A 57,671-nucleotide genomic window follows, 5' to 3' on the forward strand; every position below is an offset into this window, starting at 1 on the left:
GCGCATCCTCTCTGAGTATCGTCGGACTTGTTCAAGTTGTTGTAATCTTGATTGCCATTCCAATGGCTAAACCATTAGTCGCTAAATTTGGTAAAAAAGAAATCGCCGCTGCCGGCATGCTCCTTGCCGCTATCGTGAATCTTGTCCTTGCCTTCCTTCCAGGCTTAACAGCGATGCAGTTCATTGGCATATCCACATTAGGAACATTCGGCTTCGCATTCTTCAACCTCGTTGTATGGGCATTTGTAACCGATGTCATTGACTACCACGAATTCCTGACAGGCATGCGCGAAGATGGAACGGTCTACTCCGTGTACTCCTTCGCTCGTAAATTAGGGCAAGCCATCGCTGGTGGTATTGGCGGCTTCGCGATTGCCGCAGTGGGCTACGATTCCGTACTTCCTAAGCAAACACAGGCTGCGCTGGATGGCATTTACCGCTTAGGCACCTTGGTGCCGTGCATTGTATTCTTCGCGATTTTCATCATGCTCGTATTCGTCTATCCGTTAAATAAACAGCGTACACTTACGTTGGCAACCGACTTGGCTGCGAAGCGCGGTGAGTACATGTAATCTCGGATTTTTACAAATAATGCCCTTGTAGATGAACACGCTAACAAAGTGTTCCCTACAAGGGCATTCCTGCTTCCTCATGCTATAAATCCGTTTCATCATCTTCCCATTTACGCGAATAAGCCTTCTTCGTAATCCAAATCGTTAGCCCAATCACAATAATAATGGCAATGACACTTCCAATAATTGCACCAACCACCTAGCACACGCCCCTTATATCTACTCATACATCCCATTGTATCAAAAGTCGCCGAGGCCAAACAGCACCCACTTCGACAATTCCGCGACAGAAGCCCAACCTCGCAACCTATTAGAACAAATCCAACTGCCTCGGCGCGAGCCCCTCGTAGTCTAAGCCCAGCATGCTCATCAATGTTTTCGCATTCCCGGCTGCATGTCCACCTGAGTTGTTGTTGAAAATGATGCAAACCTCGCGCGTCTGCTCCTGCAAGCGGAGCAACCTCACCTTCCACTCCAACAATTCCTGCGGATTGTAGTCGTACAGATACCGCACATCGCGCCAGTTTGCTTCGTTCGTCTGCACCCATCCCCCAACATTGCGTCCGTGGAAGCGCACCATCGTCATGTCTGGATGCGTCGTCTCCAAGACGATCGGAACCGATCCAATTCCCGCCTGCGGCTCATCGCAGATGCTGTGCATCCAGCCCTCGCGCTTCATGAAGGCCAGCGTCTTGTCGCGCATGTCCTCCGTGAACCAGCTCTGATGGCGGAACTCCAGCGCTAGCGGCACATCGCCCATTCTCGCCTTCGCCTCGCGAATCACATCCACACTCGCCTTGTTGCACGCAAACCAAGGTGGATATTGAAACAGCACCGCCTTCAGCTTCCCTGCTTCCTGAACCGGTCGAATCGACTGTAAGAACGCCTCGTACATCTGGTCTGCCCCACCGGCAAAAGGATTCTCTCCCCGTAGATGGCCAGTCATCCCTTGGTATGCCTTGATAATAAACCCAAAATTCTCCGGTGTCTCTTGGACCCACTTCGCATAATTACGTTCAGGCTGTACGGCGTAGAAGGAGGTATCTACCTCCACGATCGGGAAATGAGCGCCGTATGTCACGAGCTTCCCTTTGCTCCCGCCCAAGTCATGGTCACCCCAACCAGCCAAACCGATGTTGATCACTATTATCACCCCGTGCACAATCACTTTGTTAAAGGCATTCGTTCATCTATCATATCATCCTCGCGCACCATTCCCAAGAAATACACGCTCACTATCGTGGAAAAAACGCCTCCGCCGTCCTTCAAGGACGTGAGCGTTATAGAGAAATATAAGAAAAGGGACTGTACTTGAGAAGTACGTCCCTTTTTGTATATGGCAGCCACGTTAGCGCTCCTCTCTCGTGCAGGGAATGTGGGCAGCCGTGGACTAAACACTAGAGTAACTGTATTTTGTACAGCTAATTTCACGTCTAATTCGTGTTTCCGTGATTTAACTGGAAATTATCCATGTAATTTCCAGATTTCAACAGAATACTGATAAAATTCGATGATTTAACCACATAAATTCCATCTAATCGTGGAATTTGGAGGGATTTGCAATAATTAACTGTATGTTTTCCATTTAGCCGGTGGGAAAGCCGAAATCAGTTAAAGTGAAGTTTGATTATACATGAACTAAAGGGGAAAGATTCGCTTACCCAAAATTCTTATATGTCAAAAAAGCGCGTCCCCCCATGAAGGGACGCGCGTTATCATTCATTCACAGCCAGCCAATGGCCTGGCGTTACTTCAACAAACCGCGACCGCTCCAGTCCGTACGGATCCTGTATCGACGAATCAATGAGCGGCACGAACGCCTTACGCGACTCCACCGCCGGATCAGGAACCGGAATCGCCGCGAGCAGCGACTTAGTGTACGCGTGCATCGGGTTCGCATACAATTCTTCGCTCTCTGCGAGTTCAACGATCTTGCCCTTGTACATCACGGCTACGCGGTCACTGATATGCTTGACCATCGATAGGTCGTGAGCGATAAACAGGTACGTTAGCCCCAGCCTCTGCTGCAGTTCCTCCAGCAGCTTGACGATCTGCGCCTGGATGGAAACATCCAGCGCCGACAACGGTTCGTCGCAAACGATAAACTCTGGCTCGACGGCCAGTGTTCGGGCGATGCCGATCCGCTGTCGCTGCCCGCCAGAGAACTCATGCGGATAGCGCATCGCGTGAGATGGGCTGAGACCGACCATCTCAAGCAGTTCTTCGATCCGATGCTGCCGTTCCCCCCTGCTGCTCGTCATGCGGTGGAGGTCCAACGCCTCGCCGATAATGTCGGCAACACGCATACGCGGGTTCAGAGAAGCATACGGATCTTGGAAGATCATCTGCATATAGCGCCGCATCGTCTTCATTTCCCTGCGGTTTAAGCGGTTGAGCGAAATCCCCTTGTACAGCACCTCTCCGCCTGTCGCTTCGTTTAACCGCAAGATGGTCCGACCTGTGGTGGATTTGCCACAGCCTGATTCTCCTACTACGCCTAGTGTCTCCCCAGCACGGATGTCAAAACTAACATCGTTGACCGCTTTGATGATCTGGCCTTTGCCTAGATTGAAATGCTGTCTAAGCGACCGTACCTCCAGCAAGGGGCGATCATCTGCTGAGCGAGTGACAGAGGAAACGAGTTTAGGTTTCTTCTTCTCATCAAGCCTTGGCAGTGCGTTCAGTAGACGCACCGTGTAGGGATGCTTCGGAGCAGAGAAAATCTCCTCCGTCGTGCCCGTCTCCACGACTTCGCCATCCTTCATGACTACGACCCGATCACACATGCCGGCTACGACACCTAGATCATGCGTAATCAAGATAATGGAGGTGCCCAGCTTGCGCTGAATCTCCTTCATCTGGTGCAAAATCTGCGCCTGAATGGTGACATCAAGCGAAGTCGTCGGCTCGTCCGCAATAAGCAGCGATGGTCGACAAGCAAGCGCGATCGCAATCATTACGCGTTGACGCATACCACCGGAAAACTCATGGGGATACTGTAAGTAGCGTGCTTCTGGGTGGGGGATCCCAACTAGCTTCAGCATCTCAATCGCTTCCCGCTGTGCTTCATCCTTGCCAAGCTTTCGATGCTTGATCAAACTCTCCTCAATTTGTCGACCGATGCGCATCGTTGGGTTCAGAGAGGACATCGGATCTTGGAAGATCATGCCGATATCGCGACCGCGAATATGCTCCATCTCGAGATCTGACTTATCAGCGAGGTTCTGTCCTTGGAAGAGAACCTCTCCCCCCTTCACCATCGAAGGAGGTGATGGCAGTAACCTCATGATTGTACGTGCTGTAACGCTCTTCCCGCTGCCGGATTCGCCCACGATTCCCAGCGTCTCTCCCTCGCGAACAGAGAAGCTTACGTTACGAACCGCTTCAACTTCCTTATCTCGTGTGTAGAAAGAGACAGACAATTGCTTCACTTCTAAAATGGATGTCATATAATCACCTTTGAGTTGGGATAAACTTGAAAAGAAAGTTTCTATCATTCGTAAATACATGTTAAAATATAAGTTAATTATATCGCAACGATAAAAAAATTATATAATTCGAATAAAATAAACTATTTTTCGACCATTATTGACATTTTCAGCTGCCACTCTTAAAATCTACTATATCGATCGGAATAATGCAATATAAACGACCGACAAAGGAGCATACGAACTTGACCGGGCACACTTCAGCTATGGATTCACCTCTAGTCGACCGACTCGGGAACATTTTTTCCAAAATGCTATTGCATCCTACTTATCGCTTTCTGCTACTGCTGGCGGGGGCTCCCTTGCATCTAATCGTCTATGTGGTTTACCTGTCCAATAAGAAGAAGAGTATGCACAAGGCTAAGTTGGACAAGTTAGAACAGCAATGGACTTCCTCCGGATATCGAGATCAGCTGTTCAAGGAGGCGAAAGAACAACTTGAACGCAAGCACCGATTTTTCGGTCAGACCGTGGCACCAGAGAAGCTGGATCGTGAAGCTAATCAGATCACGGCGATCAAGTTCAGGGAGGCGTTATTGCGTCACCTTGATGCTGAGCAAGATGGGAATGGCAAGTCGCAGACTACCTATGCCGATACATTCACCCAGTTGATCCGGCACCCGGCTTTTCTCGCTATATCCATTATTCCCGGTGTTCTCATGTACATTCTTATGTTGATTTATAACAACGCCTATTTCAAATATATCGCTGAACGGCTCGTGATGACCGTTTTCGTCATTTTTGGCGTCGCCTTTCTGGTCTTTACCATTCTCTATCTGTCGCCCATGAATCCTGCCGCCAACATTATCGGGGAAACGGCTACAGCCGAGCAGATTGCCAAGTTTAATCAGCTTTACGGGCTTGATCAGCCTTATCTGGTTCAGCTGTGGCATACGTTCCGAGGTATTCTGACATTCGATCTAGGCAAGTCGTTTGCGGGAAGTGAAGACGTCACTACCTCCATCGCCGCGAAGTTTCCCGTGACGCTGACACTAACCGTCATCTCCACGATTGTAGCGGTACTGATCGCGCTGCCGATCGGGTTGGTATCTGCCACTCGGCCGAATTCTTTCTTCGACTATACGTTCATGTTGATTGCACTGATTGGATTGTCGATCCCTAACTTCTGGCAAGGGCTCGTCCTCATCTTGAATTTCTCAATCAAGCTGCATTGGCTCCCAGCTACGTATAATCCGAACAATGCCTTAACGATGATCATGCCGATTGTCGTATTAGGAACAGGACTTACAGCGGCCGTCGCCCGGATGACGCGTTCTTCTACACTGGAGGTCATCCACGAGGATTATATTACGACAGCCCGGGCCAAAGGGTTATCTCGCGGCCAGGTACTTTGGAAGCACGCCGTGGGTAATGCGCTAATCCCGATCATTACGGTCATCGGACTTCAGTTCGGTGCCATGCTCGGCGGAGCGGCTGTGACAGAGAAGGTTTTCAATATCAACGGGATTGGGAGCTATATCGTGGACAAGCAGTTCATTCCCGATATTCCCGCAATTATGGGTGGCGTGGTCTATACGGCCATCACAATCTCTATCGTCAATGTCGTCATTGACATTTTATATGCCTTTTTTGATCCAAGAATCCGTTCCAAAATGAAACAATACTAGCAGGTGACAACGTGACCAAACCGATACTTACTAAACAGGACACTCATTTCAGATTACGTACCTGCTCCGAATACGGACAAGCCAGCTTTGCGGGGATCGCCTCCCTAAGCTTGGCCCTGGTATTGTTGATCAACAGCTTCGAAGGAGCTCACCTCGCTGTGCATTCAGCCGTGTTCGCTGCCTTTGTCTCGTATTTGGTCTTTGCACTTCTTCAACTAGGAACAATGGCTTTGATCCGCAGAGATCTGCTTCAGCATGGTGAGATCCGCCGCGCCACTCGATGGTTAGGCTACCTGCTATTGCTCAGCTTGCTGACTGCGAATATTTTCATCGTCACAGCTGCCTTTCAGCTCATCAAACGCAAGAAGAATGCCGCATATATTCTCTCGTTCTACGCATTATTGACGACCTTGTTCGTTTTCGCTGTCTCAGCTCTAAACGTCTTCAAGCCGTATGTATCCAACTTATTCGTACCGGGTATGGGCCTCATTTTAGTCGCGGGAGCCGTTCAATTACTTGCTCTTCTTCTGATCTCCCGATATGCAGATGACCAGCTTATGCCCAAGTGGATGTGGGTCGTCGCGGTACTGCTGCTTGTAACTGCTCTAACGGGCAATGTGTTCGCCCTAGCGCTTGGCATCCTGTTGATGTCCAAACTTAAGAACAGAGATGGTTCGTCCGGCACGAAATTAAATGAGGTTGTTGACCGGCTGTCTCGCAGTTCTACTTCTATGCTCGGTCTGTGGTTCATCGGCTTTCTTATTTCAATCTCGTTGTGCAGCTACTTAACGTTCGACTACGGGATGGCGATCGATAATAACTACGGAGCTATCCTGCAATCGCCAAGCCTTACCTATCCGCTTGGTACGGACAACTTTGGCCGATGCCTGTTCTCTCGGATCGTATTCGGTGCACGCATCTCGCTCTTCGTCGGTATCCTCTCCACGTTGATCCCCGTCATTATCGGAGGCTCACTGGGAGCGATATCCGGTTACTACGGACGAAGTACGGACAATCTCATCATGCGAGCGCTTGATATCTTGTACGCCATTCCAGGCATCCTGCTTGCCATCGCGATCATCGCGGCGTTCGGTGCCAGCACGGTCAATCTCATCATCGCACTGAGCGTCGGGGCCATCCCAACGTACGCTCGGACCATGAGAGCCAACGTGTTGCTCGTCTCTACACTTGAATATGTACAAGCGGCGCGCGCTTTCGGCGCTGGCGATTATATCATTTTGCTCAGACATATTATCCCGAACTCCATTGCACCAATGATCGTTAAATCTACGTTGACCGTCGGTGGAGCCATCATCTCAACAAGCAGCTTGAGCTACCTCGGACTCGGCGTTGAACCGCATATCCCCGAGTGGGGTAATATTCTGAAGGTTGGCAGTTCCTATCTCGAAACTCATGCCTACACGGCAATTTATCCTGGCTTGGCTATCATCGCACTCGTGCTGTCCTTCAACTTCCTTGGAGACGGACTACGCGACGCGCTGGATCCTAAGCTTGACTAAAACAAGCAAGTCATCTTGGAATATTCATTCTTACTCCATGGACCTCGTTACACATACACTTGAAGGAATATGGAATGAATGTGCGTTCATACACTTACTTTTACTAGGAGGGTCAATCTATGATTAAGAAAAGCAAGGTCGTCATCCCCGTCATCCTCGGTGCCTCTTTGATGCTAAGCGGATGCAATTTCACAACGAAGAATGACGCTGCTGCGTCACCAACACCATCACCAGGAGCATCAGCTCCCGCCAACACTACCCCTGTCGACATCGAACTGTTGGGTATGAGCTCCAACGAAACAGACCTTAACATCGTTCGCGACCAGCTTACGAAGAACGGTTTTAACGTGAAGTTGAACATCCAGCCAGATTACGGTACGTTCAAAGCGCAACAAGATGCAGGCAACTTCGATGCTGCCTTGTCCAGCTGGACTACGGTTACAGGTAACCCGGATTATGCGGTACGTTCCCTTTTCAAAACAGGTGGCGACTACAGCATCATGTCCGATCCTGAAATCGACAAGCTGATTGATCAAGCAGCAGCACAGACACCAGAGCAGTACACAGAAACTTACAAGAAATTCGAACAACAATTAGTGCTAGACAAGGCTTACATCGCACCGCTGTACAACTCACTTAAAGCACAAGCGTTCAATCAAGATGTACTGAAGAAAGAGTCTGTACGCCTCTCGAAATCGCGCTCCCTTCCATGGGAAGAGCTAGACTTCAAGGATACGGCCAAACGTGCGAAAGACCCGATCATTCTGCAATCAACGCTTCCTTCTTTGACATCCCTCGATCCGATCAAAGGTAATGACGGTTCGATCAATATTATCAACACGAACATGTACGTTCGTCTTCTCAACTTGACGGATGATGACAAGCTAACAGCTGAAGGCTCACTTTCGCACAACTTTGCGATTGCCAACGGGAATTCAGACTACTACTTCTTACTTCGTGACGATATCGACTTTGCACAAATTAAGAACAAGCTAGCCGCTGACTCTGGCGAACGCGTTGGTGCTGAAGATGTTATTTTCTCGCTAAATCGCGCCAAAGACAAAAACTCTGTACCGAATCACCGTACTTTCACTTTGCATGAGCATATTAAAAATGTAGAACTCGTGACTGACCCTGCCGTACTTGAATCCGTTAAAGTATCCGGTGGCTCCGACACAATCAAGTCGAGTCTCGAAAAAGGCCTTGACGCCAAAATTTCATCCCTAGTCGCGGATAAAACAAAGGCAAGCAATAAAGAAGGCAAATATCAAGTTGTTAAATTGACAACGACAGAGCCGTTCCCGCAAGTCTTGAACTACTTGGCACATCAATCGGCGGGTATCGTCTCCAAGAAGCAAGTTGAAAGCATCAACACATACGATGTAGCCAAATATGATGTAAATAAAGACATCGCGTACGGCGACCAAGCAACGATTACAGAGGGTGCTAAATACAACAACACGTTGGCTACAAGCGGTCCTTACATTCTGTCGTACAAAAATGATTACGAAGCAGTTTTCTATAAAAACCCTGGTTATATGAAGGGGACAAAGTACGAGCCAAAAGTTGACTCCATCAAAATTCGTTTCATCAAAGATGCTGAAGCCACCCTGTCAGCGCTTAGAAGCGGTGAAATTCACTTGTACTACGGCGTGTCCGAAGTGAAGTTCGACGTTGTCAAAGCAGATACTAAGCTTTCGCTCCAAACCATCCCAAGTAACGCTGTCTCCTACTTGCTGTTCAACACTAAGAACCGTGAGGTTGCTAAGAGCGCTGACTTGAGAAAAGCTGTACTTTACTCTATCAATCAAGACGAATTCCTTGCTTACTACAAGAACAATAAGTTCAAAGCAATCTCGACACTAAGCCCGCTTGTCAAAACGGGATTAGAAATCAAAGCAGATTCTGCTAAAGTGAAGGATTTCTTGAGCAAGTATAACGCAAGCAAATCCGGTAAGTAATTCAACTGCTAAACATGCTAAGAAGACTGCCTCATCGTCGATACGACGGTTGGGCAGTCTCTTTCATACAAACCACATCGTACAGACAGGAGCGAAACCAAATGCCAACTCCCGAAGCTACCCCCGTTAAACTGTCGCAATGGGATGCACTCATCCTAGAATCACTCAAGTCCCAAGAATCTTCCGCAGATGAGCTTCTTAGGCGGGTCCAAGTTGGGCAGCTTCCAGTAGATGAAAGCAAGTTCCAATTCGACTATACACGCTTAACTGAGCTCGCTAGCGAGGATCTCGCCGTGTTCGAGCAAGCCGTTCGTCACGGCTACCAGATCAAATACAATACGCTGCGCGGCATCGCCAGCTGGATTCTCGTCGTTTTCGGTCAGGAGGCTGAGCTGCAGCTAGAACCTGGTCACGAAGCGGTCGTGGCAACTCTTACCGCGGAGCAGCATCAACGCCTGACTGCCGTCCTCTCCTATGGATGGGCCGTGCGCGGCGAACGGGCAGCTACGCCTGAAGCGAGTTCGACATACGTGATCGAACCCCTAACACGAAGCAATTCGGTAAATAGCGTTATGCCATAACGTTATTTGGGTTACTAGCACAATTTCAAGGAAAATAGAATGATGGCATAACGCTATCTGCCGCAACAAGCCCCATGATGACATGACTTTATCTTTACAACTCCCAACGGAGCAGGTATAGTTACGCTATATAGGATTGACCCGGAGGAGCCTGCCAAAAGCGGGCTCTTTTTGTCTTTTTCAGGGAACTATGGGTCGTCTCTCACACATAATTCAGGACAATACTGGAAATCCTGAAATAAAGTTAAATGGAGGCAGATTTAGTGGAATTACAAGCTTACTGGGCAATCGGCATCTTCTTACTTATTTATGCGATTATCATTTCCGAGAAAATTCACCGCACCATTATCGCGATGATCGGCGCTGTGTTGATGGTTGTTTTTGGTATCGTCAGCCAAGAGACAGCCCTGCATCACATCGACTTCAACACGTTGGGCCTACTCATCGGGATGATGATTATCGTTGGCATTACCGCGGAGACGGGGCTTTTCAAATATGTCGCGGTGAAGGCAGCGAAGCTCGCCAAGGGACAGCCGCGAAGAATATTGATCGCGCTTGTGATCATCACAGCGGTCTGCTCGGCCTTTTTGGACAATGTGACAACCGTGCTTCTCATGGTCCCTGTTACCCTCAGTATTACGAGGCAGCTTCGAGTAAATCCGTTCCCGTTCCTTTTCACACAAATCCTAGCCTCCAATGTTGGGGGTACGGCCACACTGATCGGCGATCCACCTAATATTATGATCGGCAGCGCGGTGAGTGAGCTCACGTTCATGGCGTTTATCTCCAATTTAACACCGATCGTCATCATTATCATGCTGGCATATATTCCATTGTTCCTTCTACTGTTCAGCAAACAAATCAAGTCTACGCCCGAGCTGCAACAGAGCATAATGGAGATGGATGAGAAGGCCATGCTGACGGATCGGAAGCTCCTCTGGAAATGCCTCATCGTTCTGGCTCTTACTATTCTAGGCTTCTTCCTGCATCAGAGCCTGCATTTGGAATCTGCTACAGTTGCGCTGAGCGGCGCGTTTCTGCTTCTTCTCCTGACTGGTGAGCACATGCTGGAGCCTGCTTTTGCAAGTATCGAGTGGCCTACGATTTTCTTCTTTGTCGGTCTTTTCGTGCTCGTATCCGGACTCGTAGAAACAGGCGTGATTACGCAGCTGGCTGCGCACGCGATTGAATTAACGGGAGGCAATGAATTCGCAACCTCGATGCTGATTCTGTGGCTGAGCGCGATTGCATCGGCTTTTCTCGACAACATTCCGTTCGTTGCAACCATGATTCCATTGATTCAGGAAATGGGTAATATGGGTGTGAGCAATCTAGAACCGCTGTGGTGGAGTCTAGCTTTGGGCGCTTGTTTGGGCGGCAATGGTACGTTAATCGGGGCGAGCGCAAACTTGATCGTAGCTGGTTTAGCCGGAAAAGAGGGCCATCCGATCACCTTCGTGAAATATTTGAAATATGGCTTCCCGCTGATGATCATCTCGATCGTTCTGTCCAGCTTTTATATTTATTTCAGATATTTGATGTGAGAAAAAGGAGGCAAGTGCCATGTTAACGTACACGTATGACGAGACAGCCATCGAACTCAGTGAAACGGCCAACGACCAAGATATTGACTTTCGTATTCACGTTCTCGGGGATGCGACTATGGATCAGCGGGTGAAAGACGTTCAGCACGATTTTGACCATAACCACGTTATGACCGATGTCTTGTTCTACGCTTATCACGATCATAAGTACCAATTCATTGTCCGCAAGGATTACTACGAGGCCTTTATTCTATCTCTTATGAAGCATCGCATTTTGACTAGTGTCACTTGGCTATAGCGAAGTTGGCAACATTGTTTACATAATTGAAACACTTGGGTGAGAGGGAGAGGAGGAACTGAGATGATTCACTACTGGCTAGTCCTACTTGCCATTGCGGTGGCGATTGCTTATTTGGCTGATAAAACGAAGCAACCCTACCCTACACTGCTCGTCATAGCCGGTTTACTCCTTGGACTTCTCCCCATTCCCGCTATGGATGAGTTGAAAGATTACATTGCATCCGATCATGTGTTTCAAACTACGGTTATTCTTATCTTCTTATCAGCACTCATTGGCGATGCGGCGATCAAGCTGCACTTTCATGAGGTGAAGGAAAACAAGCGGCCTATCCTGCTGCTCTCCTTACTTGGCACGTTGATCACCTTTGTTCTTGTAGCGGTGCTCTGCTCTGTTTTCTTAGGTCTCTCCCTGCAAAAAGCACTCGTATTCGGCGCCTTGATGGCCGCTACCGATCCCGTTTCCGTGCTCAGTATCTTCAAGTCGCTAGGACTGAACTCGAAGCTATCCACTATCGTCGAGGGTGAAAGCTTAGCCAACGACGGTGTCGCCGTCGTCCTGTTCAAAATCGCCCTAGTCACCACGATGCTCAGCATGTCCAGTCTCCTTGACGGCACATTAGAGTTTGCTAAAGTGGTCATTGGCAGCATGGTAATCGGACTGCTTGGTGGCTTCCTAGCCTCCAGAATCACCTCGCGCATCGATAACTATCTCGTCGAAATTGGTCTATCCATCGTCTTGTTCTATGGCGTATTCGAGATCGCAGAGATGTTCCATCTCTCCGGGGTAATCTCGGTCGTCTTCGCTGGACTGTTGCTCGGGACTTACGGGAAGAACATCGGCATGTCCGATACCACGTTGGAGAAAATGGACTCCTTCTGGGAAGTCATCGCCTTCATTGGGAATGCCCTTATTTTCCTTATGGTGGGTTTGGAAATATCGAACATCAACTTCACGGACAAATGGCAAGAGATCGGCGGCAGTATCGTCATCGTCCTCCTCGCTAGATTCATCGCCGTATATGTAAGTCTCGCTATGGACCGCGATATGCCTTCGGCTTGGAAACCCATCATCGCCTGGGGCGGATTGAAGGGCTCCCTGTCCATTGCGCTCCTGCTAGGCGTGTCGCCTGCGTTCGAGGGGCGCGACCTGCTGCTCGCGATGACGTTCAGCAATGTGGTCTTCTCATTGCTCGTTCAAGGGACGACCTTGAGCCGGTTGGTTGCGGTCTTGAAGGTGAAGTGAGTAGGCTTATGCTGTGATTTACGGTAATCCCCCTACACACACGATGAGGAGACCTGAGAATCTGCCTAGCTAACAGATGACTATCCGGCCACACATTCTCAATAACTGGAAAACCTCCAGTTGTTTATCCGATTCTAGCTGGAATCTGAAGTTTAACTGGATTTTTTACAGCTAATTTTGCTCGAAATGTCCCGTTTGGCGAAATTGGCCTTAAATAACGGGAGGAAATCCAGTTATTTTGCAAAATGCCGTGATTTCGTTTGAATTAGCTGCAGAAAATCCAGTTATTCGCTTGTAAGGATGCCCTGTGGCTAGCACCGATGCTTGTGCCTATGTTAAAAATAACCCAGCTCGCTAACAAAGCGGAGTTGGGTTATTTTTAAATTACTTTTTTAGCAGCAAATATATAAAATAAGGACCGCCAATCAGCGACACCATGATGCCTGCTGGAACACCGTCAGGATCGACGAGATTACGCCCGATTGTATCGGCAAACAACAACAGCAGCCCGCCAAGCAGAACGGCAACTGGAATGAACAGTTGATTGCGTTGGCCTACCAGTGCCTTCGCGATATGCGGCGCCATCAATCCAACGAAGGCAATTCCACCCGTGACGGAAACGGCCGACGCGGACGCTGCCACCGCTGTAACTATCAGCACGAGACGTTCCCGTTCCAGCTTCAAACCAACGCTGATCGCGGACTCCTCGCTCAACGAAAGTAGATTGAGCTTACGTGCCTTAAATAGGGTAAACGGAATGAGGATAAGCAACCAAGGCAACAATGCCCAAATAAACGGCCAGTCCGTTCCCCATATATTTCCTGCAATCCATTTCGATATAAAATCGACCTTCGTACGTTCTGCCGAGGAAAGGATCACGATCATAATGCCTGAAAGCGCCATGGAGAAGCCTACCCCTACTAGCACCAAACGAATGGGATCAAGCCCGCGAGTTCGGCTATAGGCGAATACATAGATAAGACCTGCCGTGATTAACGCACCGATAAAGGCAACCAGTGGAATAACGTAGACAAACGAACCCACTTTGAGTGGGACATATAGGAAAAAGATCGCAATCGCCACACCCGCTCCCGAATTAATACCTATAATTCCCGGGTCAGCTAGGTCATTTCGGGTGACGCTTTGCAAGATCGAGCCAGCCAATGCAAGCGCCATGCCCGACAGCAATGTAATGATAATTCGAGGTAGTCTGATGGAAAACAAGACAAAATCCTCTTTGAAGGTACCGTGTCCGAACAAGACAGGGATCAATCGGTTAAATGACAGTTTGGAATATCCGATTCCCATGCTAGCAACCGCCGTAATAACGATTAGCGCGAATAGGACGACCAAAATGAGCCGTTGTTTACGTATAAGCGAGTTCAGCGTCATGAGAAATGTTGGCCTCCTCTACGCACGATAAACAAGAAGAAAGGCAAGCCCAGCATGGCTACGATAGCTACTACTGGCGTCTCATAGGGCGCGTTAATCGTACGGCCTAGCATATCGGACAGGAGCATAAACGTAGCTCCTATCAGAACTGAGAACGAGAGGATACTCCGATAATCGGTTCCTACAAATCTACGGACGATATGCGGGATCATCAAGCCCACGAAAGCCATATTACCAACGAGCGCGACCGAAGCACCTGTAAGTACAATAACAAGGACGAATAGAATCGCTTTGATTAACACTAACCTTTGCCCTAGACCAATCGCCACCTCATCACTCAAGCTAAGAATACCCACTTGATGCGATAGGATCATCACCGCAACTAAGCCAAGAATGATGACCGGCGCTATGGTCTGAAGTTGACTCCATGTTGTTCCAATCAATCCTCCTGCGGTCCACATCGTTACGTCCTTGGATAATTTAAATACAATGCTGATGCCCTCGGAGATCGCATACAGAAATGCAGAGACGGCTGCTCCGGCCAGCACCATTCGGATCGGGGACAGCCTCCCTTGACGCGTCGCACCAAGGACGATGACCAGCCCCGCCCCAACTGCGGCACCAAGAAAGCAGGCTACCATGATGCCGTAATTGTTCAGCCCTGGAACCAATACGAAAGCCAGCGCGAGCGCCATGTTAGCACCGGAGGTAAGACCCAGCAAGCCCGGATCAGCCAATGGATTGCGGGTGACTCCCTGCATAATAGCGCCAGATACGGCGAACGCGGCGCCTACCAGCATGGCTGCCAGCTCGCGGGGAAGCCTAATTTCACGCAGCATAAGGATTTTGTCATCCTTCGTATCGGAAACCAGAACAAGCCATAGCTCACGGAGCGACGTTTCGGCAGCCCCGAATATCATCGCCAGGACGAAGCTCAGAATGAGCACGAACACACAGCCAAGAAACTTCATTGAAATAGGAACAGGGTGCCGTTGTCGCTTCATCAGATCCTTACCTTATTTGCCAAGAAAATGTTTTGTAAAGAAATCTAATTGATATTCCATGCTAAGCGGATCGTTGAAATAGAAGGCTTTCGCATCTGCCTCAAAAACGTGTTGATCCTTGACAACAGGTAGATTTTTGTACGTTTCGGTATTTTGGAACGAGTTGTCCTCATCCGCATTTTTGCTGAAAATAACATAGTTGCCCGTATAATCCTTCAGAACTTCCGTCGACAGGGCGAAGAACCCCTCATCTTTGGTCGCTGTCTTCACTTTCTCAGGAAGCTTCAACCCGAACTGGTTGTACAGAATTTCCGTTCCGCGTCCAAAATTATATCCGTAGACGTAAAGTTGCTTATTAAAAGTCTCAATAACGGAGACCGAAGCATCCTCACCAATTTTCGCCTTGATATCTTGTCCAGCTTTTTTGCTTCGAGCATCAAAATCAGCGACCCAATCCTTGGCTTCCTGTTCTTTATTCAAAAGCTTCCCAATTTCAAGCTGCTGCTTTAAAAAATCGAGTTTGCCATACGTATACGTGACTGTAGGGGCGATTTGCTTGAGTTTATCGATGTTTTTGATATCGGATAGCCCAATAATAAGATCTGGATTCAATTCGATAATCTTCTCTAGACTTTCATCTGTAACAGCCTCTACTTTAGCTAGCTTAGCTGCGAAATTCGGATTGGTCTTAGACATTTCGTCCACCCCGACGAGAGGTATACCTAATGCCATAACGTTACCGGTTAAGAATCGTGTGATAACAACAACACGCTTCGGATGAGTGGGAACCTTCACAGGCCCTTCCTCGGATTGATACATAAACGTGTCTGACTCCGCTGCCGCAGTTGAAACAGCCTGACTTGAAGGCGCAGCTGTAGAAGTCTCAGAAGATGAACTCGTTGTATTGCTGCCGCAAGCGCTCAGCAAAATCACGAACAACAGAATGAATGGAACAAAAAACTTTTTCATAGGATGACTCTCTCCCTTTTCGATAAATGCCTTGTTTTTACCGCAATGAAAATAATTATCATTATCATTACTATAAAAACTATTATAGGCATCCCTTCAATAGCGAGCCATGCCTTTATGTTTGGGAATTCACTTGTACTATTGGTTGGCGGTAAATAGAGAGACTGCGCGTTGAAGCTGCAACCGGATAGAAACGGGATTATATGGAATCCAATCACTGTGATCAAGCAGATGCACATTGTTCCGTTGTACGGCCGGCAGTGTGCGCCAGTAGATCGAATTGAAAACCGTCTCCGCATGCAAAGTCGAACCTTTCACATCTGGAAATTCAATGACCAAAATCCGATCCCCTGCATAATCAGCCAGCTCCGATAGTTCAATCGGAATGGAATGGAATTGATCTCCGAACTTTTCAATCTCCTGTTTGATTCGTACTGGAGGCTGTAACCCTAGTGACTGATAGATCACACATCCAACATTGCGAGCCCCATAAACAAGCAAGGCTTCCGGTTTAATAACCAGAATGGTTATGATTTCATTGGCAGCAGGGCTTTGTTGCACCATTGAACGGCTTTCTTGCTCCACGATCTCAAATTCGGCTAACCACTCCTCAGCTCGGTCGTCCCTCTCTATCACCTGAGCTATACGACGCAAGTGCTCTTTCCAACCTAGTTCCATCCATGGCACTTCTACAATAGGCGCTGCTGCTCGTAACTGCCCGACATCCAGCCCATAACTGGATAAATCCAAGCTTGCCGCAATGATCAACTCGATATCGCTTTCGAGCAATAAGGATTTGACCTGTTCAGCAGAAGAATTAGCGTCAATAAACATCATCTTTTGACGCAGTTCGAATCCCGTTGCATTCAAATACTCATTACTATCCGATATCACAGCAGCAGGTTCCAGGCCGAGCAGAAGCAGATGGCTCGTATAAGGCATAAGTAAGGCAGCCACACGCTGTAACGATCCTCGGTTATAGCCGGAGGGCGCTGCTCCCGTCTGCTGCTTGAAACGACGACTGAGATAAAATTCATCCTTGTAGCCTACCTTCAGCGCAATCTCCCTCAGCGTGCCAGATCCACTAATCAATAACTCCTTGGCACGGTTCACACGAAGCCGTGACAAGTATTCGCTCGGCGAAAACCCAGTCAGTTGCTTAAAGAGGATCGAATAGTGAGATTGGCTTACACCTGCAATTTCGGCTAATCGCTCACGCGTGATCTTCTCACTATAATGATTTTCTAGATAGGTTATGCTGTGTTCCAGTGATGGCTGTTCATTTGCTGTATACTTAGCTTCCAGCCCCTTCAGTACCTGTAAAATGACATGGTGAAACACAAGTTGATTTTGCGCGTGACGAATTTCGTTCACGGGTAACCGATGGATATAAAGTTCCTCCATATGGGATACAATTGCAGGTTCATAAGGAAAAAAGTGAATAACAGAGCTAGAGGTTAACTCGCTTTTCCGCGTCATCACACCTGCATGCACAGACCTCTCTCGTTCTTGCGTATTGATGATAAGCTTATAGACATGAAGCGGATGCAAGGAATTTGCCATAAGAACGACCGGAGTGTTCGCCGGTAGAAAGATGACGCTACCTTCCGTCAACGCATACATGTGATCTTCTACCTTGAGATTGCCCTTGCCGCTGACAATCGCAATCATCACACACAAGCGCTCATTGATTGTATACCTAGGGTAATTGGAAGTACTATATATCGAATGAATACTGTCAGCCGTATATAAGGGAAAAAGGGACTCCGCCCATTCCGAGATCTCTTTATTTTTCACAGCCAAAGCCTCCATCAAGTAGTAAAATACAGAACAATAACCTGATTATATTGTACATCCTTTCGGACAATAACATCTAGAGCGATACCCTGATCTACGTTTCTATCCAGTTTATCCTTAAATTCAAAGTGCATAACATTAGGAAAAACCGTCAGATCGTTCTGACTGTCTTTTTGGCTATTTCTGCGTCAACCGTCCGTACGTTTCCTTATCACAAATCACGAACAGTTTAGCTCCCTGCGGAATCTCTTCATAAAGCCTTTTATTAATATTCAGATGCTCGCCATCTGAGATCAGTGTTGCACCCTTTTGCAGCAAGTCCTGAAAAGCATCATGGAACGTTACCCACTTCGCCTGTGTAGGAATCTCATAGAGATCCTCCCCCTGCGGCGTGCGCGTTAGCAACTGGGTAAGAATCTTCGAGGTGCCTGGGCTAAACGCCGAGCGTACCGCGAGCTGCGAAATCGTTTCACTGCCAAAGATGAATTCGTCGATGCGAATATGCTGGAAATTGGGCAGATTTTGTTTATCGCGAATCTCCACAATCGTATATACATGGTTATAATTACGCTCGACGGTCGTCGCGACCAGTAAGGTTTTGCCATCGACGAAGGCGGGATCTCGAATCGTGTTCTGGAACTGCGTCACCTCATCTGCAAAGATGAAGACCGCTCTTGCCTTCGACGTATTCGCCATGTCGAGTGTCGTCACGAGCTGCGGGTTGCCCAGCACATAATGTACGCGATCATGCTGAATGGGCGATTTCTCCAGTGTATCTATAAGAACAACCTCCACGAGAGGATCTGAGTTCAGAATCTCGTTAATGGCATTCTCTGCATGCTGACTCCAATCAATGATGACAAAATGATTCTCCCCTGCAAACTTCAATTTCCCTTCCTCCTTCATCCGCTGATACACAAATAAGGCATCCACGACTTTGCTAATCGTTATGGAAATAAGTCCAATACCGAAGATATAGACGACGATCCCTAGGCATTTGCCCGCAACCGTATGTGGATAGAAGTCCCCATAGCCCACTGTTGTAACTGTCGTCATCACCCACCACAAGCCGTTAAATCGGGTCTCAAAGGTGCTCGGCTCTAACTCATAGGCTAAGAGCGAACTTCCTCCAATGAACACAACTGCCACGCCAAAAACAAAGAGATTATTCCAACGGATTAGACGCAAAAGGAATTTTGAGAAGAAAAGCATGATGACCTCCTGACAGGCATCGGCCTAACAATTTCCATACTTTCATTTAGTATATCAAGAAAAATGCCTCTAGATGAATGAATCCTAAAGCGTCTAACTCTTTGAACTCACGTTTTTTTTCATTTTGTCGGGAATCCGACATTCTAGCGTGAAATCATGTGATAATATACATATAACAGATTGGAATACTCGGCATTAAACGATGTGCACGCTTTTAGAAATATGAATGGGAGAATGATCCTATGGAACAATTACATGAGCTTGCTGACCTTCAGGACAAAGACCCTACAAAGGAAGTCATGATTGAGGCTTTTCGCAAACATGGTATTAGTCATACTTACCGAAAAAATGAGTTTGTTTTTCAGGAAAATGACTTGCCCAGCGGTGCCTATTATGTGGCTTCAGGATTAATTAAGATTTCCCAATCTTCCGAGGAGGGGCAAGGGATTACCTTATTCCTTCGCTATGAGGGGGAGGTTTTCGGCAATGCGGAAGTGTTGACGAACATCGCTCGGAAGCGCTACGCCAAGTGTCTAGTGGACAGCCAAATCCTTACACTAGACAGTCGGAAATTTCTCGAATTGGCCAAGGAGAATGCGGAGTTTTCCTATTCCGTTGCCGTTCTAGGTGCTCGCAGACTGCTGCAAACACAGCGAATGGTCGAAACCCTAATCTCCCGCCCCGTCGCCTGGAGGCTCGCTTGGTTCCTCCTGCAGCTGGGCAAGCCGACCGAAGAGAAGCTCGAGGTTCAGGTGCCTCTCAGTCATGAGGAGATCTCTTATGTCATTGGATGCAGCAGACAAACCGTCACAGAAACATTGAACAAATGGCGCGATAAAGGACTCATCGATTACGCCAAAAAGAAGATCGTTGTTTATCATCCAAATCGTTTCTTCACAGACATATAGACGAGCATCCCCCGGAGGTTGAGCACATGATAACGATAACGAATGTGAATAAATCCTTTTCACAGCAAAAAGGGCATACCTATACAGCTTTAGACGATGTTTCTCTTACCATTGGGAAAGGGGAATTCGTCTCCGTGGTGGGACCTTCAGGCTGCGGGAAGTCCACGCTTCTCAACCTAATCGCCGGATTCGAACAAGTAAGTAGTGGAACGATTACCGTCAATGGGCAAAAGGTTACTTCACCAGGAGCCGATCGGATTGTTGTATTCCAAGAACATGGCTTGTTCCCTTGGCTTACCGTGCTTGATAATGTGGCCTTCGGTTTGAAACAAAAAGGGCTATCCAAGAAAGATCGCTATGCACTAGCAACTGAGCAAATTAAAGCCGTTCACTTGAGCAAGTTCATCGATCGGTATCCGCATGAACTGTCTGGCGGGATGAAACAAAGGGTAGCAATTGCCAGAGCACTCGTTATGAATCCTGAGATCCTCTTAATGGATGAACCCTTTGCGGCATTGGATGAGCAAACGCGCTTTATTTTACTCAAGGATTTGGAAGAAATTTGGCTTAAAACAGGTAAAACGATCTTGTTCATTACGCACAACATTCGTGAAGCCGTCATTTTATCTGACCGTGTGGTCGTGATGGCGACGCAGCCAGGCAGAGTGAAGAAGGAATTTGCCGTGCAAGCAGCAAGACCTCATCAAAACAGCGATCCGCTCATTCATGCTTTGGAAAATAAGATTATGGAAGCTCTGACAGATGAGCTCGAGAAGGTAGTCAGAGAGGAGCTTGGCCATGCATACAGCCTTAAGAAGAACGCTATTTCTAATTCTGCTGCTGATCATATGGGAGTTGGGATTTAGAATTTTTGATTGGGGTTGGAAGTTTCCTTCACCGCTGCAGACTTTTCAGGCCTTCTATGATGGGTTTGCACACGGGCATCTTCTAAGCGCAATTGGGGCTAGTCTTCGTCGCTTACTCATCTCGTTCGCTCTATCCATTAGCATCGGGACGATATTAGGTTATTTATTTGCAAAATATCGGTATTTTGACGAAACCTTTGGCTTTCTCGTAGTTGCCCTCCAAACCGTCCCGAGTATCGCATGGCTGCCCTTCGCAATTATCTGGTTTGGACTTAATGACACTTCAGTCATTTTCATAACGACGATAGGCGCAACATGGACGATGTCGATGGCAAGCCGCACAGGGATCATGAACATTTCGCCGATTCATCTGCGAGCTGCGCAAATGCTGGGAACAGGCAGCGGATACCGATTGTTCTTTCAAGTGCAGTTGCCGGCGGCATTTCCCCATTGGATCACAGGAATACGCGTGGCTTGGGCCTTCGCTTGGCGGGCGCTTGTAGCTGGCGAACTGATCGCTAAGGGCGTGGGGCTCGGGCAAATGCTCCAGGATGGACGTGGACTTGGCGATACGGCAACCATCCTGTGCGTCGTCATCATCATCGCTGTGATTGGTACCATTTCGGATCATTTCTGTTTTAAACAGCTTGAGGATCGGATCGTGCTTCGTTTTCAGCTTAAGAAATAAATGGCGCTATCTAGAATCAAATAAGGGGGAATTAGTGTGAAAAAAGTAGGTTGGATCATGAGTTTGGTGTTAGTCGTACCCTTGGTTTTGTCTGCTTGCGGCCAAAGTAAAGAAACCGCTTCAAGCGCTGTCAGTACGACAGTGAAAATTGGTATTTTGAAAAATGTCACCCATGCTCCCGGATTTATCGCTTTGCAAAACAACTATTTCCAGGACGCTTTTGGTAAAAATGCCAAGATTGACGTCACGGCTTTTGACAATGGAGCGGACTTCGCAACAGCGATTGCCACGGACCAAATTGATATTGGCTACGTGGGGCCAGGTCCAGTCATCAATCAATATTTGAAAAGTAAAAATATCAGGGTCATTGCTGGCGCGAATAACGGCGGCGCAGTATTAGTTGCACGCAAGGATGCAGGCATCAACTCCGTGAAGGATCTCGTCGGCAAAACAGTAGCTGTTGCTGCCAAAGGAGGCACGCCGGATCTGTCCCTTCGCTTGCTGCTCAAACAAGAAGGGTTGAAAGTATCGACGGATACTTCCGGTGTACAAATCGTTACACGTGCCCCGGCTGATACGTTAGTGGCGATGCGCCAGAAAGAAGTAGATGCCACTTTAATTGCAGAGCCGTGGGGTACACAGATGATCCAAGAGGGTTCCGGTACGATTTTAGTGGATTGGAATAAAATCCCGCCAAAAGACGGGAACTATCCGTTAACGATTCTCGTAGCCAGCGATACGTTTTTGAAGGATCACCGTGATTTGGCCAAAAAAGCGGTAAAAGCCAACAAACAAGCGATCGATTTCATTCAGCAAAACCCGAACAAAGCCTATGATTTGATTAGCGATGAATTGAAGCAATTAACCGGCAAAGGGATGGAACCCGCGCTTATCAAAGCAGCCATCGACCATTTGAAATTAACCGAAGATATCACGCTAGAGGATATTAACGAGCAGGCTAAAGCCTCATTTGATGCAGGGTATTTAAAAGTGAAAGCGGAAGAGTTGGATTTCAGCAAATTCTTAGATTTATCGCTTTTAAATGAAACGAAGAAAGAAAAATAACCTGATGTGACCGAGGAGGCCATTCATTTGTATATACAACCACAAGAAAATCTATTGCCAGAGCATCATGAGCACATCAAGGTCGTCATTCTTGGCACTGGCACACCGAGAGCCTTCTATGGCAGGGCGAAGGCAGGCGTCGTGATTCTCGCAGGCGATAAAGCCTTTCTATTCGATTGCGGAGGTGCGACCGTTGACCAGCTAATTAAGGCAGGTGTTATGCCGCAGCGGATTTCGGATGTCTTTTTCACGCATCATCATAGTGATCATAATTCCGGTTTTTTCGATGTCTTCATTACGAGCTGGCGGACACATGTGATCGCGGATCGGGTTTTTGAGGGGCGGAAAGGTCCAATGAATGTCTACGGACCTACCACGACGAAGGAGATTATCGGTAAAATGAGGGCGTCTTTCGACTTCGACGTGAATCTCCGTGTGAACTATAACTTCTCCGCGGGTGAAGGGGCGGACATTCGTTATTTTGAAAGCAACGATGGTGTTGTTTACGATCTGGGTGGTGTTAAAATCACCGCTTTCGAAGTCGATCATAAACCTGTTGATCCTGCAATTGCCTACAAATTCGAATACAACGGCAAGTCGGTTGTCATTTCGGGGGATACCATTCCGGTTGACAATATGATCACACATAGTAGAGGTGTGGATTTACTAGTACACGAATCTTATAACAAAGCGTGGCTAGACGCGCTGATCGCCAAATTCCCTGAGCAGACCATTGGTCTGTCCAATCCGGCAAAGTATCATTCTACGACGCTGGAAGTGGCCGAAATCGCCCGAGAAGCAGGCGTAGCGCATCTAGTACTTACCCACCACATTCCTGCACCTGCTGCCAATGAGGAGGCGGAGGCCGCCTATACAGAAGGCATGGGTGACATCTACGGGGGCCGAATCACGATGGCGAGGGATTTAATGGCATTTGATCTTTCCTAATGTAAAGCGGCCCTGAGTGATTAGCTCAGGGCCGCTTTGTCTGCCACGCTTATTTCGCTGCTTTTTTCGCCCATTTGGCTTGCATAGCACTTTCAAGTTCCGTGTAAACCTGTTCGGTTGTCTTACCATCTGTGGAGATGCCTAATTTGGCTGCTTTCTTGTTCACAGCCTCTGATTTTTTCGCTTGTTTCGCTGCTTTCTTAGCTTCTTTGGCCGCTTTCAAAGCCGTGCGGATTTCCTTACCTGTTTTGCCATCCGTCGCGATACCCGCTTCGGTCGCTTTCGCTTGCAGCTTCGTTACAGCAGCTGCTTTCAGCGATGCCTTGAGCTCTTTATTCGTCAATCCGTCAGTACTCACGCCCAGCTTAGTCGCTTTCGCCTGAAGTTTCACCGTCACTGCAGCTTGGATCTCCGTTTTGAGCTGCTCCGCTGTCTTGCCATCTGTAGAGATGCCCAATTTAGCCGCCGCTGCATTCAAACGCTCAGTATGTTTCGCCGTGCCAGCCGCCTTCAGCTCCGTCTTGATCTCCTTGTTCGTTTTTCCATCCGTCGCTATGCCATAAGCTTTCGCTTTCTCTTCTAATAGTTGCTTCATAGGATGAAACTTGCTTGTCGAAGTCGCTGTCGCATCTCCTTGTACATTCTCAGCGAAAGCTACCACCGGAACGGAACATACGATCGAACCTACCAACACTATTCCTGCTAACTTTTTCTTCAACATGTGGAATCACTCCTCGATTCGTTTAATGGCTGTGTACCTTACGAACCCCATCTTATCCCATAGTTATGTCATAAGTTTGTCATGCACCTACATTTATACAATTGGCAAAAAGATTTTGAACACCGTCCCAGCCCCCAGCTGCGACTCGACACGAATCGAACCGCCATGCGCTTCGATAATGTGTTTACAAATCGTTAAACCCAGCCCTGCGCCAGCGCGATTGCGGCTTTCGTCCGCTTTGTAAAACCGATCAAATAGATACGGCAGCTTCTCCGGCGAGATGCCCTGCCCATCATCCCATACCTCGATCCAACGCTCTTGCCTGACGGCTTTCACGCGGATCCCAACTTGCGAGCCTTCTGGAATGTGATTGATCGCATTATCCAGCAAGTTGATGAATACCTGCCTAAGTCGATCCGCGTCAGCCTTGACGGTATATGGGGCCTCACTATCGGCGCTAAGCTCAATTCCTTTGCCCTTCGCCTTCATCTTCAGCTGTGTCACGACGAGTCCAATTAACTCTGGCAGATCAACGGATTGCATCGTCAACTTTACCTGCTTCTCCTCAAATGAAGAAAGCTCCAGTAGATCATCTACCAAATGGCTTAATCGTAATGTCTCCTGGAGGGAGATATGGATGAATTCCTTCGCATCTTCTGGCTCTACCACGCCATCGGTGATGCCTTGCAGAGAAGCTCGAATCGTCGTCAGCGGGGTTCTTAGCTCGTGAGAAATTTCAGAAAGGAACCGCTTGCGGCCTTCTTCGACCTTCTGCAGCTTGCCGGCCATTCGGTTGAGTGAACCCGATAACGAGGCGATTTCATCTTTTCCGCGTACAGGCACTCTGCCGCTAAAATCCCCAAGTGCCAGCGCCTCCGCCGTCTTACTCATCTGCTGCAGAGGCTTCACAAAGTGCCGCGACACAAAGTAAAGAAGTGCAATAGCCAGCAGTGCAACTACGAGGGCAGATACATAAATAGCGCGATTAATCTCATTAATTGTACCTTGAATGTTTACGATAGGCGTATACAGAAAAATCGCCCCAACCACTCGGCTGTCCTGTAGGACAGGACGTCCGACGATCAGCATTTTGACAGGGCTATTCTGTGCAAATGTACTCTTCACCGTCACCGGGTTACCGGCGAGCACCTTCTCCACCCAGCCCAGTCGGGCAGGAACTTCCCCTACAGCTTGGATTTTATCCAAGGTGGCTCTAGGGTGCTTGACCACCGATACTCGCACATTTGAGGTTTTCTCCATCGCATTAATTTGCTTGCGGAAATCCTTCTGAGCCGTCGAATTATCGAACAACTCCTTCGCTAGCTCCTCCACTTGCTCCACTTTTTCCAGTAAAAGCTTCTCGCTGCGGTCATACGTTTTCTGCTTCATCGTGTAACCAATTGCGCCCGAAATCGCTAGAATCGACACCACCGTAATGGCTATATATATAAATAACAGCTTGCGATAAAAGGAACTCAGCATACGCCAGGTCCCTCAAACTTATACCCCACACCCCAGACCGTGCGGATACTCCAGTCCTCTTTCCCTGCTGTAAGCTTCTGTCTTAATCGTTTGATATATAAATCGACCACCCGGTCCTCACCTTCAAAATCCCACCCCCAGATCTTAGCGATCAGATCCTCGCGCGTGAACACTTGGTTCGGATTCCGAACGAAAAACAGCAGCAGCTCATACTCTTTCTTCGGTAACGCCACAACCTGCCCATCAACGGTTACCTCATGACCTAGGCTATCAATACGTAAGCTGCCTACCTCATATACGTTTGACGCAGGCGCAACTTGGGTGCGAAGCCCTGTCCGACGAAGGATTGTCGTTACCCGTGCGACCAGTTCATTCGGGTCAAAAGGTTTCACTAGATAGTCGTCGGCTCCCATCCGCAGGCCCTCCACGCGCTCATCCACGTGGCCTCGCGCCGTTAGCATCAGAATCGGCACATCGCTTTGTGCACGGACCATCTGACAGACTGACCACCCGTCGCGCTTCGGCAGCATAATATCCAGCACGATGAAATCGGGCTGCAGCTCCTTGAACCGTGCGAGCGCCTGCTCGCCATCGTTCGCCGTTGCTACCTCGAAGCCGTTCTTCTCCAGATATAGCTTCGTTATTTTACATATATTCAGATCATCATCTACGACTAATACGGTTGTCACGCGCGGTCACGCCCCCTAATTAAAACCATTCTCCTTTTATTTTACTGGATAATTGTGATGAAAAAATTTCTTTTTTAGCACATACAAATAGAACAATCCTTCAGCTCCCTTAGGCTGCGAGATTGCTCTGTTTCATCGTTATATGTCGTTCAATTTATTCACGGTGTTCCCAGAGTCTTGTCACTTCCTCTAATACGAGGTCATTAAACTGCATTTTATAAATATCAGGTTTCACGGTTTGATTCAAGAAATCGAATCCATATGTGGCATCAAAATGATTCATCATTAATGTCATCACGTTACCATGAGTGCCAATGGCTATCTTCTTCCCTTTATTTTCTTCTAGGATATTTCTCAATACGACCACCGCTCTTTGCTGGCAGGCTCTGTTAGACTCTCCACCTGGATAGGCATAATCAAAGTCATCAAACATCCGTTTCATCTCAGACATGAACTTATCTTCAGGAATTGGATCATCTTCTCCAGAAAAATGTCTTTCCCGAAGATCCTCAACTATCTTAATCTCTTGTCCTAGTTCTTCAGCCAACCCTTCCAAGGTTAGAACGGCTCGCGCATAAGGGCTAGATATCAGCACGTTGATTCCTTTATTTTTTAATACCCTTGTGATGTCTTCAGCATTTAATTTCCCTTTGAGGGTAAGCCCCCTGGTTCTTTCATTTCCTTCTGTATAGGGTGATTCCGCATGCCTAACCATGTAAATTGTCGTCTTCATGTAACCCTCCTTGAATTAATTGAAAATATTTCCTTCTAGGTTAGGCATTCGAGAAACACGTTAGATCTCCTGCACTTCAATTGAAAACGGCTAATAGGCACCCTTTTTCGTTCGTTTATTGCCGGGCTTACATCCAAAAACCCCCTAGCATCCGCTAGGGGGTTCGGTCTAACTTTATATCTGTTCGTTACACCACGAACGAGCTTTTCAACGAAACGATCAAGTTGAACACCAGATGATCAGGTGTCGTGTACTTCGGATCCACGTTGAAGTAGCCGTGGCGGAAGAACTGGAATTTATCCTGTGGGCTCACGCTCTTCATGTTGTCTTCGACGAAACCTTGCACGATTTGCAAGGAATTCGGGTTCACTTTATCCATGAAGGATTTCTCTTCTTCCTCTTCCTCATCGTCCAAGATCAGTGGCTCGTACAGGCGGAATTCCGCTGGTACAGCGCTTTTCGCGTCCACCCAGTGGATCGTGCCTTTGACTTTACGGCCGGTGAAGCCGCTGCCGCTCTTGGTCTCAACATCATAGGTGCAATGCAGCTCAACCACGTTGCCATCGGCATCCTTGATGAAGTCGTTGCATTTGATGAAGTAGGCGTTTTTCAAACGCACTTCGTTGCCGGGAAATAACCGGAAATATTTGGCCGGTGGATTTTCCATGAAGTCATCTTGCTCGATGTAGATCTCGCGGGAGAATGGAATCATGCGATTGCCCATTTCCGGGTTCTCGGAGTTATTCTCCGCTTCCAGCATTTCCACGCCATCCTCGGGATAGTTGGTGATGACGACTTTGAGCGGATTCAGCACTCCCATCGTGCGCAGCGCCTTCAGCTTCAAATCCTCGCGGATGAAGTGATCCAGCATGCGAGTGTCAACAACACTGCCACCGCCGCCTTTCGATACACCAAGCTCACGAACAAAATTGCGAATCGACTCTGGCGTCAGGCCTCTACGGCGCAGACCTGATATGGTCGGCATACGTGGATCGTCCCAACCGTCAACAGCTTTCTCGTCGACGAGTTGTTTCAGCTTTCTTTTGCTCGTCACAGTATTCATTAGGGAGATACGTGCAAATTCATATTGTCTCGGCACATTCGGCATCTCACACTCACGAATCACCCAGTCGTAGAACGGACGTTGATCCTCGAACTCACTTGAACAAAGCGAGTGTGTGACACCTTCAATCGCATCTTCCAGCGGGTGCGCGTACGTGTACATCGGATAGATGCACCACGCATCTCCTGTGTTATGGTGATGGGCGTGAAGAATACGGTAGATGACCGGGTCTCTCAGATTAATATTCGGCGCAGACATATCAATTTTGGCACGCAGCACACGCTCGCCGTCTTTGAACTCACCAGCACGCATACGCTCAAATAGGGACAAATTCTCCTCTATCGTGCGTTCACGATATGGACTGTTTGTTCCGCCCTGCGTCAGTGTTCCACGCGTTTCACGGATTTCATCCGCAGATTGGTCGTCTACATAAGCCAGTCCTTTGCGAATTAAGACTAATGCTCGGCTATACATTTCTTCAAAATAGTCAGAAGCAAAGAATAGCCCGTCCCATTTAAAGCCTAGCCACGCTACGTCTTCTTTAATGGACTCCACATATTCAACATCTTCCTTGACCGGATTCGTATCATCAAATCGAAGGTTCGTTAATCCATTGAAATCATCCGCAATTTCAAAGTTCGTGCATATCGCCTTTGCATGTCCTATATGAAGGTAACCGTTCGGCTCCGGGGGAAATCGGGTCACGACCTGACTGACTTTGCCTGATTTCAAATCTTCGTTTACAATGTTCTTAATGAAATTTGATATTGCGCTTACGTTAGCTTCAGCGTTTTTCGTTTCCATATGTGCCCAGCCTTTCTCCCGCGGGTTAAAGTTTTATTAACTATCATACACTATATGGTACTCAAATATAAAGGAGACAAAGAGATGGAATCATTCGAGCATTACTTAGACCAATATGCAGAGCTTGCCATACGCGTCGGATTAAATGTACAAAAGGATCAAACCGTCGTCATCACGACGCCAATTGCTTGTGCGGATTTCGTCCGCAAGCTGACGAAGAAAGCTTATGAAGCAGGCGCTAAAGACGTTGTGATCGATTGGGATGACGATGAAGTGAAAGCGCTCCGCCTTAAGAACGCTTCCGAAGACACCCTGAAGACCTACCCCATGTGGCGGGCAACTGGCATGGAGGAAATGGCGAAGGACGGCGCTGCATTCCTGTCTATTTATGCGCCTAACTCGGACTTGTTCAAGGAAGTCGCCCCTGAGCGCGTCGCGATGTCCAGTAAAGCAGCAGCAACTGCACGTGCTGGCTTCCTTTCCTATATGCGCAACAACAAGGTCAACTGGTTGATGGTCTCTTATCCGACGGCAGAATGGTCAGCGAAGGTATTCCCGAATTTGAGCGAATCCGAGCGGATTACACAGCTGTGGGAGCAAATTTTCAAGCTGACACGTGTAGACAAAGCAGATCCTGTTGCGGCATGGAAAGAGCATATTGCTACATTGACCGCGAAGCAGAATATGCTGAACAACCAGAAGTTCAAGCAGCTTCATTTCCAATCACCAGGAACCGACTTATACATAGAACTAGCACCTAAGCATCAATGGGTGGCTGCAGGCAGTGAGACCGAGAGCGGCATTTTCTTCGTACCGAACATTCCGACGGAGGAAGTGTTCACGATGCCAGCCCGTAATGGTACGAACGGCACAGTGCGCAGCACGCTTCCGCTAAGCTACCAAGGCTCATTGATTGATGGCTTCTCCCTAACCTTCAAGGATGGCCGCGTCGTCGAGGCAACCGCAGAAGTGGGGCAAGAAGTGTTGAACAACATGCTGAATATGGATGAAGGTGCTCGTTATTTGGGTGAAGTGGCACTCGTGCCCTATGACTCGCCTATCTCACAATCAGGCCTCATCTACTACAATACACTTTTCGATGAAAATGCTTCATGTCACGTCGCGCTCGGCAATTCCTACCCGTTCACGATTGAGGGTGGAACGACGATGAGTGCCGAGGAGCTTGAAGCAAATGGCTATAACAAAAGCTTAATCCACGTGGATTTCATGATTGGTTCAAAGGATATGGCGATTGACGGGATCTTGGCAGACGGCACGCGTGAGCCCATATTCCGCAATGGAAACTGGGCATAATCCCACATGAATGAAAGACCGCTCCTACATGGAAATATTTCCGTGTAAGAGCGGTCTTTGTCGCATCTAGTCCTCGTCTTCAAGACTCGGTGCACGCACCATGCTGGTCGCTAAGGTTTGCGTAACAGCCGCTTCTTTCAGCTTCCATTGACCTTTGTGCCATTTCCACACCGAAGTGACATAGCCTAGTGTGTCCGCATTGGCGATACCTGTGATGCGCTGAACACCTTTCAGTTCACAGAAGCCATCCCGATCCACATCAACGGGCTTCAGCAAGCTGTATGCATCCACATTAACAATGATTGGCTTCACAATTTTTCCTTGGTTGTAAATGCCGAATTGCTCATAAGCCTCCTTACGATCCGCAATATCGAGGGTGAAGGATTTGCCGGTCTCCTCGATTTTCATTTTCACCTTATAATTATTCTTAAAGGTTGCTTTGACATGCAGCGGTTCCGGCATCGGGATCGCAGTGGGCACGTTATTTTTGAGTGAATAGATGTAATTCGATGTAAACCCGCCACTCCCGCCAGTATCGGAGGTCACATAGATCTGAGGCAGCTTGTCATGGATAAAATCACAAAAATCCATCTTCGGATTATACCCGCCTTCCAGCGGAATCACGACCTGTGCCTGACCTTGTCCGGTGACGGAGATAAACAGCTTGTCATAATAAGGGCTGTTCAGATCTGATTTCAGACCGACAAGGGAGACCATATCTAATTTGCCATCGCCGGTGACATCAATCTCACGTGTCTGGATAAGCTGACCTTGTCCACTCTGTGGAGGCGCTAGTTGTGAAGGTGGCGGAGGCACCGTTTGCGTAAAGGCTTCTGCCAGTCCACTAAAGCTTAAAGCACCGCTCAAGAGCATACCAACTGCAGCCGCGCGTAGTGAGATTGTAAAAAATTTTCTAAACCGAGACATTGTTCGCACTTCCCATCATGGAATTGAATTCGGTTTATTATTCCAAATTTTCCAATATGGTATGCGGACTGCAACTACAAAATAGGCGGTCTGCGATAAAGCGTCGCCTGCTCGAACGCATAGGCAAGCTTAATCAGCGTCGGCTCGCTGTAGGCTCCTGCTGCAAACATGACACCCATTGGCCCTTTGCTTGTGTAGCCGGCGGGTACAATCAGCAGTGGATAGCCTGCCCTGGCGGCAATATCCTCGCCTTCATCTTTGGGAAAAAACAACGCATCAAGTTGATATGTGTGAAGGGCATGATCGATCCCTTGTGCTCGTGTGAGCTCTTGATATCTATGTAGACTCGTCAAATAAGTCTCTTCTGTAAGCGTTCCGTTCGCATCCTCTGACCAAATCAGCGTATCCTGCCCATAGACCAGCGCCTGATCGGCATGCCTTTCATTGAATGCAATAACCTCTTCTAAGGAATGAACAGGTGTCTTGGATGGATCTAGCTTGGCCAGATAGGCGTTGAGATCTCTTTTGAATTCGTAGAGCAGTACGTCGTAATTCCAGACCGCATCTTGGCAAGGAAGCACCACATCATCAATGACAATCGCACCTTCGTCGCGCAAAACTTGAATAGCTCGCTCGGCAAGCTGCCGTTCTTCCTCATCCAAGTGCTGATAATACCAACGTGGAATCCCTATTCTGGCTTGATGAAGCCCTCGGCGATTGAGATAGGGGGTATAATCCCGATGGCCATGACCGTCGCTAGCTATACTATGTGCATCCGAAGCGTCGACACCCGTCATGACGCCAAGCAGCACAGCCGCATCAGTCACAGTTCTCGTCATTGGACCCGGTGTGTCCTGGCTACTGGCAAGCGGAATAATGCCCGAGCGACTTAACAGGCCAACCGTTGGCTTCAAGCCGACAAGACTGTTATGCCCCGCTGGATTGACGATAGATCCAGACGTTTCCGTACCGATCGCTCCCACTGCAAAATGAGTCGCCACCGCCGCACCAGACCCCGAACTGGAGCCTCCAACTTCGTAAATGCCAGGCCCATACGGATTGGCCACCTGTCCGCCTCTTGAGCTATAACCGGATGGCATCGCCACCGCCATGAAATTCGCCCACTCTGTCATATTCACCTTGCCTAGCAACACCGCACCAGCGTCACGCAACTTGGCAGCGATATATGCATCTTCTGTCGCCACATGCTCCGCCAAACAAATCGACCCAGCACTCGTGTGCATCTGGTCAGCCGTCTGAATATTGTCTTTGAGCAAAATCGGAATGCCATGCAATGGCCCCCGGCTCCCATTTGATACACGTTCTCGATCTAACGATTCCGCGATCTCTATGGCATCTGGATTCAGCTCCAGCACCGCATTAATTTTGCCATTATAGGTTTTAATTCGCTCCGTATAGTAAACAACCAAATCTACAGAGTTGATTTCCTGCCGTTCCATCGCTAGTTGAAGTGCGACAATATCTGCATTTGTCATCCATTCGTCCGAAATACGCGCCATCAACAACCGCCACCTCTCAACTATTTATGCTACACTTATTCCCTAGGTTTTCGGGTTTACCTTCTTTGAATTAGGGATTTCCTTGCAGTTTCTTGCAAAGTGGGCAACAAAGGATTTTCATCTGTATAATTGAATAAGGCATGAAGAATACGACCAGAATTTATGAGGTGTTCCTTTTGAAAATAGATCGTTTACTCGCCATCACCATGCTGCTGCTCAATCGTCGCCGTATTAGTGCCAAAGAGCTTTCCGAGCGGTTTGAGGTGTCTATGCGCACCATTTATCGAGATGTGGAAGCCATTAACCAAGCCGGCATTCCGGTTGTTTCCTATGCGGGACTCAGCGGTGGTTACGAAATCATGGACCAATACCGGCTAGATCGTCAGTTCCTGTCCTTGGAAGAACTGCAATCGATCATCACCGGCCTCAAAGGAATTCGCGCTTCCGTCCCCGACCAAGAAATCAGTAATCTGCTGGATAAGGTCGGCGCACTCGTCGCCAAATCCGAGCAACCCGATGCAGCTAGACTGGGCAACCAGCTCATTCTTGATATGAATCCATGGAGCAGTGGGCATCAAACCACAGAACAGTTGACAGCTCTTCGCACCTCAATTAAGGAGACACGACTCGTCACCTTTTCCTATCTTTCATCGCAAAGCGAACCGTCCGTGCGAACCGTAGAACCTATGGGCATCGTGGTCAAAGGCTTCGGCTGGTATCTGTACGGCTACTGCTTGCTGCGTGAAGATTTTCGGGTTTTTCGCTTATCCCGTATGAATAGCATCGAGGTGCTTTCCCAAACCTTCGAACGCAAACAAGACACGTTGGAGAAACTTGATTATCGTCGAGGCCAACGAGACCCCTCCACCCTCATTACGCTCGTGCTGCACGCGCAGCCGAATGTCAGGGCGCAGGTCGAAGACTATTTCCGACCTGAGGATGTGACCATTCAGCCCGATGGAACACTCATGATTAGAGCGACGCAGCCCGATGAACCTTGGCTACATAACATGCTGCTCGGCTATGGTCCAAACCTGCGCATTCTAGAACCCGCGCATATCGCAGCCATCATCAAAGAAAAGGCCGAAAAAATAGTCGCCCTCTATTCGAATCACTGACACGCTGTTGTCAGCATTGTTTGTCTATACTAGGGATATGAGGTGTGCGTATCAACCAAGAGCAAGCATCTATATGAAACTCTGCCCCTGCTGACAACGTATCCATACAGGATGCATGCTAGTGATGCCAGGTTCTTTGGAGACAAGACCGAAGTCCTCTGGGAAAAAGACCAAACACATGCTAAAGATGCCAGTTTTACTGGCGAAAAACTTTGAGGAGGACAACCCCCATGATCAAAATGATTGAAGATTTCGCAACCGAATATGCCCGAGAAGCGCAAGGCACCCAGCGCGTCATGGACGTCCTAACGGATGCTTCCCTTGCTCAGAAAATCACACCTGAACTCCGTTCCCTTGGACAAATTGCTTGGCACATCGCCACAACGGTTCACGAGATGCTATCCCGCACGGGACTGACATTCGCCGCACCTGAAGGCGAAGAGCTTGCTCCCGCTTCTGCCCAAACCATCGCTGACACCTACCGCACCTCCGCTGCCGCAGCCATCGAAGCGATTCAGTCACAATGGACTGACGCGAAGTTATTCGAAACAAGCGATATGTATGGCGATCAGTGGCCTAACGGGCTTACACTGCGCGTCCTCATCTCCCATGAAATTCACCACCGCGGTGAAATGATCGTCTTGATGCGCCAAGCTGGATTGCGCGTTCCTGATCTTTATGGTCCAACGCGGGAAAGTTGGGTTGAAATGGGTATGCAGCCGTTCGTGTAGGCATTGCCTTTGCAGGCCTAACACCACCATGTACACCTGCTTACGCCTATTCGTCCTCTGCCCCAACGGCAGAGTGACAGGTAGCGTACACCCATTTGCACACCCTTGTTGACTGCATCCAATCTAACACCTCCTTCGCCCTATCGACGGAGTGACAAGTAGAATAGGCCATCTCACTCCGCCCTAGCGGCGGAGCTCATGTAACCCACACCTCGCACACACCCTTAGCCCCATCGGCGGAGCTACTAGTAACCTATGCCCACCCTATGGGTGGCACTACAAGTAGAATAGATGGATTTTCTGTAGCTAATTTCAGCGAAATGAGCCTTTTGAGACGAATAACTGGATTTCCTACAGCTAATCTGAAGCATTTCGTCCAGAATGACGCTTAACGGCTGAAATAGCGGGAGTTTTTCCAGTTAATCTGTTAATTGGTTGAAATACGACTAAATTAGCTGGAGGTTTTCCAGTTATTCCGTGAGGCTACGATGATCGAAGCTTCTACATCACTCGTTTAAACACAGAAGAGTTGCCCCTCAAGTCATCCTAGACATGTGGAACAACTCTTTTTTATTTGGCGTGTTTTTCTCCTACAAACTCCTCACCGAACCATCCTTATACCCCACAATCACCTGGCTCGCCAATCCGATAAAAAGCCCATTCTCCACAACACCTGGAATCCCGTTAATTGCTTGATGAAGCTCTGCAGGGTTTGGGATGCTGCCGAAGTGGCAATCGATAATATAATTCCCGTTGTCCGTCACAAATGGCTGATTATCAGCAACTCTAACTTTGGGCTCGCAACCAAGCGCTCGGAGTTTTCGAATCGTCAGTTCATAGCCAAATTTAACAACTTCAACAGGTAGTGGAAATGCGCCAAGCTGTGTAACAACTTTACTCTCATCCACCACAATAATCAGCTTCTTACTTGAAAATGCGACGATTTTCTCCCGCAGCAGCGCGCCTCCCCCACCTTTAATTAAGTGCCAATCTGGATCGACTTCGTCGGCTCCATCTATCGTGACATCGATTTCTGAGATATCTGCAAAAGGAATAAGCGGGATGCCTAACTCCTTAGCCAAGTTCTCTGAGGCGACTGAGGTCGCAACAGCCTGAATGTACAGGCCGTTTTGTACCCGAGCACCAAGCCCTTGGATCGCCCAGTAGGCCGTAGATCCTGTCCCCAAACCGACAATCATCCCATCTTGGATCTCCGTAATAGCTAGCTCTGCTGCTGCTTTTTTCGCTTCCACGTGTGCACGCTCCTCACTTCCACTGATTGAATTCTATCCAACTAGTTTAACATAAAAAGAAAACCCCAATGCAGCATCGTTAGCGCAATATAGTAAGCGGGGATTCTTCTCATGGGCTATACTGGAAGTAAAAGGGAGGCGATCCGCGATGCACAATAAAACGGTACTCCTCACCGGAGCTAACTCCGGTATGGGCCTTGCCACAACGGTGGCAGTGGCCAAGCTAGGCGCCAACGTTATCATGCTTTGCCGCAGCAAACAAAGAGGCGAGCAGGCGCTCGCAGAAGCACGACGCCAGAGCGGCTCCGATCACATCGAGCTGATGCTCTGCGACCTCGCTTCGCTTGCGAGCATTAGAGCCTTTGCGGCGACGTTCCTAGCCAAGCACGACGTGCTCGATGTGCTCGTGAACAACGCTGGCGTCGTCACCGTGAAGCGAAAAACCACAGCAGATGGCTTCGAGTCTATGATGGGTGTCAACCATCTCGGCCACTTTCTGCTGACCCAGCTTCTGCTGGACGCTATCATCCGCGCTCCGCAGGGGCGGATCGTCAATGTCTCCTCCGGCGCCCACAAAATCGGGCGCATCGATTGGGCCAACCCTCACCTGCAGCGAGGGTTCCGGGTCTGGAACGGATACGCCCAGTCGAAGCTGGCGAATATCTTGTTCACCCGCGAGCTCGCGAAGCGGCTCGCAGGCACTTCAGCCACGGCCAACTCGCTCCATCCGGGAGCCGTTGCCACGAACATCGGTGTCGATCGCGACACCGGGTTTGGTAAGGCCGTGCATGCGATGATGCGGCCGTTTTTCTTGACGGCGGCACAAGGCGCGGATACGGCGGTGTTTTTGGCCACGAGCCCGGACGTGCAGACGGTCAGCGGCGAGTACTTCTACAGGCGGGCAATTGCGCCTGTTTCCGCCCGAGCGAAGGACGACGCGCTAGCTCGTCAGCTCTGGGATTGGAGCGAGGAGCAGGTCGGACTCACCAGCGGCAAGCACTAGATCATCGGGCCTGCTCCCCTGCAAACTGCGGATAGCTGCTCCCATACAAGGGTACGTTATAGGGAACATTTACCTTGTTCGGAGTGTGACGACCCTTGGACTTCTTTCGCAGTCAAGAATCACTGACCACTATGCAGTGGATTTTACGAGCCGTCGTAGGCTACTTTTTTCTGCTCATCACCGCCAAAGCATTAGGCCAACGCTCGATCTCTCAACTCCGCTTTCTCGATTTCGTCATCGCCCTTATTCTAGGTAATATCATGGCACACCCGCTCTCCGATGAGCACCTAGCTTTAACAGGCTCCATGATCACAACCGTTGTGCTCGTCGTCCTATATCTCATAACCTCTTGGCTGAGTCTAAAATGGAACTTCCTCAAACATCTCTTTGAACCGTCACCACTGACGCTTATTGAACATGGGAAGCTTCGCATGGGCGGCCTGCGCAAAGCCAAAATCTCAGTCGACCACCTCTTCTCTGAGCTTCGCAAGCAACAAGTGGAGGATATCCAGAAAGTGGCGCTAGCCTTGTGGGAGCCAGGTGGGATGGTCTCCGTATTCCTAGAGCCTCAGCATCAAACGGTAACTGCCAAAGATATGGCTATTCCCAGCGACTCTTTCTCTCTCGTGAAGCCACTGATCATACAAGGCGCCTATGATAAAAAGCTGCTCGCGCAGCAAGGGAAAGATCTGGCTTGGCTGGAGGCGCAAATGCAAGCCGCACATGCCCAACTCGAGCACGTCGTGCTCGCTACAATAGACGATCAAGACCAGATCCGCGTATACACGGAATTGGAAACCCAAGAAAGGGACGAATTGACGCTGCATTAAGCGTTGGTTCGTCTTTTTCTTGTGGCTTGATTAGTCCAATCAAACTCAAACTTGGCTACTTGTCAGAACAGTACAGTGGATACATCCAATGTAGCGCGCGGGGGGTTGCGGTTGCGGTTATGGTTGGGGTTGGGGCTGCGGCTGCGATCCGTGTTGAGGTTGGGTTAAATTTTGTTTTGATTGAGGTTGAATTCAGGCGAGGTTGTGGTGTGGCTTGAGGTTCGGGTTCGGGTTCGGGTTCGGGTTCGGGTTCGGGTTGCGATCCGGGTTGCGATTTGGGTTAGATTTTAATTTGATTGAAGTTGAATTCAGGCGAGGTTGTGGTATGGCTTGAGGTTCGGGTTCGGGTTCGGGTTCGGGTTGCGATCCGGGTTGCGATTTGGGTTAGATTTTAATTTGATTGAAGTTGAACTCAGGCGAAGTTGTGGTGTGGCTGAGGTTCGTGTTTGAGGTGGATTGGTGAACATGCTGAAAGGTTGGAATTTCGAATTCTTGTTGCACATGTGTCTTTAAGTAGCATCGCCCCTCCTTGGCATCCTTGGCCTCTCGTCAGCTTCCTCCCATAGGTCCCCTCGCGGGCCTACAAAACTTTAGATGGATTTCCTACAGCTAATTCCCTCGTTTATAACCATTTTCCTGAACTAGATGGAAAAACTCCATCTGATTCCTCCATATTCCCCACATTCGGCGTAAATGCTCGAATTTAGCTGTACTTTTTCCAGTTAATCGCCTCAAAGTGGGTTTCACAGCAAAAGTAGCTACATAAAATCCAGTTATTTTTAATTCCTCACTGTTGCCTTGCCCTCAAATAGGTCGGGAAGGTTCGTCGGTCTTGCAGTCAATTACTGGGTTCCTCCGCCCTTGCCTCAGACAACCATATTATGTTATTATTTAATTACGTAATTAAATAATTAATGTGAGGTGATCTTTTTTGACCACAACGCGAGATTATGGCACCGAGCTAGATGCTTTGAAGGCACAAATGAACCAACTGGGTCAGCTGGTTCAACATTTACTGAACCGGGACGCGGTTCAGGAGCATTCCCCTATCAACACATCTACCAAAGAAACCCCTGCCTCCGCTGAGCTAGGCCGTTTGTTTTATTCTGGACAGTATCGAGGAGATCGTGCAAGCTACCGTTGGGAGCCGCAGGACAAACAAGTCAGCCAGTTACTCTTACTCGATGGCGATAAATCGGCCAAAGTATTGGGAGCCCTTGCGCATAAGCAGCGTTTGGATATTTTGCGATTAGTATTACAGGAGCCACTAACGGGACCTGAGCTTGTGGAACGCTTGAATATGGGCACGACGGGGCAGCTTTATCATCATATGAAAGCCTTAGTTGGCGCGGATTTGCTCGTGCAAGAAGAGCGAGGCGGAACATATGCAATTCCTGGTCATCGCGTACTTCCTCTGCTATTACTCCTCGCAGCTACTTCGGATCTGATGGATACAACCGACTATATCGCGATGACGGAGGCACGTACGAATGCTCCTGACTACCTAGGCGGCCCCGCTGATGCCTATAACCCACACCTGCTGCTTTGGGCTGTCGTGGAGAACTGCCTTTTGGAGCATCAGCATGGCACATGTACGGAGGTTAGTCTCATTTTACATGAGGATGGCAGTATAACAGTCTCGGACAATGGCCGTGGCATCCCTGTTCAGGCCTTGCCTGGTGTAGAATTACTTCGTGTTCAGTCTGTTCTGACGGATATGGACCACCTACGTGGAAGTGCCCAGTTCTTTGCCCCTGGCAGTGAGAAAGGCATCAGCATGCCGATCGTCAACGCACTCTCCCTTAAGCTTTCCGTTACCATCAAGCGGGATGGGCGCGTTTATCAGCAACACTATAAGCATGGCATCCCTCAGAGCGAAGTCCATACGGTGGGTGTGACGAAGGAAACTGGAACGAGCGTGACATTTTTGCCGGATCGCGCAATTTTCAGCCAGTCGTTTGACCTCCGTCTAATACAACAACAGGCCGCCGAGATGGCAGCCAACTATCCCAACTTAACTCTGTGTGTGTTGAGCGACTCCAACGAATAGTTCTTTACTATGCACAAAGACCCCGCCTCTGCTCAAGCTTCGCTCCCTGTATATCGGGAATTAAGCCCTGCTGAAGGCGGGGTATCCTGCGGCATCAATTACATGAACCGCTTCTCTACTCTTTTGCTAATCACCAGTGAAATCCCAATGAATAAGGCCACATAAATAAGCTGATAGGGATGATCCATGAACCGCTTCAGATCGTAGCCAATAAAGCTAACCGACATGACCATCACCGCTTTCCCCGCTGCAACCGCGACGAGGAATGAGCGAAAACGCATCCGCACCAGCCCCGCCGCCATATTAATGACCACGAAAGGCCCGAGAGGAAATAAGCTAAGAATAAAAACATAATTGAACGCTTGGCGCCGGGCCCAGCTGAGACTTTTTTGGACGTTCGGTTTCTGCGACCAGCGCACGAGATAGGGATGGCCAGCCACCTTTTTTACAATCGCAAACGTCACTAAGCAACCACATACAATACCGATCCATGAGTACAGAAAACCGAGCCACAACCCATACACAGCCGCATTTACGCTAATGATCACCAGTGTTGGAAGCGGTGGGATGAAAGATTTCATAAAAGGAAGCAACAGCCCAGGCAACGGCCCGAATGAACGGTACTTGTCCAAAAGCAGCATCAGATTCTCTTCGGTTAAATAAGATAAGAGCTCTTTGATATCCATATGGCATGAAAAGTCGACAAGTTTCGACGTTTCCTCTCCTCTCGTTCATATGGCACGATTATAGCACGATGCCCCCGATCTACGCACGATTAAGCACAAAACAAGCCGACACCGGATGCAACCAGTATCAGCTTGGGGTACGCGCTCATTTGAAATTTCGGAAACTCATTTGAACTTATCGGGAAACTGCTTGATAATGCCATCTGACAACATATCCGCATACATCATCATATGATCCTCACCCTTATCATAGGCAAGAATATCGGCTTTCCAATCCTTTTTCAGCCTCGCGGTAGCTTGATCGGTAACAAATTGCAAGTGTGCATACAGCATGTCTCGCTGTTCTTTCTCCGACCAATTTGGGTTAGCCGCGCTTAAAAATTTGGCAATATCATCCGCATTCCGAAACCACTCTTTGTTGAATTTGGCTAGATCAGCTTGATTACCAGCTTTCGCCGCGTCTACTACGCCACCAGCTAATTGGATGTGCTCCCTCAACAGTTCAGCCAACTTATTCCCTGCCGCATCCCCATAAAATGGCTTCACCGCATCACCGATATCCTGCTGGTTCTTCAGCAGCCTATCCAACACGTCCTTCTGATCCTCTAGCCCAGCAATCGCACTAATGATATAGCTCCTCGTCCAGCCCACATGATCAACCCAAAGTTTCCTCATGTCTTGCTTCAGCTTCATTTTCGCAGGGGTCATGCACATCGCAGTACCAGGCTCTTTCCCAGCGGTGGCATGTGCGCCCAGCGGCATGAAAGAGAGAGAGAGAACCATCGCTACAAGCAGCGTTACTAATAAGAACCTTCGTTTCATAAAACCTTCTCCTCTGCAAACAATTCTCGAACATCGTTATTTTGAGGAAAAACTTACGTTTTTATGCCCGTTTCCAATTTAGACTAACTTTGCATTTTGCTCATGAAGTGAAACCTTCGCGCGAGGGCGATGGTGAAGCACATAGTACAAAGCCGCGGATAGCAAGGGAACGAGCCCTGCGACGACATACATCATCCGATAATCCGACATGGAAGCGATCATTCCCATGACATAAGACCCTAAGCCGTACCCGAGGTCAAACAGCAAGAAAAAGGTTCCCGTTGCACTCCCTCTGCGGTGTTCAGGGGACAGCTTCATCGCTAATGCCTGAAAACAAGGCAACAAAGCGCCGTAACCTATACCCATAATGACGCCCGCGACCAAAACCATCGTTGCCGAGTGCGCTTGGCTTAACAGCAGCATGCCTACTGCAAACAAGATAATCCCAGGGTAATACAAATAATGTTCGTTGCAAGAGTCGAATATTTTCCCAATCAGCGGCCGGAACACCACGATCATCAGCGCAAACACAACAAAGAAGGTGCCTGCGACTTGAGATTGATGAATTTCAACTGTAAACGAGGACATAAAGCCAGATAACGAGCTATAAGCAAAAGCTAAAATAAACCCCACCACCGAAATAGGTAACGCCTTGGGCTCGATAAAATCACTCCACTGCAGACGGCGTTTCTCCCTTTCTACAGGTTCCACTGACTGCAAAGCTTCTTGGTTTTGCTTCGGCACTCGCATTGCCAGCGTGAAAAGGAGCGAGAGCGCAGCAATCACACAAATCGCCAACAGCAACACATGAATGTCTTTATCTTTCCATAAAAATAAACCCAACGCAGGCCCGATGACCATGCCCACACTCATAAACATGCTGAAATAGCCCATTCCCGTACCTTGACGTGAATTGGGTACAAGTGACGATGCAATCGTACTCGTCGCTGTTGAGGCGATCGCATAGCTCATGCCGTGAACGAGGCGAATCACCAGAAACATGAACATCCCCTTCGCACCGAAATAGCTGATGCAGGCCAATAAGAAAATGACCATTCCGATGATGGCCATCTTCTTTTTACCATATCGATCTACCCATTGTCCTGAGAAGGGTCTAATCAACACCCCACCGATGACATAAATCGTTATCGACAATCCCATTTGCTGCTGATCGCCGTGCAAGCTATCTTTTACATATAAGGGAAATGCCGTAGCAAGAATATAAAAAGTGAGAAACATGAAAAAGCTGCTCATACATACGACAACAAAATTTTTCGTCCAAATTCTCTCTCTAGTCAACATATGCGCTCCATTCTCCACAAAGGTTTTCTGTCTGTTGAACTAGTATAAGAGGGATGACCAATCATGTATAATACATATTATATGATAAAATGATCACATCAAAGTTATGTGCAAAGCGAGGATTCACCATGGAGTTCCTACAGCTTCATTATTTTCAGACCGTCGCACGCCTTGAACATATGACCCAAGCGGCCAAAGAACTCAATGTCTCACAACCTTCCCTCAGCAATTCTATCCAGCGGCTAGAGAAGAAGTTAGGTATCCCTTTGTTCGAGCGTCAAGGCCGGCATGTGAAATTGAATGCCTTCGGGAAGACCTATCTCCGCCGCGTTGAGCAAGCTTTCCTAGAACTGAAAGAAGGCGAACGAGAGATCAAAGATATGGCTGGACTCGACCATGGCGTCGTTTCCCTTTTTGTATCGCTACCGTACGTACTGCCGACTCTTCTCAAAGAATTCCTGACCCTTCACCCCCATGTCCGAGTCATCCAGCGACAGTTGGCTTCTGCCTTGGAAATGAGAAATGATCTCGAGAATGCCGAAATCGATTTCTGTATCTCTTCTACACCGGTAATCGGACCGGATATTGAATGGCTTACACTCATTGAAGAAGAACTGTATTTGACAGTCCCGAAGGGGCACCGTTTTGCCACTAGAGACAGTATTCGGTTAGTAGAAGCTGCAAATGAACCCTTCATCTCCCTGTCCTCCCAAACGAATTTCCGGGAAATTACGGATGGCTTCTGCCGTCAGGCGGGGTTTGAACCTCCCATCGCGTTCGAGCTTGAGGAAGTCAGCGCTGTTCAAACTTTGGTCGAAATGGGGCTCGGCATTACTTTCACACTTCCGCTTTCCTTAGGGAGAAGAGCTTCCAATCCTGACACCGTGCAGTTAAAAATAACAGAACCCTACTGTCACCGCACCTTCGGTATCGCCTGGAATCGCAAGCACTACCTCTCTCAGGCTGCCATTCATTTCCGTGAGTTTGTGATTGCTTTTTTCAAGCGAGGTTAGGTTATGTAAAAGAGACCCTCAGCGAGTTGCTGTGGGTCTCCTCTCTCGTTCTATTGTCTCCGCTCAAAGGCGAGCCGTACAGCCAGCCCTGTTAATACACTTCCCATCAGCCACCGCTGGATTTGCAGCCATTTCGGTCGTGTGCCAAACCAACGGGCGATATGGCTTGCCGTTAGCACGATTACGAGGTTCACGGTAAAGCTCACCGTAATTTGCGTGAGTCCCAGTGATGCGCTCTGCAACAATAAGGAGCCCCTAGCAGGGTCCTCGAATTGAGGCAGAAGCGACACATACAAGACCGCAGCTTTAGGATTGAGCAGGTTGGTCATGAAGCCCATTAAGAATAGCTTCTTGGGCGGGTCAACGGGAAGATCTCGTGCGGTTAGCACCGATCTAGCACCCGGCTTGACAGCTTGCCAAGCCAGCCACAGTAAGTACGCAGCTCCGGCAAACTTAACAGCGTCGAACACATACGGTGCCGCCATAAACAACGCCGACAGCCCCAACATCGTAGTCACGATGTAGACCAAGAAGGCAAGTACAATGCCCAAAAGTGAGATGATCCCCGCCATTCTTCCCTGCGTGACCGAGCGAGAGATGAGGTAGATCATATTAGGTCCGGGCGTGCACACCATGCCGAGTGAGACTAAGGCAAAAGCCAAAAGCGTTGTGAATGACATGTCGCGGAGTTCCCCCTTCGACTATAGATTTAGTAGGTGTAAAAGCAAGCTCTTCTGAACATGCATCCGATTCTCCGCTTGCTGATAAATGATCGATTGCTCCGATTCAACCACATCTTCTGCAATTTCAAAACCTGGATGAATGGGCATATCATGCATGATATAGGGTGAATGCTTTCCAAGACTGTGCTTGTTGATCTGGAAAGGCATCATAATGTCAATTCGTCTCTGCTTCTCTTCTTGGTAAGCTGCATCCGAGAAAAACTCCATGTCGACCCATGTATCTGTGTATATAAAATCTGCCTTTTTCATTGCAGTAGACAGCACTTCAACCTCCTCAACGAATCCACTTTGATAAGCGCGCTTCATCAACGCGTCATCCCAAGAAGCTTCATTCACGATCGGGGTGACTAGCAGTAGGTTAACTCCTAATGTTATACAACCTGCAACTAAAGAATTGACGACATTATTATGAATGCCAACATAGGCTAAAGTTACACCTTCAAAAGTCCCATTAACTTCATAAATCGTCATTAAATCCGCGAGCGCTTGGCATGGATGGTACATGTCGCAGCATCCATTAATCACAGGCACTCCCGAATAGGCAGCTAATTCTAGTACATCTGCATGCTTTTTGAGCCTAGCCATGATGACATCGCAGTTCCTTGATGCATAACGAACCTCGTATTTAATGGGAGAGATACTGAAATTGCTGGCATCCCAATCCATATTCACCGCATAGCCACCCATTTGATGAATACCTGAATGAAAGGAAAGCGCCGTTCGGGTCGATGATTTCTGGAAAAGCATGAGCAGCCCTTTGCGCTCACAGTGATGGTAGTAGGCTTCGGGATTGTTTTTGATCTCAATGCCTTTGAGTATGATGGAGAACAAGCTCTCTTTGTCGAGTTCTTGCAAAGACAGAATGTGTTGCAACGTCGTCACCGCTTTCGTATAATTATTCATTAATTTGTATTTTTATACATTGTAGATGGAGTAGAGTTAGGTGTCAATACCGCCCGCTAAACGGGGGCGGTATTTAATCATTTCATTTTCAGTAGACTCCCTGGTCTTCACAATTTCTTTAGGAAATGGCAACACTACTTAGAGCATTTCCTTCAGTCCTAGTTATCCATATTGAATCTTAGTTATATCAACCAAACAGAGGAATCAGGTACTCTTAGAGATGTAAACACAACCATTTGAACGTAATTGGGAGGTCACATATTACATGAAAAAATCATTCAAACAATGGATTGGTGTCAGCACGACGTTCGTCATGGCTGCAACGGTAGTTGCAGGATGCGGCAATACATCCACGAAGACAGAACAAACAACAACAGCGCCAGGCGCTGCTGCAACAGCCAATGCGAAGCCATTCGCAGGGAAAACAATCTCCTTAGTAACAGCTAACCATCCTTGGGCAGAAGCTATCAAACCCTTGCTTCCGGACTTCGAGAAAGAAACGGGTATCAAGGTGAATGTTGAAAACTTTTTCGAGGACCAGCTCACACAGAAGCTGACCGTGCAATTCACATCTGGTTCTGCAACACCTGATGTTTTTATGTATCGCCCTCTTCAAGAAGGCAAGCTTTTCTACAAAAATGGTTGGCTTCAACCTCTTGATGAATACGCCCAAAAAGCAAAAGACTACGACTTTAATGATTTCTCAAAATCCGCCATCGGTTCAACTACCGTTGATTCCAAATTAGCTGGCATCCCGATTATTACGGAACAAGAAATTTTGTACTACCGGAAGGATTTACTGCAAAAGGCCGGTATTGCAGTTCCTAAAACGTTAGAGGAGCTTACCGCGGCTGTTAAAAAGCTGCACGATCCGAAAAATGAGATGTACGGATTCGTAGCCAGAGGCCAACGATCTCCACTTGTTACGCAAGTTTCTTCATTCCTATACTCCGAAGGTGCAGACTTCACTACAGGCGAAAAAGCTAGCATTAATACGCCTGAAGCACTCAAGGCCTTTACGACTTACGGTACATTGTTGAAAGATTATGCGCCTCCAGGTGTGCTCAATATGTCATGGCCGCAAGCTTTTGGTATTTTTGCTCAAGGGAAGGTCGCTTTCTTAACGGATGCGAACTCACTCTACCAGAACGCTACAGACCCGACGAAGTCTAAAATCTCTGATCAAGTTGGGTTTGCTGTATTCCCTGGGGGTAAAGCAGGCTCCAAGCCTTACAGTATTACATCTTGGGGGCTTGCGATGAACACCAAATCCGCCAATAAGGACGCGACTTGGGCGTTCATTCAATGGGCAACAAGTAAAGATATTGTGTTGAAAACACAGCAAAAAGGTAATCCTGGTGCCCGCGCTTCGATTTGGGATAAACCAGAAGGCACGACAGGCTTCCCGGCTGAGCTCGTTCCGATCATCAAAGAAAGTGCCAAAACAGGCGTTGACCACGACCGTCCAACCGTGATTAGTGTAGGCGAAGCTCGTGATGCTGTCGGAGAAATTGTTCAGAAGATCATGACAGGTGAAACGAATCTTCAACCTGTGGCTGACAAAGCCAACCAAGCTCTGCAAACAATTATGGACAAAGATAAAACAAGATAAATACGCATTCGATAGGTGAAAAGGGTCATCTGATGACCCTTTTCATCTTTCAAACGAATAATAACGACATCAGGAAGGGTGCATGCAGCATGCAATACAGTTGGTTTAACCGCAACTTAAAATGGATTTATACACTCCCCGCGGTCATCTTCGTCCTGCTTATGATGCTGTTTCCGATCATCTATACCGTTCGGATCAGTTTCTATGAATGGAGCATGTCCGCAACGACACCACCTCTCTGGGTTGGTTTGTCGAATTATATAGCCCTGTTCAAAGATGAACGCTTCTGGCATGCAGCAGGTTCTACGTTTTATTTCACATTCGCAGCGCTTACCCTCGAAGTGATTCTTGGTATCGCCATCGCCCTATTACTCTCAAGAGAGTTCAAAGGGAAAAATATCGTAAAGACCATCTTTCTACTGCCAATGGTAGCAACACCAGTAGCTATGGGCTTGGTCTGGATGCTGATCTACGAACCTACGATTGGCGTAGCCAACATGTTGCTCAAAACGTTTGGTCTAGAGCCACTCCTCTGGCTAGCTTCACCTAATCAGGTTATCCCTTCGCTTGTTATCGTTGATGTGTGGGAATGGACGCCTATGATTGCACTCATTATTATGGCAGGGTTAGCTACACTCCCAACAGATCCTTATGAAGCTGCGGATGTAGACGGCGCAAGTACGTGGAGAAAGTTTGTTTCCATTACACTTCCATTATTAAGACCGACCATTATAGTGGCCGCTATGCTGCGATTGATTGACGTCTTGAAAACTTTCGATATCATCTATGCGACGACGCAAGGCGGGCCGAACTTCGCTTCAGAGACTTTGAATTTATACGGATATGTGCTTGGGTTCCAATACTTTAAGCTGGGAATGGCTTCGTCACTGCTTGTCATTTTCTTCGCACTTGTTATGGGATTAACATTATTTATGATTTGGATGCGTAAACGAATGGAGGGGGCTACATCATGAAACAAAAGAAAGGTCCAAAAATTGCACAAACGCTGCTTACCTTTCTAGTCGTCATTGTGTTTGCATTTCCATTCGTATGGATGCTCCTCGCATCGTTTAAGACGCAATCACAGATCTTGTCGACTGGCCAAATGTTTATCTTCAAACCAACGTTTCATAACTATGTCAGCGTGTTTAAAGAATATGATTTCATCAAATTCATCTGGAACAGCTTCCTTGTTGCCGCTGGTTCAACACTGTTGTCACTTATTCTAGGTCTCCCTGCGGCGTATGCGATTGCACGTCATCACCTTCAGAAGCTGGGGCTTCTCATCTTAGTCGCGAGAATTATCCCGGGAATTACCTTTCTAATTCCTTGGTTCATCTTGTTCTCCAAAATCCATTTGGTGGACACGTATACAGCACTTATTTTAAGCCATATGCTCGTCGGACTGCCTTTTATTATTTGGATTATGATTTCATTTTTCGAGGCTCTGCCTACCGAAATCGAAGAGTCCGGTCTTATCGACGGTTGTACACACCACCAAGTTTTCTTGCGCATTATTTTGCCCATCTCGGGACCTGGCGTTATTACAGCATCGCTTCTCTCCTTCATCTTCTCGTGGAACAATTTCATGTTCTCAGTGATTCTAGCCGGAGACAAAACAAAGACGCTCCCGATCGCTGTATTTAACTTTATGTCCTATTCCGAAATTAACTGGGGCGCATTGATGGCAGCCGCCTGCATCATTACACTTCCAGTTCTCATCATCGCTTTAGTATCTCAGCGTTATGTCGTAAGTGGACTTTCCGCCGGTGCTGTTAAAGGTTAACAACCAGAATTGTGAATACGGGAGATGCCGCCTTTCTTTTAGACAGCATCTCTCGTATATTAAATTTGAAGTTGGTTAGCTTAGCAGATACGTGGAAGGTGATTTCGTATGCCCTATAAATTGAATATTTTCAGCAAAATTTTAATTCTGTTGGTTTTGCTACTGATTCCCATCGTCCTGCTCTACAGTTATACGAATCGCATAACAAACAATGTCGTTCAAGATCAGATACAATCGTCCAATTTGAACCAACTGTCTTTTTTTATGCACCAGCTGGATGCAGATGTGGAGCGATTAGCGATGTCTCCCGTGATTTTGGGAAGTGACCCCTATGTGAGAGAGTACATCGATAAGAACGATTCGCCGGATTATGACATGTTGAAGGAGCAATCGCGCATCATCCAAAAGCTTAGCCTGCAAAGTGTCTCCAGCGGTTGGGTCAACGAACTCACGATAGCTATTCCCAAAGGGAAGCAAGTGCTATCCTCTAGCATTTTCGTAAATGGTACAGACGCATGGCCTTGGCATAGACCGATTCAGAGAACCTGGACTTATGAAGTACGTGAAGGTGACAAAGGTGTAGGATCGTTCATTAGGGAAGTTAGCGAGCCCATTCGTGCGCAAGTTGTGGATCAAACGAATGTGCTTTATCAAGTGAGATTTAGTGTACAGAATATGGTTCAGCTGCTGGATGTGTATAAGAAAGATAAACGAAGCGATCCGTTTTTGGTGGATGATGGGCAAGCCTTGATTCTCAACAGCTCTTCAGACTCGTCCATTACGACCTCTATCAGAGAGCAACTAACTGGATCTACGCTACCGCTCTCCGGCCAAATTCAAATAAAAATCGACAAACAGCAGTATCTGGTCAGCTATGTGAAATCAACGCAATTAAATTGGTATCTGGTAGACTATGTGCCCGTTCAAAAAATACTATCTCCCATTACCATGACCCGCAAGCTGTTTTACATATCGATCGGATTTTTGCTCATGATGAGTGTGTTAGCTTCTTTTATCTTGTATCGCAATGTACAAATACCTATCGGCAAGATGATTCAAAGTGTGCAAAAGGTGAAAAGAGGCGACCTATCGGCACGCATCGACTACAAAGCCAAGAATGAATTTGATTTCCTCATTCAACGATTTAATGAAATGGCGACGCAAATTCAAGTGTTGGTTGAAGATGTTTATGCGGAGAAAATACGCTCGCGCGAAGCCACTTTGAAACAACTGCAGTCACAGATCCATCCGCACTTTCTGTACAATTCGTTATTTTTCATTATCAATTCAGCTGAGATGGATGATAAGGAGTCCGTTGTGGCGATGTCACAAAATTTAGCCGAGTTCTATCGGTATACAACAAGGGTCGAGAAACAAGTCGTTCAGCTGCAGGAAGAAGTGAATTTCGTTATTCACTATTTAAACATTCAGCAACTGCGTATTCATCGGTTAGGGTATGACATTCGCATTCCGGATGACATGTTGAATGAATCGGTTCCTAGGCTTATTCTTCAACCTTTGGTCGAGAACGCAATTATTCATGGCATTGAACGCAGTATGGAAAGTGATCACATCACCATCAAAGGCGAGCAAGTTGGAGAATGGAACCGAGTAATTGTCGAGGATAACGGCCCTGGTCTGGACCAAGAGCAATTAACTCAGCTATCGAAACAGCTAGAGCAACCAATGTCCGATGACATTGGCTGTGGCACATGGAATATTCATCATCGGCTCTTTTATCAATTTGGAGAAGGATCGGGGCTAACTTTACAATTAGGAGAAGATGGGGGAATGAAGGCTGTGTTGACTTGGAAGCGTGAGAAGCAGCAGGAAACTCTTCCAGCTGCTCAGGAGAGAAGACCATGATTCAACTTCTCATTGTTGATGATGAAGCGCATGTTGTAGATCGACTGCACGCCACAATTGACTGGACGTCACTGGGCATCGAACAAATTTTCAAGGCTTATTCGGGTAAAGAAGCGTTGGAGTTACTTGAGCAATTTTCCATTGATATCGTCATTACAGACATTCAAATGCCGGGGATTACTGGCTTGGAGCTAATTGCTGAAATCAACGATAGATGGCAGAAAACGAAGTGCATTCTCTTATCGGGTTACTCTGATTTCAACTATGCCAAAGAAGCCATCCTTCAAGGTACGGAGGATTATTTATTAAAACCTGTTACAGAGAAGGATTTGCTGGCTACGGTCGGTCGGGTCATGGATAAGCTTCAGAAGGAATGGCAAGAAGTCATCTCCACCCAGCGGCTTACTTACACGTTCAAAGAAAATCTGCCTCTACTGAGAGGAAACTTGCTGAATGATCTCCTTCAGGGCCGCAAACTTTCTGAGCAATCGCTCCAAGAGAAAATGCATATGCTGGAACTCCCTGATTTTCATGAACAAACTTGTGTATGTATGATGATTCGACTTGAGTCTGACTTTCTTGACTATGATATGGGGCGTCTATCCTTAATGGAATATGCCATCAGTAATATGGTTGAGGAATTATTTGCCGAGAAATTCGATAGCTGGTCTACGAAAGACGCGCATGATTATTTGGTTTTCATCATGAAGCGTAAGCCGGGTACTACCGAGAAGGAAGACCCTGCTTGGCTTGAACGAACAGCGGCTGTCCTCCAATCCGCTGTGAACAATTATTTGAAGGGCAAAATCTCCATTCTACTCAGTAGTTGGGGGAAGTTTCCTGGTGATATCACAACCTTATATAACTCCTCTCTGAGTGCCTTTCGTAAGCGAATTGGGAGCGAACATGAATTATTAATGGTGCTCGGCGAAGACTCCGCCCAAACAGCGCTTTCCGCTTTGCAGAAGTTGTATGAACCTCCTACACTCAATCATCTCTTGGAGGCAGCAAGGTGGGAAGATACTGAAGAAAAGCTTTCATTGATTTTCGACGAAATGGAAGCGAAGTTCTCGGAATCCCAAGAGCATCTGTTGGAGGTTTATTTCTCGGTTGCATCCGCTTTTGCTTACATTGCTCATAAAAACGGCAGACCCTTGCATCAGCTCATTGGCGGGGACTACGAGAAAATGACGGAAGGCATTCCCTTCCGCAGCGTTAACCAATTGCGTGAATGGTCCATTCGCTCCTTACATCGGATGATGGAGGATATGGATCAGGAGAGAAAAGATAGCCGGGCCACCCTAATTAATGACATCCGCTCTTTTATTGATCTGCATCTGGCCAGCGATGTCTCTTTGCAATCAATTGCGGATCACGTGTATCTGCACCCTGTTTATGTGTCTAAAATTTATAAATTGGAAACTGGCGATAATCTAAGCGACTACGTCAATCGGGTACGTATGGATAAAGCTTCCTATCTGTTAAAAAACGGTCACGATAAAATTTACGAAATCGCCACGCAGCTCGGATACCAACGTCCGCACTCCTTTAATCATGCTTTCAAAAAGCATTATGGAATGACCCCTCAGGAGTATCGCGATCAATATTCTTAATCAGAAGGGAGCATGAATAGCGCCATGTCAGACGTCTTACATACATTAAGAGAGTCGTTAAGCTTTTTCCTTGCTCGAGCTTAGGACCTTCGTATTTGAAAGAGCTCAAAGGTCCTCTAAATGAACTTAATATCCTTGCAGTCGGAGGGATAACGAAAGAAAATGCGCCTTCTTATTTGCAAGCTGGCGCCTCTTCAGTAGGTATAGGAGGAAATTTGGTAGCGCTTAACGAAATTCAACAAGGTAATTATAGTGCGATTACGACTTACGCCGAGCAGCTCATGGCGGCCGTACATGCAGTGAACTTTCAAACATTCTAAGATACAGGGAGAGGAAGTATACCGTGAAAATTACGAAATTAGAACTGTTCAAAGTACCGCCAAGATGGTTGTTTTTGAAAATCGAAACGGATGAAGGCATCACAGGATGGGGAGAACCTGTCGTTGAGGGGAAAGCCGATACGGTCGCTGCAGCCGTAATGGAAATGAGCGACCAGATCATCGGGAAGGATCCGATGCGAATTGAAGATATGTTTCAGGTACTATACCGCGGTGGGTTTTATCGTGGAGGCCCTATTCTTTCGAGTGCGATTTCTGGTATCGAACAAGCACTTTGGGACATTAAGGGCAAATTCTACAACGCCCCTGTGTATGATTTATTAGGTGGAGCTTGCCGCGATCGCACGCGTGTCTACTCCTGGATTGGCGGTGACCGTCCAAGTGACGTAGGTGAATCGGCGAAGCAGCAAGTGAAAGCCGGCTTCACTGCAGTGAAAATGAACGCTACAGAAGAACTTCATTATATTGATTCGATCCGCAAAGTAGATGAAGCCATTGCCCGCATTGCGGCCGTCCGCGAAGCCATTGGCAAAGATATCGGCATCGGCATCGACTTCCACGGTCGTGTACATAAATCGATGGCCAAAATCATCGTGAAAGAGCTTGAGCCTTATCGCCCGATGTTCATCGAAGAGCCCGTTCTGCCTGAAAACAATGAGGCGCTTAAGGAAATCGCTCGCTATACGTCGTGTCCTATCGCCACGGGAGAGCGCATGTATACGCGCTGGGGCTTTAAAGAACTACTCGCCCAAGGCATCGTAGATATCATTCAACCCGATCTTTCGCATGCTGGAGGTATCTTAGAAACTCGAAAAATTGCCGCAATGGCCGAAGCCTATGACATTGCTATCGCTCCGCATTGTCCGTTAGGGCCTATAGCATTAGCTGCCTGTCTACAGCTGGATACCTGCTCGCCTAACGCGTTCATTCAGGAGCAAAGCCTGGGTATTCATTATAATCAAGGCAGCGATCTGCTGGATTACCTGAAGGATCCATCCGTGTTCCAATATGAAGCAGGCTTCGTGAAGAATCTAACCGCTCCTGGCCTAGGAATTGAAATCAATGAAGAAAAGGTCCGTGAAATGGCTGCCATCGGTCATAATTGGAAGAATCCAATTTGGCGTCAAGAGGATGGTACTGTGGCGGAGTGGTAGGAGAGGAAACTCACCTCTAACAAGCACAACAAGCACAAATAAGTCGTCCTTCAATTCCTTGAGGAATTGTGGGACGACTTTTCAGTTAGTATGGAGCTTAGAGGTTTTGATACGCTAGCCTCGACGCGCATTAGATGGAAAACCTCCAGCTAATTTCAGCGTAATTCAGCCAAATTGCAGATTAACTGGAAAAACTCCAGCTATTTCAGACGAAAAACACTAATACAAGGAAATATGGCTCATTTTAGCTGTAGGAATTCCAGTTAATTTCCTAAAAGGGGCCATTTCGGCTAGATTAGCTGCAGGAAATCCAGTTATTCAATTTGCAGCTGTGTTAAATGACGTAGAACACGTTTATGTGAAGGAAAGCCTGTATCAACGGCTTAAGCCTCCAGCGGATGCACCGCCTCATGGAGCATCTGCTCCAGCTCGGCGGCGTAAGCCGCTGTCTGCGCTTCGCTCCAGCCGAAGCGCTCCGCCAGGAAGGCTGTCGCTGCAGCCTTCCACTGCCTTGCCCACGCGATGTCGAAGAAGAGGGCGCCCGTACGGCGGATAAAGAAGTCCGCCGGCTTCACGACCATCTCGCGCTCGATCGCGTAGACGAGCGCAGCGAGCACCGCGGCAGGCATGCCCCGCCGCGCAGCCTCACCCCGGTGCTGCTCCAGCAGCGCGAATACGGTGTCCACGTTGGACCCGTATCGCTGCGCGAGCAGCATCGTCTCAGGCTCGGTCAGCCCCAGCCGCAGGCCTTGGCTGACCTTGCTGCGCAAGAACGGCGCCAGCTGCGCCGAGCCGCCCACATCGCCGCCGGATATCGGCAGCGTCTTCGTACGGCTCGGCGGAAGCGCCGCCGAGACCTTGCCCTCCGCCACCAGCATGGCGGCGATCTGGTTCACGACCGACTCCGCCATTTTGCGGTAGCCGGTCAGCTTGCCCCCGGCCATCGAAATGAGGCCGGAACCCGAAATGAAGATTTCGTCGCGACGCGAAATCTCGGAAGGGTCTTTGCCCTCCTGATGGATCAGCGGGCGCAGCCCGGTCCAGCTCGATTCGACGTCGGCCTCCGTCAACCCGAGGGACGGAAACATCTCGTTCGCGGCCCGCAGCACATAGGCACGATCAGCCATAGTAATACGGGGATTGGCAATATCCCCTTTGTAGTTCGTGTCGGTCGTGCCGACATAAGTTTTGCCATCGCGCGGGATCGCAAACACCATCCGCCCGTCCGGCGTATCGAAATAGATCGCCTGCCCCAGCGGGAATCGGCTCTGATCAAAGACCAAATGCACCCCTTTGGTCAAATGCAACGTTTTCCCCTGCTTCGAGCGGTCCATGTCACGAAGGGTATCCACCCACGGCCCCGCCGCATTCACGATTTTGCTCGCATACAGCGAATAGGAAGCTGTTTGTTCTTTCCCATCTTTCCCATCTTTCCCATCTTTCCCATCTTTCCCGTCACTCCCAGCCAACTGATCCACAACCCGCACCCCAACCAACGTGCCATCCTTCACGATCAATTCCTCAACCTTGGCATAATTCACCGCCATCGCGCCGAGTTCCACCGCTTTTTTCATAACTTCAATGGTCAGCCGCGCATCATCCGTACGATACTCCACGTAGTAACCGCCGCCTCTGAGGTCTTTCTTTTTCAACAAGGGCTCGTGCTGCAAAGTCACATCAGGGCTGAACATTTTGCGTCGTTCCGAGCGCTTAACTCCCGCCAAGAAATCGTACACTCTTAAGCCGAGCGACGTAGACAGCTTGCCGAATGTCCCACCTTTATAAAAGGGCAACAGCATCCACTCCGGCGTCGTCACGTGCGGTCCATTTTCATACACAATCGCCCGTTCCTTGCCTACTTCAGCTACAACCTTTACGTCCAGCTGCTTCAAATACCGCAGACCGCCATGCACCAATTTCGTCGAACGGCTCGACGTCCCTGAAGCAAAATCCTGCATCTCAATCAACGCCGTGCGAAGCCCGCGACTCTGCGCATCCAGCGCAATACCCGCGCCGGTAATCCCTCCGCCGATCACGATCACATCGAATTGTTGCTGCGCCATCTCCTCGAGCATCTCTTTCCTTTTTAACCCGCTAAATTGTCTACTTGGATCCATCCGTTTATGTTGTCCAGCTTCCATTTGCCCTGTTGTCATGCCAATCTCTCCCTTATTTATGAATATGAAAAAACCACAACATACCTATCACGTTTGCACGTTAAGGTCCGCTGTGGTTTCTCCTAGTCTCCAACCGAATATGAACTTGTTAGTTGTAGTATATCACTCTATGCATTTATTTAAAAGCAATTGCGGCATTTACCGCCTTTTTCCATCCGCTGTATAACTTTTCTTGCAAGTCCGCTTCCATACTCTGCTCAAAAGCCCGATCCACCTGCCACTGCGCCGCAATTTCCGCCTGATCCTGCCAGAAACCAACCGCGAGACCAGCCAAATAGGCCGCCCCCAGCGCCGTCGTTTCATTAATAACCGGACGCTCAACCGTGACACCCAGCATGTCGCTTTGGAACTGCATGAGGAAGTCGTTTTTCACCACACCGCCGTCGACCCGCAGCTTCGTCAGTTCAATGCCAGAATCGTCTTCCATCGCTTGCAGCACGTCTTTCGTCTGGTACGCGAGGGATTCCAGTGTTGCCCGGATAAAATGCTCCTTCGACGTTCCCCGTGTCAACCCAAAAACCGCGCCTCGCACATCGCTGTCCCAATAAGGCGTCCCCAGCCCGACAAAAGCAGGAACCACATACACACCATCGGTCGATACGACGCGTTTGGCGTATTCTTCGGAATCCTTCGCGGATTTGATCATGCGCAGCCCGTCTCGCAACCATTGAATCGCCGAGCCCGCCACGAAAATACTTCCCTCCAGCGCATACTCAACCTTCCCGTTCAAGCCCCATGCTATGGTAGTCAAAAGGCCGCTGCGCGACGGAATCGCATGATTCCCTGTGTTCATCAGCATGAAGCAGCCAGTGCCGTAGGTGTTTTTGGCCATCCCTTTTTCGAAGCAGGCTTGACCGAACAGTGCCGCCTGTTGATCCCCAGCCGCGCCCGCGATTGGAATCGCCGCACCGAAGAACAGGCTTTCCTGTGTATGCCCATACACCTCGGACGACGAACGAACCTCTGGCAACATCACTGCGGGAATGTCCAAATGTCCCATCAGCTCCTCGTCCCATTTCAGCTCGTGAATGTTGTAAATGAGCGTGCGTGAAGCGTTCGAGTAATCAGTAACATGCGCTTGGCCGCCTGTCAGTTTCCAGATGATCCACGTGTCCATCGTGCCGAAAAGTAAATCCCCCTGCTCGGCCCTTGCTCTAGCTCCCTCGACGTGATCGAGGATCCATTTGATTTTGGTCGCCGAAAAATACGCATCAATCAGCAGCCCCGTCCGCTCCCGAAACAGCTCGTTAAGACCCGCAGCTTTTAATTTCTCACAGATGTCTGCGGTCTGCCGCGACTGCCAAACAATCGCATGGTACACGGGCATCCCCGTATGCTTATCCCACACAACCGCCGTCTCTCGCTGGTTCGTGATACCGATTCCCGCAATTTCCGTAGGCGGCACCCCCGTCTCAGACAGAAGCGTTGCGATCACACTTTGAATCGACAGCCAAATTTCGTTCGCATCATGCTCCACCCAGCCTGGCTTCGGAAAATACTGCTTAAACTCCTGCTGAGAGGTATGCACGATACTTCCTTTTTGATCAAATAAAATCGCTCTAGAGCTCGTTGTCCCTTGATCAAGGGAAAGAATATATGAGGGCTTGGATCCCGTAGTTGTCATGATTGATTATGCCTCCTTGTTACGCCATCGTAATGCTGCCAAAGCTCATGGTTCGAGGTCGTCACCGCCGTCGCGCCTGCCGCAAGCGCCTGCTCCACATCATCAATG

At 48.3% G+C, this 57,671-nt stretch carries 50 protein-coding genes (2 of these 50 only partly in view); 27 read left to right on the plus strand and 23 right to left on the minus strand.

What is annotated here, in order from left to right; genetic code table 11:
• A protein-coding gene (locus GC096_RS37670) for an MFS transporter (RefSeq protein WP_171638338.1) crosses the window boundary here: on the plus strand, nucleotides 1-572 show its 3' portion. Its footprint begins 841 nt before the window's first position; 572 of the gene's 1,413 nt are visible here — the last part of the coding sequence; its start codon lies off the left edge, out of view; its stop codon occupies nucleotides 570-572.
• Between the two features lie 310 nt (nucleotides 573-882).
• On the opposite strand, the gene GC096_RS37675 is transcribed toward GC096_RS37670, so the two are convergent.
• Nucleotides 883-1,716: a DUF72 domain-containing protein gene (locus tag GC096_RS37675; RefSeq protein WP_171638467.1), complete on the minus strand. Its 834-nt coding sequence runs from the start codon at nucleotides 1,714-1,716 to the stop codon at nucleotides 883-885.
• A gap of 571 nt (nucleotides 1,717-2,287) precedes the next feature.
• The gene (locus GC096_RS37680) at nucleotides 2,288-4,021 is read right to left on the minus strand and encodes an ABC transporter ATP-binding protein (protein WP_171638340.1); all 1,734 of its coding nucleotides are present in this window, start codon (nucleotides 4,019-4,021) and stop codon (nucleotides 2,288-2,290) included.
• A gap of 224 nt (nucleotides 4,022-4,245) precedes the next feature.
• Between GC096_RS37680 and GC096_RS37685 the strand changes: the two genes are divergently transcribed.
• The 7 genes from GC096_RS37685 (at nucleotide 4,246) to GC096_RS37715 (ending at nucleotide 12,837) form a co-directional block, all read left to right on the plus strand.
• On the plus strand, nucleotides 4,246-5,688 hold the full coding sequence (locus tag GC096_RS37685) for an ABC transporter permease (protein ID WP_246303275.1): 1,443 nt from the start codon (nucleotides 4,246-4,248) through the stop codon (nucleotides 5,686-5,688).
• 11 nt (nucleotides 5,689-5,699) lie between these two features.
• A complete protein-coding gene (locus tag GC096_RS37690; RefSeq protein WP_171638342.1) occupies nucleotides 5,700-7,208 on the plus strand; it encodes an ABC transporter permease in 1,509 nt (502 codons plus the stop codon).
• 119 nt (nucleotides 7,209-7,327) lie between these two features.
• Entirely contained in the window at nucleotides 7,328-9,169 is a 1,842-nt protein-coding gene (locus GC096_RS37695) for an ABC transporter substrate-binding protein (protein WP_216626386.1), read from the plus strand.
• A gap of 101 nt (nucleotides 9,170-9,270) precedes the next feature.
• Entirely contained in the window at nucleotides 9,271-9,750 is a 480-nt protein-coding gene (locus tag GC096_RS37700; RefSeq protein ID WP_171638344.1) for a hypothetical protein, read from the plus strand.
• A gap of 263 nt (nucleotides 9,751-10,013) precedes the next feature.
• A complete protein-coding gene (locus tag GC096_RS37705) occupies nucleotides 10,014-11,294 on the plus strand; it encodes an ArsB/NhaD family transporter (protein ID WP_171638346.1) in 1,281 nt (426 codons plus the stop codon).
• Nucleotides 11,295-11,313: 19 nt separating this feature from the next.
• The gene (locus GC096_RS37710) at nucleotides 11,314-11,592 is read left to right on the plus strand and encodes a hypothetical protein (protein WP_171638348.1); all 279 of its coding nucleotides are present in this window, start codon (nucleotides 11,314-11,316) and stop codon (nucleotides 11,590-11,592) included.
• 63 nt (nucleotides 11,593-11,655) lie between these two features.
• The gene (locus GC096_RS37715; protein WP_171638350.1) at nucleotides 11,656-12,837 is read left to right on the plus strand and encodes a cation:proton antiporter; all 1,182 of its coding nucleotides are present in this window, start codon (nucleotides 11,656-11,658) and stop codon (nucleotides 12,835-12,837) included.
• Between the two features lie 384 nt (nucleotides 12,838-13,221).
• Here the strand turns inward: GC096_RS37715 and GC096_RS37720 are convergent, their stop codons facing one another.
• The 5 genes from GC096_RS37720 to GC096_RS37740 all read right to left on the minus strand — a co-directional run bounded on the left by GC096_RS37720 (nucleotide 13,222) and on the right by GC096_RS37740 (nucleotide 19,211).
• Nucleotides 13,222-14,229, minus strand: coding sequence for a FecCD family ABC transporter permease (locus GC096_RS37720; protein ID WP_171638352.1), 1,008 nt, complete (start codon nucleotides 14,227-14,229; stop codon nucleotides 13,222-13,224).
• The gene (locus GC096_RS37725; RefSeq protein WP_171638355.1) at nucleotides 14,226-15,233 is read right to left on the minus strand and encodes a FecCD family ABC transporter permease; all 1,008 of its coding nucleotides are present in this window, start codon (nucleotides 15,231-15,233) and stop codon (nucleotides 14,226-14,228) included. The genes GC096_RS37720 and GC096_RS37725 overlap by 4 nt, the downstream gene beginning before the upstream one ends.
• Before the next feature lie 12 nt (nucleotides 15,234-15,245).
• Entirely contained in the window at nucleotides 15,246-16,202 is a 957-nt protein-coding gene (locus tag GC096_RS37730) for an iron-hydroxamate ABC transporter substrate-binding protein (protein WP_171638357.1), read from the minus strand.
• A gap of 138 nt (nucleotides 16,203-16,340) precedes the next feature.
• Entirely contained in the window at nucleotides 16,341-17,999 is a 1,659-nt protein-coding gene (locus tag GC096_RS37735; RefSeq protein ID WP_312886426.1) for a helix-turn-helix domain-containing protein, read from the minus strand.
• A 177-nt stretch (nucleotides 18,000-18,176) separates the two neighbouring features.
• Nucleotides 18,177-19,211 carry a potassium channel family protein gene (locus tag GC096_RS37740; protein ID WP_171638359.1) on the minus strand — a complete coding sequence of 345 codons (1,035 nt, stop codon included), beginning with the start codon at nucleotides 19,209-19,211 and terminating at the stop codon, nucleotides 18,177-18,179.
• Between the two features lie 242 nt (nucleotides 19,212-19,453).
• On the opposite strand from GC096_RS37740, the gene GC096_RS37745 reads away from it, so the two are divergent.
• Genes GC096_RS37745 through GC096_RS37765 form a run of 5 tightly spaced genes read left to right on the plus strand, consistent with a single transcriptional unit; the run spans nucleotide 19,454 to nucleotide 23,686 of the window.
• Nucleotides 19,454-20,119 carry a Crp/Fnr family transcriptional regulator gene (locus tag GC096_RS37745; protein WP_171638361.1) on the plus strand — a complete coding sequence of 222 codons (666 nt, stop codon included), beginning with the start codon at nucleotides 19,454-19,456 and terminating at the stop codon, nucleotides 20,117-20,119.
• Nucleotides 20,120-20,145: 26 nt separating this feature from the next.
• Complete coding sequence (locus tag GC096_RS37750) at nucleotides 20,146-20,985, plus strand: ABC transporter ATP-binding protein (RefSeq protein ID WP_171638363.1); 840 nt, start codon at nucleotides 20,146-20,148, stop codon at nucleotides 20,983-20,985.
• Complete coding sequence (locus GC096_RS37755) at nucleotides 20,918-21,673, plus strand: ABC transporter permease (RefSeq protein WP_216626388.1); 756 nt, start codon at nucleotides 20,918-20,920, stop codon at nucleotides 21,671-21,673. The genes GC096_RS37750 and GC096_RS37755 overlap by 68 nt, the downstream gene beginning before the upstream one ends.
• A gap of 36 nt (nucleotides 21,674-21,709) precedes the next feature.
• The gene (locus GC096_RS37760) at nucleotides 21,710-22,738 is read left to right on the plus strand and encodes an ABC transporter substrate-binding protein (RefSeq protein WP_171638365.1); all 1,029 of its coding nucleotides are present in this window, start codon (nucleotides 21,710-21,712) and stop codon (nucleotides 22,736-22,738) included.
• A 27-nt stretch (nucleotides 22,739-22,765) separates the two neighbouring features.
• On the plus strand, nucleotides 22,766-23,686 hold the full coding sequence (locus GC096_RS37765) for an MBL fold metallo-hydrolase (RefSeq protein WP_216626389.1): 921 nt from the start codon (nucleotides 22,766-22,768) through the stop codon (nucleotides 23,684-23,686).
• Between the two features lie 49 nt (nucleotides 23,687-23,735).
• Here the strand turns inward: GC096_RS37765 and GC096_RS37770 are convergent, their stop codons facing one another.
• The 5 genes from GC096_RS37770 to GC096_RS37790 all read right to left on the minus strand — a co-directional run bounded on the left by GC096_RS37770 (nucleotide 23,736) and on the right by GC096_RS37790 (nucleotide 29,178).
• The gene (locus GC096_RS37770; protein ID WP_171638369.1) at nucleotides 23,736-24,407 is read right to left on the minus strand and encodes a hypothetical protein; all 672 of its coding nucleotides are present in this window, start codon (nucleotides 24,405-24,407) and stop codon (nucleotides 23,736-23,738) included.
• 93 nt (nucleotides 24,408-24,500) lie between these two features.
• Entirely contained in the window at nucleotides 24,501-25,889 is a 1,389-nt protein-coding gene (locus tag GC096_RS37775; RefSeq protein ID WP_171638371.1) for a sensor histidine kinase, read from the minus strand.
• Entirely contained in the window at nucleotides 25,883-26,578 is a 696-nt protein-coding gene (locus GC096_RS39455; protein WP_171638373.1) for a response regulator transcription factor, read from the minus strand. Before GC096_RS39455 ends, GC096_RS37775 begins: the two co-directional genes overlap by 7 nt.
• Before the next feature lie 154 nt (nucleotides 26,579-26,732).
• A complete protein-coding gene (locus GC096_RS37785; RefSeq protein ID WP_171638375.1) occupies nucleotides 26,733-27,311 on the minus strand; it encodes a histidine phosphatase family protein in 579 nt (192 codons plus the stop codon).
• A 187-nt stretch (nucleotides 27,312-27,498) separates the two neighbouring features.
• Entirely contained in the window at nucleotides 27,499-29,178 is a 1,680-nt protein-coding gene (locus GC096_RS37790) for a glutamine--tRNA ligase/YqeY domain fusion protein (RefSeq protein ID WP_171638377.1), read from the minus strand.
• A gap of 84 nt (nucleotides 29,179-29,262) precedes the next feature.
• On the opposite strand from GC096_RS37790, the gene GC096_RS37795 reads away from it, so the two are divergent.
• Nucleotides 29,263-30,492 (plus strand): aminopeptidase, encoded by a 1,230-nt coding sequence (locus GC096_RS37795; protein ID WP_171638379.1) that lies wholly within the window; start codon nucleotides 29,263-29,265, stop codon nucleotides 30,490-30,492.
• A 66-nt stretch (nucleotides 30,493-30,558) separates the two neighbouring features.
• On the opposite strand, the gene GC096_RS37800 is transcribed toward GC096_RS37795, so the two are convergent.
• Nucleotides 30,559-31,419, minus strand: a complete 861-nt coding sequence (locus GC096_RS37800) for a YybI family spore inner coat protein (protein ID WP_171638381.1) — start codon at nucleotides 31,417-31,419, stop codon at nucleotides 30,559-30,561.
• Between the two features lie 74 nt (nucleotides 31,420-31,493).
• A complete protein-coding gene (locus GC096_RS37805; RefSeq protein WP_171638383.1) occupies nucleotides 31,494-32,939 on the minus strand; it encodes an amidase family protein in 1,446 nt (481 codons plus the stop codon).
• Nucleotides 32,940-33,115: 176 nt separating this feature from the next.
• Here GC096_RS37805 and GC096_RS37810 point away from each other — a divergent pair, with 176 nt between their 5' ends.
• Nucleotides 33,116-34,057: a helix-turn-helix transcriptional regulator gene (locus GC096_RS37810; RefSeq protein ID WP_246303276.1), complete on the plus strand. Its 942-nt coding sequence runs from the start codon at nucleotides 33,116-33,118 to the stop codon at nucleotides 34,055-34,057.
• A 230-nt stretch (nucleotides 34,058-34,287) separates the two neighbouring features.
• Complete coding sequence (locus tag GC096_RS37815; protein ID WP_171638387.1) at nucleotides 34,288-34,788, plus strand: DinB family protein; 501 nt, start codon at nucleotides 34,288-34,290, stop codon at nucleotides 34,786-34,788.
• A 590-nt stretch (nucleotides 34,789-35,378) separates the two neighbouring features.
• Here the strand turns inward: GC096_RS37815 and rpiA are convergent.
• Nucleotides 35,379-36,041, minus strand: a complete 663-nt coding sequence (gene rpiA / locus GC096_RS37820) for a ribose-5-phosphate isomerase RpiA (RefSeq protein ID WP_171638389.1) — start codon at nucleotides 36,039-36,041, stop codon at nucleotides 35,379-35,381.
• Between the two features lie 148 nt (nucleotides 36,042-36,189).
• Here rpiA and GC096_RS37825 point away from each other — a divergent pair, with 148 nt between their 5' ends.
• From GC096_RS37825 to GC096_RS37835, 3 genes are all read left to right on the plus strand, one after another.
• The gene (locus GC096_RS37825) at nucleotides 36,190-37,044 is read left to right on the plus strand and encodes an SDR family oxidoreductase (protein ID WP_171638391.1); all 855 of its coding nucleotides are present in this window, start codon (nucleotides 36,190-36,192) and stop codon (nucleotides 37,042-37,044) included.
• A 95-nt stretch (nucleotides 37,045-37,139) separates the two neighbouring features.
• Nucleotides 37,140-37,874 carry a DUF421 domain-containing protein gene (locus GC096_RS37830; protein WP_171638393.1) on the plus strand — a complete coding sequence of 245 codons (735 nt, stop codon included), beginning with the start codon at nucleotides 37,140-37,142 and terminating at the stop codon, nucleotides 37,872-37,874.
• Nucleotides 37,875-38,805: 931 nt separating this feature from the next.
• Nucleotides 38,806-39,924 (plus strand): ATP-binding protein, encoded by a 1,119-nt coding sequence (locus GC096_RS37835; RefSeq protein ID WP_246303277.1) that lies wholly within the window; start codon nucleotides 38,806-38,808, stop codon nucleotides 39,922-39,924.
• 98 nt (nucleotides 39,925-40,022) lie between these two features.
• Here the strand turns inward: GC096_RS37835 and GC096_RS37840 are convergent, their stop codons facing one another.
• From GC096_RS37840 to GC096_RS37850, 3 genes are all read right to left on the minus strand, one after another.
• Nucleotides 40,023-40,610 (minus strand): TVP38/TMEM64 family protein, encoded by a 588-nt coding sequence (locus GC096_RS37840; protein WP_171638395.1) that lies wholly within the window; start codon nucleotides 40,608-40,610, stop codon nucleotides 40,023-40,025.
• 165 nt (nucleotides 40,611-40,775) lie between these two features.
• Nucleotides 40,776-41,432: a glycosyltransferase gene (locus GC096_RS37845; RefSeq protein WP_171638397.1), complete on the minus strand. Its 657-nt coding sequence runs from the start codon at nucleotides 41,430-41,432 to the stop codon at nucleotides 40,776-40,778.
• Nucleotides 41,433-41,510: 78 nt separating this feature from the next.
• Nucleotides 41,511-42,734 (minus strand): MFS transporter, encoded by a 1,224-nt coding sequence (locus GC096_RS37850; RefSeq protein WP_171638399.1) that lies wholly within the window; start codon nucleotides 42,732-42,734, stop codon nucleotides 41,511-41,513.
• A 128-nt stretch (nucleotides 42,735-42,862) separates the two neighbouring features.
• Between GC096_RS37850 and GC096_RS37855 the strand changes: the two genes are divergently transcribed.
• A complete protein-coding gene (locus GC096_RS37855) occupies nucleotides 42,863-43,747 on the plus strand; it encodes a LysR family transcriptional regulator (protein ID WP_171638401.1) in 885 nt (294 codons plus the stop codon).
• Between the two features lie 50 nt (nucleotides 43,748-43,797).
• Here GC096_RS37855 and GC096_RS37860 read toward each other — a convergent pair whose 3' ends face one another.
• A complete protein-coding gene (locus GC096_RS37860; RefSeq protein WP_246303278.1) occupies nucleotides 43,798-44,427 on the minus strand; it encodes a LysE family translocator in 630 nt (209 codons plus the stop codon).
• A 21-nt stretch (nucleotides 44,428-44,448) separates the two neighbouring features.
• Nucleotides 44,449-45,393, minus strand: coding sequence for a Rossmann-fold NAD(P)-binding domain-containing protein (locus GC096_RS37865; protein ID WP_246303279.1), 945 nt, complete (start codon nucleotides 45,391-45,393; stop codon nucleotides 44,449-44,451).
• A gap of 265 nt (nucleotides 45,394-45,658) precedes the next feature.
• Here GC096_RS37865 and GC096_RS37870 point away from each other — a divergent pair, with 265 nt between their 5' ends.
• The 7 genes from GC096_RS37870 (at nucleotide 45,659) to dgoD (ending at nucleotide 53,762) form a co-directional block, all read left to right on the plus strand.
• Nucleotides 45,659-47,005, plus strand: a complete 1,347-nt coding sequence (locus GC096_RS37870) for an ABC transporter substrate-binding protein (protein ID WP_171638403.1) — start codon at nucleotides 45,659-45,661, stop codon at nucleotides 47,003-47,005.
• Between the two features lie 89 nt (nucleotides 47,006-47,094).
• A complete protein-coding gene (locus GC096_RS37875; protein WP_171638405.1) occupies nucleotides 47,095-47,979 on the plus strand; it encodes a carbohydrate ABC transporter permease in 885 nt (294 codons plus the stop codon).
• Nucleotides 47,976-48,791, plus strand: a complete 816-nt coding sequence (locus GC096_RS37880; RefSeq protein ID WP_171638407.1) for a carbohydrate ABC transporter permease — start codon at nucleotides 47,976-47,978, stop codon at nucleotides 48,789-48,791. Before GC096_RS37875 ends, GC096_RS37880 begins: the two co-directional genes overlap by 4 nt.
• Nucleotides 48,792-48,899: 108 nt before the next feature.
• Entirely contained in the window at nucleotides 48,900-50,657 is a 1,758-nt protein-coding gene (locus GC096_RS37885; protein WP_171638409.1) for a sensor histidine kinase, read from the plus strand.
• The gene (locus tag GC096_RS37890; RefSeq protein WP_171638411.1) at nucleotides 50,654-52,270 is read left to right on the plus strand and encodes a response regulator transcription factor; all 1,617 of its coding nucleotides are present in this window, start codon (nucleotides 50,654-50,656) and stop codon (nucleotides 52,268-52,270) included. The genes GC096_RS37885 and GC096_RS37890 overlap by 4 nt, the downstream gene beginning before the upstream one ends.
• Nucleotides 52,271-52,314: 44 nt before the next feature.
• On the plus strand, nucleotides 52,315-52,590 hold the full coding sequence (locus GC096_RS37895) for a beta/alpha barrel domain-containing protein (protein WP_171638484.1): 276 nt from the start codon (nucleotides 52,315-52,317) through the stop codon (nucleotides 52,588-52,590).
• Between the two features lie 23 nt (nucleotides 52,591-52,613).
• Nucleotides 52,614-53,762: a galactonate dehydratase gene (gene dgoD, locus GC096_RS37900; RefSeq protein WP_171638413.1), complete on the plus strand. Its 1,149-nt coding sequence runs from the start codon at nucleotides 52,614-52,616 to the stop codon at nucleotides 53,760-53,762.
• 383 nt (nucleotides 53,763-54,145) lie between these two features.
• Here dgoD and GC096_RS37905 read toward each other — a convergent pair whose 3' ends face one another.
• The 3 genes from GC096_RS37905 to GC096_RS37915 all read right to left on the minus strand — a co-directional run.
• Nucleotides 54,146-55,918 (minus strand): glycerol-3-phosphate dehydrogenase/oxidase, encoded by a 1,773-nt coding sequence (locus GC096_RS37905; RefSeq protein WP_376769557.1) that lies wholly within the window; start codon nucleotides 55,916-55,918, stop codon nucleotides 54,146-54,148.
• Nucleotides 55,919-56,054: 136 nt separating this feature from the next.
• Nucleotides 56,055-57,563, minus strand: a complete 1,509-nt coding sequence (glpK, locus tag GC096_RS37910; RefSeq protein ID WP_171638415.1) for a glycerol kinase GlpK — start codon at nucleotides 57,561-57,563, stop codon at nucleotides 56,055-56,057.
• Nucleotides 57,560-57,671 carry the end of a glycerol-3-phosphate responsive antiterminator gene (locus tag GC096_RS37915; protein WP_171638488.1) on the minus strand. Its footprint extends 470 nt past the window's final position, so 112 of the gene's 582 nt are visible here — the last part of the coding sequence; its start codon lies off the right edge, out of view; it ends in the stop codon at nucleotides 57,560-57,562. Before GC096_RS37915 ends, glpK begins: the two co-directional genes overlap by 4 nt.

This window comes from Paenibacillus plantarum (assembly GCF_013141695.1).
Lineage (GTDB): Bacteria > Bacillota > Bacilli > Paenibacillales > NBRC-103111 > Paenibacillus_E > Paenibacillus_E plantarum.

What these genes read in the sequence shown, in the direction of transcription:
- GC096_RS37800 (WP_171638381.1), bottom strand. Translation starts at nt 31,419, where the DNA reads ATGTCTCGGTTTAGAAAATTTTTTACAATCTCACTACGCGCGGCTGCA.
- GC096_RS37725 (WP_171638355.1), bottom strand. Translation starts at nt 15,233, where the DNA reads ATGAAGCGACAACGGCACCCTGTTCCTATTTCAATGAAGTTTCTTGGC.
- GC096_RS37695 (WP_216626386.1), top strand. Translation starts at nt 7,328, where the DNA reads ATGATTAAGAAAAGCAAGGTCGTCATCCCCGTCATCCTCGGTGCCTCT.
- GC096_RS37700 (WP_171638344.1), top strand. Translation starts at nt 9,271, where the DNA reads ATGCCAACTCCCGAAGCTACCCCCGTTAAACTGTCGCAATGGGATGCA.
- GC096_RS37740 (WP_171638359.1), bottom strand. Translation starts at nt 19,211, where the DNA reads ATGCTTTTCTTCTCAAAATTCCTTTTGCGTCTAATCCGTTGGAATAAT.
- GC096_RS37815 (WP_171638387.1), top strand. Translation starts at nt 34,288, where the DNA reads ATGATCAAAATGATTGAAGATTTCGCAACCGAATATGCCCGAGAAGCG.
- GC096_RS37845 (WP_171638397.1), bottom strand. Translation starts at nt 41,432, where the DNA reads ATGAAACGAAGGTTCTTATTAGTAACGCTGCTTGTAGCGATGGTTCTC.
- GC096_RS37770 (WP_171638369.1), bottom strand. Translation starts at nt 24,407, where the DNA reads ATGTTGAAGAAAAAGTTAGCAGGAATAGTGTTGGTAGGTTCGATCGTA.
- GC096_RS37865 (WP_246303279.1), bottom strand. Translation starts at nt 45,393, where the DNA reads ATGAATAATTATACGAAAGCGGTGACGACGTTGCAACACATTCTGTCT.
- GC096_RS37775 (WP_171638371.1), bottom strand. Translation starts at nt 25,889, where the DNA reads ATGCTGAGTTCCTTTTATCGCAAGCTGTTATTTATATATATAGCCATT.
- GC096_RS37855 (WP_171638401.1), top strand. Translation starts at nt 42,863, where the DNA reads ATGGAGTTCCTACAGCTTCATTATTTTCAGACCGTCGCACGCCTTGAA.
- GC096_RS37805 (WP_171638383.1), bottom strand. Translation starts at nt 32,939, where the DNA reads ATGGCGCGTATTTCGGACGAATGGATGACAAATGCAGATATTGTCGCA.
- GC096_RS37785 (WP_171638375.1), bottom strand. Translation starts at nt 27,311, where the DNA reads ATGAAGACGACAATTTACATGGTTAGGCATGCGGAATCACCCTATACA.
- GC096_RS37890 (WP_171638411.1), top strand. Translation starts at nt 50,654, where the DNA reads ATGATTCAACTTCTCATTGTTGATGATGAAGCGCATGTTGTAGATCGA.
- GC096_RS37715 (WP_171638350.1), top strand. Translation starts at nt 11,656, where the DNA reads ATGATTCACTACTGGCTAGTCCTACTTGCCATTGCGGTGGCGATTGCT.
- GC096_RS37885 (WP_171638409.1), top strand. Translation starts at nt 48,900, where the DNA reads ATGCCCTATAAATTGAATATTTTCAGCAAAATTTTAATTCTGTTGGTT.
- GC096_RS37850 (WP_171638399.1), bottom strand. Translation starts at nt 42,734, where the DNA reads ATGTTGACTAGAGAGAGAATTTGGACGAAAAATTTTGTTGTCGTATGT.
- GC096_RS37720 (WP_171638352.1), bottom strand. Translation starts at nt 14,229, where the DNA reads ATGACGCTGAACTCGCTTATACGTAAACAACGGCTCATTTTGGTCGTC.
- GC096_RS37860 (WP_246303278.1), bottom strand. Translation starts at nt 44,427, where the DNA reads ATGTCATTCACAACGCTTTTGGCTTTTGCCTTAGTCTCACTCGGCATG.
- glpK (WP_171638415.1), bottom strand. Translation starts at nt 57,563, where the DNA reads ATGACAACTACGGGATCCAAGCCCTCATATATTCTTTCCCTTGATCAA.
- GC096_RS37905 (WP_376769557.1), bottom strand. Translation starts at nt 55,918, where the DNA reads ATGACAACAGGGCAAATGGAAGCTGGACAACATAAACGGATGGATCCA.
- GC096_RS37870 (WP_171638403.1), top strand. Translation starts at nt 45,659, where the DNA reads ATGAAAAAATCATTCAAACAATGGATTGGTGTCAGCACGACGTTCGTC.
- GC096_RS37710 (WP_171638348.1), top strand. Translation starts at nt 11,314, where the DNA reads ATGTTAACGTACACGTATGACGAGACAGCCATCGAACTCAGTGAAACG.
- GC096_RS37755 (WP_216626388.1), top strand. Translation starts at nt 20,918, where the DNA reads ATGCATACAGCCTTAAGAAGAACGCTATTTCTAATTCTGCTGCTGATC.
- GC096_RS37795 (WP_171638379.1), top strand. Translation starts at nt 29,263, where the DNA reads ATGGAATCATTCGAGCATTACTTAGACCAATATGCAGAGCTTGCCATA.
- GC096_RS37840 (WP_171638395.1), bottom strand. Translation starts at nt 40,610, where the DNA reads ATGGATATCAAAGAGCTCTTATCTTATTTAACCGAAGAGAATCTGATG.
- GC096_RS37790 (WP_171638377.1), bottom strand. Translation starts at nt 29,178, where the DNA reads ATGGAAACGAAAAACGCTGAAGCTAACGTAAGCGCAATATCAAATTTC.
- GC096_RS37825 (WP_171638391.1), top strand. Translation starts at nt 36,190, where the DNA reads ATGCACAATAAAACGGTACTCCTCACCGGAGCTAACTCCGGTATGGGC.
- GC096_RS37730 (WP_171638357.1), bottom strand. Translation starts at nt 16,202, where the DNA reads ATGAAAAAGTTTTTTGTTCCATTCATTCTGTTGTTCGTGATTTTGCTG.
- GC096_RS37745 (WP_171638361.1), top strand. Translation starts at nt 19,454, where the DNA reads ATGGAACAATTACATGAGCTTGCTGACCTTCAGGACAAAGACCCTACA.
- GC096_RS37880 (WP_171638407.1), top strand. Translation starts at nt 47,976, where the DNA reads ATGAAACAAAAGAAAGGTCCAAAAATTGCACAAACGCTGCTTACCTTT.
- GC096_RS37750 (WP_171638363.1), top strand. Translation starts at nt 20,146, where the DNA reads ATGATAACGATAACGAATGTGAATAAATCCTTTTCACAGCAAAAAGGG.
- GC096_RS37680 (WP_171638340.1), bottom strand. Translation starts at nt 4,021, where the DNA reads ATGACATCCATTTTAGAAGTGAAGCAATTGTCTGTCTCTTTCTACACA.
- GC096_RS37875 (WP_171638405.1), top strand. Translation starts at nt 47,095, where the DNA reads ATGCAATACAGTTGGTTTAACCGCAACTTAAAATGGATTTATACACTC.